We start from the raw sequence: 57,671 nt of genomic DNA on the forward strand, positions 1-57,671 counted from the left end.
ACTCTATCCAATTGAGCTACGAGTGCGTGTATTAGGTCTTATTGTCAACAAATGGCGCACTCGGGAGGACTCGAACCTCCAACCGCTCGGTTCGTAGCCGAGTACTCTATCCAATTGAGCTACGAGTGCGTTGTTGACAAATGGCGGTGAGGGAGGGATTCGAACCCTCGATAGAGCTACAAACCCTATACTCCCTTAGCAGGGGAGCGCCTTCAGCCTCTCGGCCACCTCACCGCTTACTTGTGGCGATGAATTCTAGCGACCTTGAAAAATATGTCAAACGATTTTTTGGAAATTGGTGTTTGTTTGTGGGAATTTTAAACATCTCGGACAAAATTCAGGCACAACCGTCCATTTTGAGATAAATAACCTGAATCCGTTATTTCACTGAACATACGTTTCGATCAAAAAAGCCGACCTCATTGGGTCAGCTTTTTTGCAAAATCATTCTTTGTCTTCTGGTTTCTCGCTGTCTTGGTGCTCAGCTTGAATACGCATATAAATTTCTTCACGGTGAACAGAGACATCTTTAGGTGCATTTACCCCGATACGCACCTGATTCCCTTTTACACCCAATACAGTGACTGTGACCTCATCGCCTATCATTAAGGTCTCACCCACTCTGCGGGTTAAGATCAACATTAGCCTACTCCTTCCCTACTTCTGTGTCCCATGCGGTTCAGTATAGATCATTCCCGCACCATCAGCCTGTTATTTTTCGCCTCAATGAATATATCACAATTGTTATAACAATCACTACCTTATTGCGTACTTATTCACCGAAACCCGAATAAGCACGGACATTCTAACAAGGAACAGCTGTCAGTACACCCGCACATCATCCAAACTAACCGTATCATCGCGCTATCTATCGCAATAATGCTTCCAACTTCGTTTTCGCTGCACGAAGTGCACTATCTAACTTGGTTGGATCTGCGCCGCCGGCTTGCGCTAAATCAGGTCGGCCACCACCTTTACCGCCAACTTCCGCCGCTGCCACATTGACGACATCGCCGGCTTTAACACGGCCGGTTAGATCGTTCGTTACACCGACAATCAAGCTGACTTTTTCTTCCGCAGCGAGCCCTAAAACAACAACGCCAGACTGCAGCTGGTTTTTTAAATCATCAACCATGCTGCGTAAGGCTTTAGCTTCAACACCAGCCACTTCAGCAATTACGACTTTTACGCCATTAATATCTAACGCATTACCAATTAAGTCGGAACCCGCTTGTGCAGCAATTTTCTGACTTAATTCATCTATAGTACGTTCAAGCTGACGACTACGATCAATCTGTTGTTGCACGCGTTCTGCCACGTGCATCGCGTCAGTTTTAAGCAGACTTGCTGCCTGGCGTAATTGTTGCTGCTGTTGCAAGGTAAACTGAACAGCTCCGGCGCCAGTAACTGCTTCAATTCGGCGCACACCTGAAGCAATACCCGCTTCAGAAATTATGCGAAACGCGCCAATATCACCCGTCTGTCGCACATGTGTACCGCCGCATAGTTCCATGGAGAAATCCCCCATGCGCAACACGCGAACCTCATCGTCATATTTCTCACCAAATAACGCCATTGCGCCAGCTTTTTTCGCGTCCTCAATTGGCATGACCGCCGCACTAACGTGAAGATTCTTGTAAATTTCTTCATTCACTTGGCGCTCTATTGCATCAAGTTGCTCGGCTGTTACAGATTCGAAATGTGAAAAGTCAAAACGCAAACGTTCGGCAGTTACCAGTGAGCCCTTCTGGGTAACATGCTCACCCAAAAGATTACGTAATGCAGCATGCAATAAGTGCGTTGCTGAATGGTTTCGCTTAACTGCTTCACGACGGTGAGAATCAACATGAGCGGCCACCTTGTCACCAACTTTAAGTGTCGCAGCTGCTTGCCCATGGTGGGCTATGGCCTTACCGATATATTGGGTGTCTTCAACTACAAATTCGCCACCATTCACAATCAGTTTGCCGGTATCACCAATTTGCCCGCCACTTTCAGCATAGAACGGCGTACGTGTCAGTACCACGATGCCTTTACTTTCGGCAGGCAACTCTGAAACAGCTTCACCATTGGCAAATAGCTCTACAATTTCACTTTCGCCTGTAACATCGGTGTATCCCAAAAACTCTGATTTCTGACTCGACTTTAAGCGCTCGTTGTAATCAACACCAAAATTGGATGCTTGTTGGGCACGCTGACGTTGTGCTTCCATTGCTGCATTAAAGCCAGCCTCATCAATGGTTAAGCCCTTCTCGCGCGCCATGTCAGCGGTAAGGTCCATCGGAAAACCGAAGGTGTCATACAACTTAAACACCAACTCACCTGGAAGCACTGTGTCGTCAAGCTCAGTGAGCGCTTCATTCAAAATATTTAGGCCACGCTCAAGCGTTTTACCAAACTGCTCTTCTTCGCGTTGCAACGCTTGTTCTATAACTTTCTGTTTATCTTTCAGCTCCGGGTAAGCATCGCCCATTTGTTCAACCAAACTCGCCACAAGCTTATAGAAGAAAGTCCCTTGTGCACCTAACATACTGCCATGTCGCACAGCACGGCGAATAATGCGACGTAATACATAACCGCGCCCCTCATTCGAAGGTTGCACGCCGTCAGCAATTAAGAAGCTGCATGAACGAATATGATCAGCAATTACGCGTAGCGACTTATTATCTAAATCATCGGTTCCAATAATGCTTGCTGCTGATTTGATCAGTGCTTGAAATAGGTCAATTTCATAGTTGCTATGTACATGTTGCAATACAGCAGCAATCCGCTCTAAACCCATGCCGGTATCAACCGAAGGCTTTGGTAATGGCAGCAAAGTACCATCGGCCTGGCGGTTGTATTGCATGAATACTAGATTCCAGATTTCAATGTAGCGATCGCCGTCTTCTTCTGGCGTTCCCGGTGGGCCACCCCAGATTTCTTCGCCGTGATCATAGAAAATTTCAGAGCATGGCCCACATGGCCCGGTGTCACCCATTGCCCAAAAGTTATCTTTTGCCCCAATACGTGAAATGCGATCGGTCGGCACGCCTATTTCTTTAGCCCAAATGTCGTATGCTTCGTCATCTTCAGTGAACACCGTTACCCACAATTTTTCTTTCGGTAACTTCAACACATCCGTCAGGTATTCCCACGCATATTGAATCGCTTCGCGCTTAAAGTAATCGCCAAAACTAAAATTACCCAACATTTCAAAAAACGTATGATGGCGCGCTGTGTAACCTACATTTTCAAGGTCGTTATGCTTTCCGCCGGCTCTCAAGCAGCGCTGAGATGATGTCGCACGGCTGTAATCACGTTGTTCATCACCTAAAAACACATCTTTAAACGGCACCATACCCGCATTGGTAAACAGCAAGGTTGGATCATTGCCAGGGATTAAAGATGCTGATGGAACCCGTTGATGGCCCTTTTCAGCGAAGAACGCGAGAAACGCTTCACGAATTTCCGCACTGGTCATTTGCATGGACTACTTCCTACGACGTTTGGGGTTAGTTTATGACTAAAGATAGGGCAAAATGCTACCATGAAAGATTCACGACGACTAGTCTGCAAAGGCTTTAGCTTGGCGTTCAAGCGCATGGTTAATTACTTCGAAACTAAACCCGCGTTGTAATAAATGACGCATAATTTTATCGCGTTGCTTCCTATCAACTGCGGGCATTTCGCCAAACTTTCTAATCAACCGCTGATAACAAGCCTCATGCCAGTCCGGTTGTTCATGCTTTAAAACCAGTTCAACGAGCTCCGCGGGAATACCTTTTTGGGGTGCTTGAGCGGATATTTTTCTCAGTCCGTCACCGCGTGCTATACACGTTCGAACCCATACATGAGCAAAGCGTTCATCCGACTGCCAACCATGTTCTTGCGCCTTTTTAAGAACCAAGTCTATGGTACGGTGGTCAAAGCCTCGTTGCTTTAGTTTTTGGTGCAATTCGCGAGCACTGTGTTCGCGACGCGCAAGGAGGCGTACCACAACCTCCTCCGCTTGCTGTATATTGTTTTCACGTTCCATTTGCACCTACTTACATTCACCCCATGGAGGTGTTATGACTGCTCGTAAAATGTCAATTCTGCTAATCGGTTGCTTAACTCTAGCTGCTTGCCAACCAATAACTCAAGAACCTCGCACGCTGACAGTTTCGAGTCATGCCGAAGTTCAGGTTGAACCCGACCAGGTAAACATCAATTTAAGTATCAATCGCGAGGGCGAGGATCTCACCTTACTCAAGCAACAAATTGATACCACCACGGCCGCGATCATAACATTTTTGCGCGAGCAGCAAATTGATGACCGTGATATCACGTCTTATCAAATTAATGCTTCGCCGCGTTACGACTACAAAGATGGTGAACGCCTTCAACGCGGCTATACCGCCACCCGTCAGGTCAGCGTGCTGCTTCGCCAAGTATCAAACTACGATACGATAATCAATCAGGCGCTAGAGGTTGGTGCAACGCATATTCTTAACTCTGAATTTTTGGTGAGCGAGACCGAAGCCCTATACCAACAAGTGCTCGAACAAGCCGTTGTCAATGCGTGGACGAAAGCCGATAAAATGGCACGTGCTGCCAACAGCGCAGTGGCCGATGTGCTACAAATTCAGGAAAGTAGTCAAACACCGGTACGTTATGAAGCAAGCATGCGTATGCAACAAGCAGCAGATGTGAGTTTGCCAGGTACCAATAAAATACGAGCTCAGGTGCAAGTGACCTATCAACTAGAGTAAGTTGTTGGCCGCAGCTGGTAGCGGCAGAGTCATACAGTGCAGCGCACCGCCTGCCTTGATAAATTCGTCGGCGGGTGCGGCAATGATTTTCAGTGTGGGCGCCGCCGCTTGCAGCATTCGAACCGCCTCTTTATCGCTATCCAAACCGAATTGAGGCACTACAACGCAGTCTCCAACACGCACAAAATTAACGTAGCTTGCCAGCATCGGCGCCTTTCCGCGCTCAAAAACACCGTGTACCCGCCGCACAGAAGTAAATTCATTCATGTCAGGCGCAATCGGCTCCGGCTGCGGTAAAACCACAACGTTATATGCGCGGCCTTGTATGTTGCGCCACTCACGCACGTGCTCAAGCTGTCGCTGATATGCGTCGAAAAGCTCGCCCGGAGTACGGGGGATGCTCACGACAAGCGTATCTTCATTAAGAAATTGAACCTGGTTGTCGGTATGCCCACCCGTTTCATCCGCAGGGTTCGCGAAATCGAGCCAATAAATTTGCTCAATACCCAACGGCTCACTTATCTGTTGCTCCTGTTGTGCGCGAGATAAGTGGCTATTATTTCGGGCGACACTCACCCCGTGGACAATTGCGGTGCCTTGCCCGTCTGTAGCTATAGCGCCACCTTCAAAAACGAAGTCATGGATTGCACATGGCACTTGCAATTGACCCGCTAATTTCGCCGCAAAAGCTTGGTCATCCTCACAATTTGGATAGAGCCCATGCCACGCCGAAAAAGCAAAACTATGCGCTGTAATTTGCGCATTTTCTGTTTCGCACCATAGCGGCCCGATATCACGAGGCCATGCATCGTTGTAGGGTAAAATAAGCGTTTTTACGGCGTGAGGGAGTTGCTTGCGCGCCAAAGTGAATTGCTCTGGATGAACGCCGATAAGCATAGGATAGTGCGGTGAAAGTATTTCCCACAATGCAATTAGCTGGCGTTGAGCAGGTTTCCCCTGCTCACGCCAAACATCATCTCTAAACGGCCATAAACTAAGCAGCGGCCCGGCTAAACGCCAGTCAGCGATTAAGCTCATGTGCGCGTGCGTTTACGACCAGTTGCTTTGCGTTCTTTCGGCTTACGTGTGGTTGGCTTACGTTCATTGGGTTTACGGCCATCCGGTTTACGTTGGTCCGTGGACCGTGAATCAGGCCGCTCGCGATCACCTGGCTTACGCGACTTTGGTCGCGATTGGTCATTTTTCTTACGTGAATCAGGTTTACCTGTTGCAGGCTGTGCTTGATCTGCTGTTGGCGCACTTTGCCCACGTTGCTGCAGTTTTTGTGCGTTCACGCGGCGCGCACGTGAATAACGTTTTTGCCGTGATTCACCTTGGCGCGGATCAACGAACGTTCGCGTTTCCGCCGGTAAGCCAACAAGCTCGCGTAGGTAATTGATTTCTTTAATCGGCAGTTCACCCCAACCACTTTGCGGCAAACCTTGCTCAAGCTTGATATTCCCGTAACGAACGCGAATCAAGCGACTAACTTGAACCCCTTGGGATTCCCACAAACGACGAACTTCTCGATTGCGTCCCTCGGTTAACATGACACGAAACCACTGGTTCATGCCTTCGCCGCCGCCACGTTTAATTTCTTTAAATGATGCTGGACCATCTTCGAGCTGCACACCCTGCTTCAGTTTGCGCATCATCTCGTCAGTCACTTCACCAAATATGCGGACCGAATATTCACGCTCAATTTCATGCCCTGGGTGCATTAAGCGGTTGGCAAGTTCACCATCGGTAGTGAACAACAGCAAACCTGATGTGTTCACATCAAGCCGACCAACAGCAACCCATCGTGAACCTTGCATGCGTGGCAAGCGATCATAAACGGTCGGCCGCCCTTCTGGGTCTTTGCGCGTGCAAAGTTCACCTTCAGGTTTGTGGTACATCAGTACTCTGCACACCACATCTTCGGGCTGTTTAATACTGGCTTCGCGGCCGTCAATTCGAACCACCGCATTGCTGTCAATTCGCTCGCCTAAACTGGCGACTTGACCATTCACGCTCACGCGACCAGCCGCAATCATTGTCTCAAGCTCTCGGCGAGAACCATGACCAGAACGGGCTAGTACTTTTTGTAACTTTTCACTCATGGGTATTACTCTGTATTTGTCGCTGTCTCAGCGGTTGTTTGAACGGCAGATCCTTTTGGTGAAACCTTTTCAGGCGCCTCAGGAATAGCCGGTAATTCAGATAAATCTTGTAAACTAAAATAGTCTAAAAACTCATTTGTTGTCGCGTAAAGCTGCGGACGCCCGGGTACTTCACGGTGCCCAACCACTTTTATCCAACCACGTTCTTGCAATGTCTTCATAATGTTGGAGCTTACGCTCACACCACGAATCTCTTCAATATCACCCCGGGTTATCGGCTGGCGATAGGCAATTAATGCAAGGGTTTCAAGTAACGCCTGCGAATAACGTGGCGGCTTTTCTTGCCACAAGCGGCTTATTATACCACCCAATTCCGCGCGCGTCTGAAATCGATAACCTGAGGCAACTAAGGTTAATTGCACACCACGTTCCTGATAGTCGTTGCGTAACTCGCTCAGCACCTCTTTGAGTTGCTTACGGCTAATGCTTTCCTCGCTAAAATGCTCAAATAACTGCGTTTCAGTTAATGGCTGCTCAGCAACAAAGAGGAGTGCTTCAATCGCTTGTTTAAGTTGTGGAGTCTGCATAAATTTGCTCACGGTTCGTGACATGAATCTCACTAAAAGCATCAACTTGAACCACTTCAATCAACGCTTCTTTCACCAGTTCTAAAATAGCCAAAAAGCTTACAACAACACCCGCTTTGCCCTCACTTGGTTCAAAAATATCTGCGAATCGCAACCGCTGGTTGCTTTGCAATAAATCCAAGATGCGGCTCATGCGCTCACGTGTGGATAATTTCTCCCGTTGCACTTGATGGTGGTTTTGTAATTTTGCGTGTGCTAAAGCTTGGCTAAATGCCAATGCTAACTCAGCTAGCGCCACTTCAGGTAAGTGTTGTTCAATGAGTTCTTGTGCGTCGGTCATGGCTTGCGCAACGAAGTTATCCCGCCCTGTTTGCGGCATCGCATCAAAATGTTGGGCACCCTGTCTGATTGATTCATATTCTTGCAACCGTCGCACTAACTCGGCGCGCGGATCGTGCTCTTCGTCATCTTCAGCAGGAGGGCGTGGTAATAACATACGACTTTTTATTTCAGCTAACATTGCCGCCATAACCAGATAATCGGCCGCCAACTCAAGTTTGAGATCTTTCATCATCTCAACGTATTCCATGTACTGGCGTGTAATCGGTAGAATCGGCAAATCAACAATGTCGAGTTTTTGCCGACGAATCAGATACAGCAATAGATCCATCGGCCCCGAAAAGCTTTCTAAGATAAGTTCAAGTGCGTCAGGCGGAATATAAAGATCTTCCGGTTTATCAATGACTGGTTCACCACGAACAAAGCCCAGTGGCAGTGATTGTTGTTGCGGGGTGCTTGCGTCAGCCGAGCTCATGTAGGTTACTGATCCACAAAAGGTGAAACGTCCCCAGCCCCTTGCCGCGCTACTTTTACAACATCATCCGCGAGGTCGATGACGGTGGTTTGCTCTTCAGCACGGTGCTCGCCATCAATGATTAAATCGACCTGGCGTTCTAATCTTTCGCGAATTTCGTTAGGGTCTGATTCTGCGAATTCATTGTCATCCAGAATCAAGCTGGTTGACATTAATGGCTCTCCCAAAGCTTCGAGCAAGGCCATTACAATTGGATCATCAGACACACGAATACCAATTGTTTTGCGCTTAGGATTCAACAAGCGACGCGGTACCTCTTTGGTACCTTTTAGAATAAATGTATATGCACCAGGCGTGTTGTTTTTTAATAAGCGAAAGGCTGGATTATCGACTCGCGCATAGATAGATAATTCAGAGAGATCGCGACACATCAGTGTAAAATTATGATCTTTATCGATATTTCGAATACGACAAATGCGTTCCATGGCATTTTTGTCACCAATACGACAGCCAATGGCATAACCAGAATCTGTCGGATACACGACAACGCCACCCTTTAAAATAATCTCGGCTGCTTGTTGAATTAAACGCTTTTGCGGATTTTCTGAATGTATACTGAAATATTGGCTCATAAAGCTATGTAATGTCCCGTTATACCTAGTCTTATTATGACCATTTCGTCCATATTGGCACACAGCGCTCAGGTAGACAAAGGTTTTTACCCAATTCACGCCAGCGGGCTGGGTAATGAAAATCCGAGCCTACAGAGGCCAGCAAGCCGATTTCTTCAGCAAAGGTCGCCAGTGCTTCCCGTTGGCCAGGTGCTTGTGTACCAATAGCAACTTCAACACCATCTACACCCGCTGCTTTTGCCTCATGCAGTAATCGTCGCAGCCACTTGTTGCTCAACTGATATGCATGCGGATGCGCAATAACACTGACACCTCCGGCAGCTTTTACACTGGCAGCAGCGTCAGCTAGCGAAACCCAATCGGTCGCAATGTAAGCCTGCTGCCCTTTGCCGAGATAACGCCGGAATGCCGTCTCGAATGAACTCACCCAGCCACCTTCTACTAACGCATCGGCTAAATGCTTTCGGGTTGGCATCGTCATCGCTTGCGCCAGCGGCGGCTGCACGTCAATGCCAGCGTTGTGTAGCTTCGCAACCATCGCTTGATAACGCTCTCGGCGACGCTGCTGTTGCACATTTAATAATTCAACAATACTCGGCGCCTGTTCATCAAAGTTGAGTGCCACCAAGTGCACCTCGAACTGCTCCCAGCGACACGTTATTTCCGTACCTGAAATAAGCTTTAACGGACTGTTTTGCGCGCTGATCGCCTCTCGTGCTTCGGCTAATCCGGCAATTGAATCATGATCGGTTAACGCCAAATGGCTGACACCGAATTCGTGCGCGCGGCTCACCAAGTCCGCTGGGCTTAGTGCGCCGTCGGAATAGTAGCTGTGGCAATGTAAATCGTATTGCTGTGTCATATCAAATGGCTGCCGCAAGTTCTGCACCCTGACGAATAGCGCGTTTAGCATCAAGCTCGGCTGCAACGTCAGCACCACCTATCAGGTGCACCGATACCCCCCGTTGCTCGAGTTCTTGGAATAATTCACGTTGTGGTACCTGCCCAGCGCAGACCACAATGGTATCCACCTCTAACAACTGCTCTTTACCATCAATTTCTATCCAAAGTCCGTTATCAGTAACGCGCTTGTAGCTTACGCCAGCTATCATTTCGACGCCTTTTTTCTTCAATGTTGCTCGATGTACCCACCCTGAGGTTTTACCGAGCCCAGCGCCTACCTTTGAAGTTTTGCGTTGTAACAACCAAACTTCCCGTGGGCTGTGTTCTTCTGCTTGTGGTTTTAAACCGCCGCGCGTTTCGTAACTTTCGTCAACACCCCAAATATCCAACCACTCGTGTACATTTAATGTCGGCGACTGTTCCGTGGTGATGTATTCAGCCACATCAAACCCGATACCTCCGGCACCGATAAGTGCAACTTTCTTGCCAACCGGCTTATGATCGCGCAACACATCGATATAGCCCAACACGTTGTCAGAATCTATACCCGGTATATCAAGCTGCCGCGGTACGACCCCCGTTGCGAGAACCACCTCATCAAACCCACCCGCAGCTAAACTTTCTGCACTCTGGCGGGTATTGAGGTGAACCTTCACACCGCAGTCTACAAGGCGGTTTTTAAAGTAACGAATGGTTTCATGAAATTCTTCTTTGCCTGGAATTTGCTTCGCATAGTTAAACTGACCGCCAATAGCTGCGGCGGCATCAAATAAATGTACCTGATGGCCTCGCTCCGCCGCACGGCACGCAAATTCGAGACCCGCAGGGCCTGCGCCTACTACAGCAACCTTTTTAGGTTGCTGCGCCGGAGTAAACACTAACTCGCTTTCATAGCATGCCTGAGGATTAACCAAGCAACTGGCACGTTTATTTTCAAACACATGGTCCAGGCACGCCTGATTACAAGCAATGCAGGTATTGATTCTGTCCGCTTGGTCGCGCTCAGCTTTATTAACGAAGTTGGCATCTGCCAGCAACGGCCGAGCCATCGAAACCATATCGGCTTCTTTATCGGCAAGTATTTTTTCGGCAACCTCTGGTGTGTTAATCCGGTTCACTGCTACCACCGGAATCGACAACTCTTTGCGCACTTTTGCCGTAATCCAGCTAAATGCAGCACGTGGCACTGAAGTGACAATGGTCGGTACACGCGCTTCGTGCCAACCAATACCGCTATTTATAATTGTCACACCAGCCTTTTCAACCGCTTTACCTAACGCGATCACTTCATCATACGTGTTGCCTTCTGGCACCAAATCGAGCATCGACAAGCGGTAAACAATAATAAACTTTTCACCAACGGCGGCACGAATTGCCTTAATGATTTCCAGTGCCAAACGGCTGCGATTCTCAAACGAACCACCCCACCTATCGGTGCGCTTGTTGGTTCTGCGGCAAATAAACTGATTGATTAAATAGCCCTCAGAGCCCATTACTTCAACGCCATCGTAGCCAGCTTTTTGAGCCAACTTTGCGGCACGCGCGAAATGGCGAATGGTCGTGAGAATTTGGCGTTCGCTCATTGCCTTCGGTTTAAAAGGGTTAATGGGCGCTTTGATTTTGCTTGGTGCAACAGAAAACGGGTGATAGGCATACCGACCCGTATGCAGAATTTGCATGCATATTTTGCCGCCGTTTGCGTGCACGGCCTCCGTCACTTTGCGATGCTTCGCAACATGCCAAGGTCTGCTGAGTTCACTGCCAAACGGGCTCACACGTCCGCGGAAATTGGGACTAATACCCCCCGTTACGATAAGCCCGACACCACCTTTTGCGCGCTCTGCGTAAAAAGCCGCCAACTTATCGAAACCGTTTTTTTCCTCTTCTAAACCTGTGTGCATTGAACCCATGAGCACACGGTTCTTGAGTTGGGTAAAACCTAAATCAAGTGGCTGAAATAAATGGGGGTATTTCATTGGCACAGTGACCTCAACTTAAACAACTGTTTGAATAAGGCCACTGTACTCATTTTTACTTAAAAATAATAGCCTATATTGATGTTGAATCGCGTGTTGGTGTCTTTCGCATCGCCACTCATAGAGCCACCTACAAACGGCTGATTACGTGCAGTTACCAAATCAAAATAAGTGTATAAGCCCCCTGCCGCCACAGCAAAACCAAGCACATTCATTAAAGTCTCTTCGGTATATAAGCGCTTATCGGTCATCAGACTAAAATCATTGTAAAACGTTAAGTTGGTCACCGGCCCCCATTTTACTGGCATGCTGTATGCAATATTTGCCGTATAAAGTGTTGCCTTGCTCGGTATCGTATCAAAATAGTTGTAGGCGCCAACGACAATACCGATATCTGGTGAGTCCATGTCGTAGTCATACTGGGACACTTGTCCCATAAAGGTCCAGCGATCATAATTATAAAGCCCATGCACTGCCCAAGCTGAACGTTCACCGACATTATCAATGCCATCGTTCATGTCGCCCCATTGCAATGACGCGCCGAACTCGGCCGAACTAAGTTCATCCATGGTCCACTTTCGAACGCCACGCACTGCCCAGCTATTCGTTTCTGCAGCCAGAGCGTCTGGGTTATCATACAAGCCTTCACCGGCGACTCTCAGCCCGACTGCATCGTACGCATAGCGATCAGATTTATTGGTAGCTAAACCATCCGCACCACCAAGTTCATCGGACTTGAAAAAAGCTATATCGAAATCCCAGTCGGCATCGCGATACCGCATTTTGGCGCCCATATCGTGGTCATCCTCAAGCCCAACATAGAAGTTAGAACTAAAGAAATAACTGTTCGAATTATACGGCGTATTGCCAAATGGCACTTTGGTGACACCAAGTTGGCCCTGCCAGTTTTCGGTGAAGTTGTAACCAACCCAAGCGTGCTGCACTACGTCCATATACTGGAACCAACGGTATTGAGCCGATAAAACAACATCACCAATTTCGCCGCTGTAATCGAGGCGAATTAAATCAAAATCAAAATCACCGCCACGATCTTTTATCGGATCGTTATAATCTTCCCAAACATATTGCGTACGAACCGCACCACCAATACGAATCGGATCATTTTCTGCGGTTTCCAGGTCTTCTTCTAAACGTTCCACACGTGCAGCCAATGCCGAGCTTTTTACTTCGCGGCGCGGCGCAAACTCTTCCGGCTGCTGTTCATTGACCGGTTCCGATGAACTATCTTCCTGCGCAACGCGCTGCTCGAGGTCAAGAACGCGTTGTTTAAGTTGTTCAATTTGGTTGAGCAGTTGCTGCAATTCTTCTGCACTACTGCGCTCACTGGTTTGAGCTAGCGCAGTAGGTAACATTAATGCAGACGTTAATGCGGCCGCAACCGAAACAGCTATGATTGTGCGCTTCATAGTCAACTCCTTAGCGTAATACATGCAAAAAGTGCATGTGCTTATGATAGTGATCGATAATGTCGCCAATCACAGCGTCGCGTGACCAACCGAGAATGTCATAGTCTTGACCACCTTCGCGTAAATGAACCTCTGCCCGGTAGTATTTTTGCTCTTCCGGCGCTTCCGTTGGGTCCGCGTCAGCATCCGCGTAAACAAATGCAGGCTGAATATGAGAAGACAACTGAACATGGTAGATAAAGTCGATTTCATCACCATGGATAACTCGAAATATTTTAATATTCTTATCGTCGCATTGCAGTTGAACGGTTAAACCGCTGGCTTCCATTTCTTTTGCTACTTCGGCAAATGCGGGCTCAACAACCTGCAGTAAAAAGCGCTGTCCAACCGACTTACTTGGAAAGTCGATGATGTTGTGTAACCGCTCGCGCCAATTCTTATTGCTCGATGCCGACGCAGTCAGGTAGTTGTTTTGTAAGGTATCTTTTTTATGAACATCAACGCGCAAGGCTCGAATCAAACCGTAAGTAGCAATAAGCAGAATCACAGTAAATGGCAGCGCACTGGCTATTGTCATGGTCTGCAGCGCACCTAATCCGCCTGCAAGCAGCAGCACAATAGCAACGATGCCCTCACCGCTTGCCCAAAAAATACGCTGCCACGCCGGCGTATCATCGCGACCGTTAGAGCACAGCATATCAACAACCATTGAGCCTGAATCTGAAGAGGTTACAAAGAAAACCACAACCATAAGCGTTGCTATCACACTAAGCACACCGCTCCAGGGAAATTGCTCTAGGAATGCAAATAGCGCGATTGAGACATCGTTCTGAACCATTTCGCCAAGTGACGTTACCCCCTGATTGAGGATCATATCAATCGCGGAATTACCAAAGAACGTCATCCACATGAGTGTGAAGCCTGTAGGCACCAGCAACACACCAAGCACAAATTCTCGAATGGTACGGCCGCGCGAAACACGTGCAATAAACAAGCCAACAAATGGTGCCCAGCTTAACCACCAGCCCCAATAGAATACGGTCCAACCACCAATCCAGTCGGTTTTCTCGTAGGCAAACAAGTTAAACGTATTATTGACTAGCTCGGAAACGTAAGAGCCGGTGTTCTGCACGAATGCCTGCAATAAAAACACCGTTGGCCCCAGCAGGAGTACAATAACCAGCAGCACAACTGCCAATATCATATTCAACTCAGACAAACGACGAATACCCTTATCCAGCCCGGTTGTTACCGAGATAACGGCCAGCAAAGTGACGCCAACAATAAGTAAAACTTGAACCGTGTCGGATACAGGTACATCGAATAGATAATTAATACCGGCATTTATTTGGGTAACCCCGTAACCTAGCGACGTGGCCACACCGAATACTGTTCCTATTACCGCAAAAACATCCACAACATGACCGATTGGCCCATAAATACGGTCGCCAATCATGGGGTACAGAGCTGAACGAAGCGTCAGTGGCAACCCATGACGGTATGCAAAAAAGGCTAAAATTAGCGCCACAATTGCATAAATAGCCCAGGCATGGAGGCCCCAGTGGAAGAAGGTTATCTTCATAGCTTCCCGAGCAGCCTCAACCGAGCCTGCGTCACCAACTGGAGGCGCTAAAAAGTGCATGACGGGTTCGGCAACACCGAAGAACATCAATCCGATGCCCATGCCTGCTGAAAACAACATCGAGAACCACGACAAGTTTGAGTAGTCCGGCTCAGAATGGTCAGGGCCTAGCTTGATTGTGCCCATACGGGAAAAGCCGAGGTATAAAACACTGAGCAAGATAATCGCAACAGCGAGTACATAGAACCAACTGCCATTTTCAATTATCGCTGACTGAATTGCCTGAAACCAAGAGTCCGCTGTTTCTGGAGCAATTGCGGCGAACAAAAGAATTGCAACAATAAGACCTGCTGCACTGAAAAATACTGGGGGATTTAAACGTGCCGGTTCATGGGTATCGGTCATCGTATCTCCTTGCTGGAATTGAAAAACTTTTACCCAGTATAACCATACTTTACAGTTTTTTCCTGCCAGCAAAAAAAAACGGCCTCCCGAAGGAAGCCGTTTATATTACACGTTTATTGGTAATCGATTAGATTACTAATGCGCGCTCTACAATTTCAACAAGTGCCCAAGTCTTAGTCTTGGATACTGGACGCGTTTCGCGAACAATCACGGTATCGCCAGTTTTACACTCATTGTTTTCGTCGTGTGCGTGCAATTTCGTGGTACGGGTAATGTACTTACCATATACCGGGTGTTTAACACGGCGAGTTACCGCAACAGTAATGGACTTGTCCATTTTATCGCTGGTTACACGACCTTGCAGAGTACGAACACGTTTTTCTTCAGCCATTACGCACCTGCCTTCTCAGTCAGAATAGTCTTCACACGTGCGATATCACGACGCACTTGCTTCAACATGTGAGTTTGATTCAGCTGACCAGTTGCTGCTTGCATGCGCAGATTGAACTGCTCACGACGCAAACCCAGCAATTCTTCTTGCAGCTGCTCAACGGTTTTTTCTTTCAGTTCGCTAGCTTTCATTACATCACCGTCCGAGTTACAAAGGTGGTTTTGAATGGCAGCTTACGTGCCGCAAGGTCAAACGCTTCACGCGCCAACTCTTCCGAAACACCGTCCATTTCATACAGGACACGACCTGGCTGAATTTGAGCTACCCAGTATTCCACGCTACCTTTACCTTTACCCATACGCACTTCAAGAGGCTTTTGAGTAATTGGCTTATCAGGGAACACGCGGATCCAGATCTTACCTTGACGTTTCACGTGACGCGTCATGGCACGACGAGCCGCTTCGATTTGGCGAGCTGTCATACGACCACGCTCAACCGATTTTAAACCGAAAGTACCGAAGCTGACTTTGTTACCTGCTTGCGCCAGGCCGCGGTTACGGCCCTTGTGTACCTTACGGAATTTAGTACGCTTTGGTTGTAACATATCGTATCTCCTTACTTACGGCCTTTAGGGCGTTTTGCTGGAGCTGCTGGTTTTTCCTCAGCAACAGGCATACCGCCAAGAACTTCGCCTTTGAAGATCCATACTTTGATACCAATGATACCGTAAGTGGTGTTAGCTTCAGCGGTTGAATAATCGATGTCTGCACGCAATGTGTGCAATGGCACTCGACCTTCGCGGTACCATTCGGTACGTGCGATTTCCGCGCCGCCTAAACGGCCGCTAACTTCTACTTTGATACCTTTGGCGCCAAGACGCATTGCGTTCTGAACCGCGCGCTTCATAGCACGACGGAACATTACACGGCGCACTAGCTGGCCAGCGATATTTTCAGCAACCAGTTGTGAGTCAAGCTCAGGCTTGCGCACTTCTGAGATGTTGATTTGCGCAGGAACACCAGTCAGTTTTGAAACTGCTTGACGCAATTTCTCAACGTCTTCGCCTTTCTTACCAATCACAACGCCTGGACGGGCTGTGTGGATAGTCACGCGGATGCTCTTGGCAGGACGCTCGATGACGATACGAGAAACTGACGCGCTGGCCAATTTTTCGTTCAACATCTTACGAACCAAATGATCACTGTGCAGGTTATCAGCAAAATCTTTCGTATTCGCGAACCAGGTTGAATTCCATGGTTTGGTGATACCTAGGCGAATACCATTAGGATGTACTTTCTGACCCATAATTTTATCTCCTAGCTATCTGATACAACCACAGTAATGTGGCTGGTACGCTTTAAGATACGATCAGCACGACCTTTCGCACGAGGCTTGATGCGTTTCATGGTTGGACCTTCGTCTACCATGATTTTAGCAACTTTTAACTCGTCGATGTCGGCACCTTCGTTGTGTTCAGCATTCGCAATCGCTGACTCCAACACCTTTTTCAGCAGCAATGCTGCATCTTTAGGGCTGTAGTTCAAAACGTCCAGCGCTTTCGCTACTGGCAAACCGCGAATCTGATCCGCTACCAAACGCCCTTTTTGCGCAGAAAGCTTGGCAAACTTGTGAATAGCAATAGCTTCCATCTCATGTCTCCCTTAGCGTTTCTTCGCTTTCTTATCAGCGGCGTGGCCACGATAAGTGCGTGTTGGTGCGAATTCACCAAGCTTGTGACCAATCATTTCGTCAGAAACGAAAACTGGTACGTGCTGGCGACCATTATGAACAGCAATTGTTAGGCCGATCATATCAGGGATAATCATTGAACGACGGGACCAAGTTTTAATTGGCTTTTTGTCCCCGGCTTCCAACGCTTTCTCCACCTTGTTAAGTAGGTGAAGGTCTATAAATGGACCTTTTTTAAGAGAACGTGGCATGTTAGATCCTCAACTCTTATTTGTTGCGACGACGTACGATGAACTTATCTGTACGCTTGTTCTTACGGGTCTTATAACCCTTAGTCGGAGTACCCCATGGGGTAACCGGATGACGACCACCTGAAGTACGACCTTCACCACCACCGTGTGGGTGATCAACTGGGTTCATCGCCACACCGCGAACGGTAGGACGAACACCACGCCAGCGCGTTGCACCAGCTTTACCCAATTGACGCAGCATGTGTTCTGCGTTGCCTACTTCGCCGATGGTTGCACGGCAGTCCGACTGAATTCGGCGCATTTCGCCAGAACGCAGACGTACAGTAACGTACGCGCCGTCACGAGCTAGAAGCTGTACTGACGCACCAGCTGAACGAGCCAACTGTGCACCTTTACCAGGCTTCATTTCGATAGCGTGTATTACTGAACCCACTGGAATGTTACGCAGTGGCAGTGTGTTACCGCTTTTAATCGGTGCATCTGAACCAGAAGCTACTTTATCACCAGCTTTCATGCCTTTTGGAGCAAGAATGTAGCGACGTTCGCCATCTGCGTACAGAATCAAAGCGATGTTCGCTGAACGGTTTGGATCATATTCCAAACGCTCAACTTTCGCTGGGATACCGTCTTTATCGCGTTTAAAGTCGACCATACGGTAGTGATGCTTGTGACCACCGCCAATATGACGAACTGTAATGCGACCATTGTTATTACGACCACCTTTCTTGTTGTTTTTATCCAACAATGGGGCGTAAGGCTTACCTTTGTACAGGTCTTCGTTAACCACTTTAACGACGTGGCGACGACCTGGAGACGTAGGCTTACACTTAACTAATGCCATGTGAATTCCTCCTGTTACTCAGCGCCGCCGACGAAGTCGATGTCCGCACCTTCTTTCAGTGTGACATACGCTTTTTTCCAGTCGCTGCGCTTACCGAAGCGAGCGCCGGTACGTTTGGTTTTGCCTTTTACGTTCACAGTGCGAACGCCTTCAACTTCAACTTCAAACAACTTTTCTACCGCTGCTTTGATTTGAGGTTTAGTTGCGTCTTTCGCTACTTTGAACACGACAGTGTTAGCTGTTTCTGCAGTCGTAGTAGACTTTTCAGAAACGTGAGGAGCAAGAATTACAGTCAGCAAACGTTCTTCGCGCATCATGATAATACCTCCTCGATTTGCTTCACTGCGTCAGCAGTCATCAAAACTTTTTCAAAAGCAATCAGGCTTACTGGGTCAAGACCTTGAACGTCGCGAACATCAACTTTATGCAAGTTGCGTGCGGCTAAGAACAAATTCTCTTCCACTTCTTTAGTCACGATAAGAACGTCGTTCAAATCCATTGACTTCAGCTGAGCTGCTAATGCTTTAGTTTTTGGTGAATCAACACCAAATTTCTCTACCACGATTAAACGGTCTTGACGAACAAGTTCAGACAAGATGCTTTTCATTGCACCGCGGTACATTTTCTTATTTACTTTTTGGTCGTGGCTGCGTGGTTTCGCTGCAAACGTAGTACCACCAGAGCGCCAAATTGGGCTGCGGATAGTACCTGCGCGAGCGCGGCCAGTACCCTTCTGACGCCATGGCTTTTTGCCACCGCCAGATACTTCAGAACGCGTCTTTTGTGCCTTGGTGCCCTGACGAGCGCCTGCAGCATAAGCAACGACTACCTGATGAATCAGAGCTTCGTTGAACTCACGTCCAAAGGTAGCTTCGGAAACTTCAAGAGCGCCTTTTGCGTCTTTTAATGTTAATTCCATCACCATTCTCCTCAGACGTTACGCCTTTGCCTTGACTGCTGGCTTAACGATTACATCGCCGCCAATAGCACCAGGGACAGCACCACGAATCAGCAACAAGCCACGCTCTGCGTCTACGCGTACTACGTCAAGCGTTTGTACGGTAATTTGCTTGTTACCCATCTGACCTGCCATCTTTTTGCCCTTGAATACCCGACCCGGAGACTGGTTCTGACCGATAGAACCCGGCGCACGATGCGACAACGAGTTACCATGGGTAGCGTCTTGAGTACGGAAATTCCAGCGCTTAACAGCACCTTGGAAACCTTTACCTTTAGAGGTACCGGTAACGTCTACTTTTTTGGTGTCCGCAAAAATTTCTACAGTGATTTCTGAACCCACTGCGTAATCATCACCTTCACCGTTCTCTAGGCGGAATTCCCAGAGACCGCGACCTGCTTCGACACCCGCTTTCGCGAAGTGACCAGCAAGTGGTTTAGTAACGCGGTTTGCTTTTTTTGTACCTGCAGTCACTTGAAGCGCGCGGTAACCGTCAGTTTCCTCAGTTTTCACCTGAGTCACACGGTTTGCTGTCACTTCGATCACAGTAACAGGTACAGAAGCGCCGTCTTCTTGGAAGACGCGAGTCATTCCTACTTTACGACCGACTAGACCAATAGCCATTGTTAAAACCTCTCGTGTGTAATCCTATTACTGTCCGCTTAACCCAGGCTGATCTGAACATCAACGCCCGCCGCAAGATCCAAACGCATAAGCGCGTCTACAGTCTTGTCAGTTGGGTCCATGATGTCGATCAAACGCTTGTGGGTACGGATTTCGTACTGGTCACGCGCATCTTTGTTCACGTGTGGTGAAATCAACACAGTGAAACGTTCTTTGCGCGTTGGCAGTGGGATTGGGCCACGTACCTGAGCACCAGTGCGTTTTGCAGTCTCAACGATTTCTGCAGTCGACTGGTCAATCAGACGATGATCGAACGCTTTCAAGCGAATCCGAATTCTTTGATTAGCCATAAAAATCAAAGCCTCAATTAATAAAGAGCATTTAAAAAAGAGCACAGAAAAAAACCGACACCCTGGCAGCATACCGGGCGTGGCATTTTCAACGAAAAATCCATTCAATCCCCTATCGGGACTGCTGTGGCAACCAACTACCAGTGCTGAAATCCTTAACGGGGATCAACACTGTGGCCGCGAATTATACGCTTTTGAAGGGGAAAAGCAACATTGATGTTCGTTATTCGTTATTCGTTAATCGTTATTGGTTACTGGTTAGTCGTGGAAAAGAAAAATCTCCGCGCACGAAGTGTGGCGGAGATTTCTTTGTTTACGCTTTTGGTGTTTCGCTTTTTCGAATAACCAATAACGAATAACCAATAACGCTCTTTTAGTTCTTAGTGTTTCGCTGCGTAGTCTTCGGCTTCGCGCCATACACGAACAAAGTTTTTATATAAAACTTTCTCGATGTCAGCCTCGCTGTAACCGCGATCAAGAAGACCTTGAACTAAGTTTGGATAGGTTGTTACATCTTTTAAGCCAACCGGTAATGAGTCACCTACGCCGTCGTAGTCAGAGCCAATACCGATATAATCGATACCCACTAGGTTTTTCACGTGGTCGATGTGGTCAAGAACTTCTTCAAGTGTGGCATACGGGAACGGGTTTTTAGCACGAACTTCTGCGATACGCTTTTCAGCCTCATCAGAACCTTCACCAAACTGTTCATTAATAGCCGCAATTTGTTTGCGTACAATGTCACCGTAACGATTCGCCTGTTGCGTCACAAACGATGAACCGAAGTTGATCATAATAACACCGCCATTTTTGGCGAGGCCTTTAATCATTTCGTCGCTCATATTGCGTTCAAACCCTGGAGTGTAGGTGCGCAACGATGAGTGCGATGCAATAACTGGCACTTCAGATATTTCGACGGCTTGCCAAAACGCTTCATCTGATACGTGTGAAATATCAACCATCACACCGACTTTATTCATCTCTTTGACCAGCTCTTTACCGAACGGGCTCAAGCCATTCCACTGACGTCGAATATCATAGGATGAGTCTGAGATATGGTTCGACTGGCTATGCGCCAATGTAATATAACGAATACCACGATTGTAGAATTCGTATAAATTATTCATGTCGCCTTCAATCGGTGAACCATTTTCCATGCCAAGTGCGATAGAAATTACACCGCGTTCTTGTTGCTGCATTGCTTGGTCAACGCTATAAGCCATCGCAAATTTGTGCGGCGCGCGCCAGGCGAGTGCTTCCATACTATCTATAAGCTGATGCGCCAATTGATAGCTGGCACCTTTGGTTTGTTCTAATTGAGCAGGAATATAAATCGACATGAATGGGACGTTCAATCCGCCCTGCTTCGCACGTGGATAATCAAAATCGCCGCGCTCTGTTGCACGCGTTACGTCTTCCCAGTCTTTATTCAGACGGTATGGCACATCGATATGGGTATCGATGATCAGATTTTTTTGTGCAATTTCATGCGCACGCTCACTCGCGGTGTACTGCTGAGCTGCGGCTGCAGTTGTCAGGCTTAGGGCGCCGACCAAACCCAAAACAAGCGGCTTATTCACGCTGCAACTTCCTCTTTATAATAGTTAAAAGTGAAGTTCAGCCTACCACATGTTTACTACGCATTCACTTGGATTTGTCGACGCTCACCGCAGTGGAAACGATAACGACCGCACCTGCAACCACTGTACCCAATACAGGGGCGGCCATCATCACAACCAACAAACTAGATTGCATCCACATCGATTATTCCTCGTTGCCAGCTAAGTAATCAGCTGCGGCTTCTGCCACGGTTGAGGCAACTCGGCTTGGATTTAATGCAAATTTAAACTCAGCAAAATACTGCACCAGTTCTAATTGGTTTTCTGCTTTAACTTGGCTGCGAGTTACTTCAACTTCCTGCTGAATGCTGCGCTGCAAAGAAGACTCAAGCACGTCACGTGGTTGTGATTCGTTAGCAAAAGCAGAACCTGCAAATACGCTAGATAATAAAATGACTGTTGCGATAGTGGTTTTCATGGGTTATCTCCTGTTAAAAAAGTGACTATTTATTTAGTCGACAGGAATAATGCAAAGGTTGTGCCAATTTCTAAATTTTATTGTGACTCTTTAATTAACTTCATGTTTTCAGTACGTTAGAAATGAAAAAGCCGTACATGTGTACGGCTCTTCGGTGTGGTATGGAACAAAGGGAATGTTAACTAACATCAGCCTCGTTAGCGAAATCGGCTACTTTTTCGGCAAAATGTAAACGTGCTTGAATAACTTCACCATATGCAGTCTCTATGACGCTACGCGCATCCACGGCCGTTGGCCCTTGCTGGCTTAATACCTGACGCCACTTTTTGGCACCCGGGCCACCTTGAAATAGCCCGATCATATGGCGCAGTACATGCCAAGGACGCCCACCTTTTGACACATGCACATCGGTATAGCTAATCATTTTTTCTAAGACATGTTCAATGTTCAACTGCTGGTGTTCACCGAACAAACCGTCAAATTGGGTTAGTAGCAATGGGTTTTGATAAGCTTCTCGCCCGATCATGACACCATCTACGTACTCCAAATGATGCTTAATTTCGTCAACGGTCTTAATCCCACCATTTATTGAAATATGTAGCTCCGGGTACCGTTGCTTCATGCGATACACGCGATCATAACGCAGCGGTGGAATATCACGATTTTGCTTCGGGCTTAATCCTTTCAACCAAGCGTTGCGCGCGTGCAAGGTAAAATGCTCACAACCGGCATCAATCACCGGCTCAAGGAAGGCTTGCAGATATTCGTCACTATCGTGCTCGTCTATGCCAAGTCGCGTTTTCACTGACACTACCGTGTTGGGCGATGCAGCCTTCATCGCTTTCACACAAGCAGCGACCGTTTCAGGTTGCGCCATAAGACAAGCACCAAAGCTGCCATTCTGAACGCGATCAGAAGGGCACCCTACATTAATATTAACTTCGCGGTAGCCACGCTCAGCAGCTCGAACTGTGCAGTCGGCCATGGCTGCCGGATCGCTACCACCAAGTTGCAACACCACGGGTTGCTCCGCAGCGTTGAATTGTAAGAAGTCCATTTTCCCGTGAATAATCGCGCCGGTAGTGACCATTTCAGTGTAAAGCACTGATTTATGCGTTAATAACCGATGAAAATACCGACAGTGACGGTCCGTCCAATCGAGCATAGGCGCAATCGATATCAATTTGTCAGCGTAGTTTATAGTCATCGGTTCTCAATTTAACGTTAGTTCATCAGTTCAAATAAAACGGCGCGAGATTCTACCACTCTTGCTCAGTAAGGGCTAGCCAACACTGGTGCACGACGTGCTTGCGTTCTCACCTCATAACCGTATGCGGCTTCAATCAAGGTTGCTTCACTATTTGCGGTACCAAAAAAGCTCAACCCTACTGGCATGTGATGCACAAAACCCATAGGAACGGTAATGTGTGGGTAGCCAGCAACCGCAGCTGCACTGCTGGCAGAACCTGTAAAATGGTCGCCATTAATAAAGTCAATTTTCCACGCTGGGGAAACTGTAGGGGCAATCAGTACATCAAGGTTGTTCGCTGACAGTAAGGCATCAATGCCCTCCTCCCGCGCTTTACGACGCGCATCCTTCAGTGCTTTTTCATAGCCTTCACGGTCGCTTTGGCGCGCCAGAGCCATTTCAAACAGTTCCTGACCGAACCACTTCATGGTGACGCTTGATTCCGCCTTATTCGCAGCAATCAAATCTTCAAGAGTACTGAACTCAGGATGCGGGCTTTGCTCAAAGTAAGTACGCAGCCCTTCGCCAAATTCATACAGTAACACCGAGTACTCATCGCCGCCCCAATTGCGCCCGTTCGGAAACTCCAAATCGTCAACAATGGTTGCACCGGCAGCTTTCAATACATCCAGTTGTGCATTAAATACCTGGTCCAGCTGACTGTTGTAGCCCGCTAAGTCGCGCATCACACCGATACGCTTACCTGCAAGTCCGTCACGGTGTAAGCTTTGCGTATAATCAATGTCTGAAGCGAAGCTCGCTGAATCGCTTTTATCTAAGCCACGCATTGCCATCAGCAGGTGCACAGCATCTGCAACACTACGTGCAATTGGCCCTGCTGTATCTTGGCTGTGCGAAATGGGAATAATGCCATCACGACTCAACAAACCGACTGTTGGCTTAATAGTTACCACACCGCTAATAGCTGACGGGCAAACTAAGCTGCCATCGGTCTCGGTACCTACTGCCACGGTTACAAAGTTAGCGCTTACTGCAACCGCAGATCCTGAGCTCGAACCACAGGCTGTGCGGGTCGTGTCGTAGGGGTTCTTTACTAAACCACCCAAGCTACTCCAGCCCGAAGAAGAATGGGTTGAACGAAAATTTGCCCATTCGCTTAGGTTTGCTTTACCAAGGATAATCGCGCCAGCATCGCGCAACTGCTGTACAATAAAAGCATCGTCCGGCGGCATATGATCGCGCAGAAGATAAGAACCGGCTGTATTTGCTAACCCATCCGCTGTATCAATGTTGTCTTTCAATAATACGGGTATTCCGTGCATCGGCCCGCGGTATTTCCCTGCTTGTCGTTCAGCATCAAGTTTCGCTGCAGTGTCCAGTAATTTCTCACGCTGTTGCAATGAGATAACTGCGCGAAGGTTTGCGCCGTCAGTATTATGTTTCTCAATCTGCGTTAAATAACGCTCAACCAGCACAACACTTGTTAATTCGCCGCGTTTAAATTGCTGCTGTAACGCGTCAATTGAAGCTCCGTCTGCGGCAATTGCCACAATACTGAACACATACAGACAAACCAACAATCCCAGTTTTTTTATCATTTTCATTGTTGTTTCCTTTAATAAGCCAATAGATGGAGCTTTGCGTCTTATGATTCCGATGGTAAACTGCGCTCTATGAACACACAAGAAACCCAACGCCTGATTAATAAGGCTGAAAAACTTTGCGAACAACGTGGCGCACGCTTAACGCCAGCGCGCCGCGAAGTGTTTGAAATATTAGCCGGTCAAGCCGGAGCTATCGGTGCTTATGATTTATTGGACAAGCTGAAAGCCGCTGTTCCTAACGCAAAGCCACCGACAATTTATCGTGCTCTGGACTTTTTGCAAGAGCAGGGTTTCGTCCACAAAATCACATCATCCAATAGTTACGTACTATGCACCCATTTTGACCACCAACACCCCGTACAAATGCTGATTTGTGAGCAATGCGGTTCGGTACAAGAAATTCAGTCAGACGGTGTTTACGACGCGTTGCGCAAGCAAGCGGAAGATCAAGGATTCAAAGTGATTTCGCAATCCATAGAAGCACATGGACTTTGTAAAGCTTGTGTGTAACTTTTCTAGCGAGAATAGCGGGCCCTAGTAACCAGGCCCGTCAGGCATATCCATTTTGGCAAGATTATCAAATCGCGAATAATGGCCTTGGAATTTAAGCTTCACGCTGCCAATAGGCCCGTTACGCTGCTTGCCGATAATGACTTCAGCAATACCACGCTCTTCACTTTCAGGATGATAAACTTCGTCACGATAGATAAACATAATCACGTCGGCATCCTGCTCGATTGAACCTGACTCCCGTAAATCTGAGTTAACAGGACGCTTGTTCGTGCGCTGCTCCAATGAACGGTTCAACTGAGATAGTGCCACCACAGGCACCTCGAGTTCCTTCGCCAAGGACTTCAATGACCGCGATATTTCAGCAATTTCTAAAGTTCGGTTTTCCGATATTCCGGGTACCGTCATCAACTGCAAGTAATCAACCATAATCATCGAAAGGCCGCCACTTTCACGATACACCCGGCGGGCGCGTGAACGAACTTCTGTTGGAGTAAGGCCAGATGAATCGTCGATAAAGATATTGCTTTTATCTTTCAAAATATTAATCGTTGACGCAATACGAGACCACTCGTCTTCTTCCAAGCGGCCGGTTCGAATCCGGGTCTGATCCACATGGCTTAACGACGCTAACATACGCATCATAATTTGTTCGGATGGCATCTCTAAGCTGAAAACCAGCACCGGTTTATCGGCGCGCATGGCGATGTTTTCACACAAGTTCATCGCAAAGGTCGTTTTACCCATTGACGGGCGTGCAGCGACAATAATCAAATCCGACGGCTGCAAACCAGCGGTCATCTGGTCGAGATCATAAAACCCTGTTGATGCGCCCGTTATGCCGTTATGATTTTTATTGCGACTTAAGAAGTCGATGCGGTCAATGGTTTTTTGCAGTATCGGCGAAATGGGCTGAGGCCCTTCGTTCTCATTGGTGCGTTTTTCAGCAATTTGAAACACTTTGCTTTCCGCCAAGTCCAGGAGTTCGCTGGAAGTACGGTTTTGCGTGTCGAAACCTGACTCAGCAATTTCATTGGCAACTGCGATCATTTCCCGCAATACGGCGCGTTCGCGGACAATTTGCGCATAGGCTCTAATATTAGCGGCACTGGGCGTGTTCTTGGCAATTTCACCAAGGTACGCAAAACCGCCAACATCTTGCAATTCAGCTGACGTTTCGAGAACTTCAGATACTGTGACTAAGTCAATCGGTTGGTTACGTTCTGACAGATGGTGCATGGCGCGGTAAATCAACCGATGCCCACGATGATAGAAATCATCGGAAATTAATTCGCCAGCAATGGTGTCCCAAGCTTGGTTATCAAGCATGAGTCCGCCAAGCACTGACTGTTCAGCTTCAATTGAGTGCGGGGGTGTTTTTATCGCATCAAGCTTCGCATCTTTCCGTGTTTGCTTATCGTTGCGCTTCTCTGCCATGGATATCTCAGTAACCTTAATTAGATTGTCATGCGAGACTATACAAAATGATGCAGAACGAAGGAAGCGAATCAGCTTTTATTTTTTGCTGACTCGCTTACCAATTACATGTATTTATTAACTATATCAGTTAGATAGTGTGACATTACCACTTACAGTGCCAAAGCGCATTGAGCCACTACGCTCACCCAGCTCAAGCTCCAGCTGTTCACCAATTCCAAATGGCGATTTCTGTGGCTTAGCATTGCTGAGTTTGTTGTGGATTGTGCCGCCAGCACTTGTCTCAATGGTAATATCGGCATTGATGCTACCGTTAAACTTCGCATCAACATCCCCACTCACACTTTCGACATTAATTCGTGCTTTCGGGCCAGCTGTTAGCTTCATGTTTACGTCGCCACTGACACTGTTCACCTGCAAGGATTCAACCGTTTGCAATGCCAACTCGACATCACCAGATACTGACTCTGCGCGCACCACAGCCGCATTCGTGCTAACGCGAACGTCACCGCTTACACTCGCATAAGTTGCCCGTCGGCTATCACTGTCACTATCACTCACATCGCCACTGACACTGCTTAACGCAATTTCACCAGCTAAGTTACGTGCACTGATGTCGCCACTCACCGACTCAAGCTTCACACCACCGGTTAATTCATTCGCTTTAATGTCGCCACTGACGGTTTTCAACATGCTTTGCGCTGTAAATTGTGACGCCTCAAAATCGACTGACACGCCTTTGGCTTCAACGCGAGCGGATGAAGGCAGCGAAATAGTGAGTTCATTGCCATCATTATCGTTGTATCGTCCACGCTTAGGCATTTCCACTTTAATGGTTAAGGTGTCGCCATTAAGTTCGAATATAAAGCGCTCGGCATGCTCATCCAGCTTACCTTTTACATGAGCGACGTTATTATCTGCACCCTTAATCATGACATCACCACGCATCGTTTCTATAACCACGCGCGCATTACTGGGAATCGTCATTTCCTCATCAACAGTTTTTCGTTCCGCTTGAACAGTTGCTGATAGTGTCAGTACAACGCCACTCATAACCCATAACATTAATTGTTTCATCTCTAACTCCTATTACGCACGTTGCATGGTGCGCGGTTGTTGATACATCGTTCGCAATAAATCCAGTTCCTGTTGATGAATCCACTGCAAAAACTGCCATAATTCTGCGTTGTCCGGCTCTAACCGTAACTGCGCCGTAATTTGGGTTGCAGCGTCACGCAATTGCTGCAATTCATTCTCTAATTCGTTAACAGATTGCTGATATCCGGCATCATTAAAACTTGTTAACAACACTTGGCGTTGCTGCTGATGCTGTTCCGTCAGCATGGTTAACAAGTCGATACCTTGATGGTTGGGAATCGGGGTATTGCTTTGGTGCATAGCACTCAACATGACGCCCGTCATAACCAGTACGGTTGCTGCGGTTGCAGATAGCCAACCCAACCAACGGTTACGCCCTATCGACACCTTAACTTGTGAACGGCTAATGCTCGCCTCAATACCGCGCCACAAATCTTTATTGGGCGTAATCTCTGCATGCTTGTCAGCAACGTCAGAAATTAGCTCATCGAGCTTAGATGATGAACTCTTAGATACTGTCATGGCTCAACCACTCCTCTAACAACGTACGGGCCCGATGTACTTGTGCTTTACTGGTACCAACCGCAATGCCCAACTCGCTTGCAACGTCTTCATGGCGCATGCCCTCAATACAATGCAAAACAAAGGCCCAGCGGGTCTGCGGTGGTAGCCGCTGGATTAATCGGTCTAACTCCGCCAAGTCTGCGCTGTCTTCGTGCGTAAGCCCTTGCTCAATGTCATGCTGATCGTCACCGACAAACTGTAAATGATCTGATCTCCGCGATTGCTGCCTCAGCTCGGATATCGCAACCCGAGTCGCGACGGTATGCAGCCAAGTACTAAATTTGCTGTCACCACGAAAATTCGCCAAATACTTCCAAACCTGAATAAAAACTTCCTGAGTTAAATCGTTTGCTGTATCAAAAGTCCCAGCTAAGCGCATCACCAACCCATAAACCCGCCGATGATGCCGATCATAGAGCTGTCTAAATGCAATCAAATCGCCCTCAGCAGCACGCTTCACCAGCGCCTTATCGGGATCATCGAAGTGTGTATGTGTTACCACCTGAGCTGTCACAATAGTTCCTTTTAGTCGGTCAGATGCATTCATTAATAACTTCAGTCATAAGGTTAGTCGCCCACCTTTACCCAAAGGTTTATATCGCTTCAAAAAAAAACAAAAAAAAAGCTGCCCAAGTGGACAGCTTTTTTATTATTTTTGCTTTGACTGATTGCTTAGTCAGCAGCAACAACTTGCAATTTAACAGTCGCAAATACGTCTGAGTGCAAGTGCAACTCGATGTCGTATTCGCCAACTTCACGCAAGGTGCCGTTTGGCATTAACACTTCGGACTTAGCAACTTCAGCGCCAGCAGCAGTTACTGCATCAGCGATGTCACGCGTACCGATTGAACCAAACAATTTACCTTCGTCACCAGCTTTAGAGCTGATTACAATAGGCTCAAGTGCATTAATTTTCTCTGCACGTGCTTGCGCAGCCGCTAACTCTTCAGCAAGTTTTGCTTCAAGTTCAGCACGACGGCCTTCAAATACTTTAATGTTCGCTTCGGTAGCAGGAACTGCTTTACCTTGTGGGAACAAAAAGTTACGTGCATAACCAGACTTAACTGAAACTTGGTCACCCAAGCTACCTAAGTTGGCAATTTTGTCTAATAGAATTATTTCCATTGTACGCTACCTCTGAGTTTCTGAGATCGTTCGCGATGCGGCTTACTGATGTGAATCAGTATAAGGCAGCAACGATAAGTAACGTGCACGTTTGATTGCACGCGCCAACTGACGCTGGTACTTCGCAGAAGTTCCAGTGATGCGGCTAGGAACGATTTTGCCACTCTCAGTAATATAGTTTTTCAGAGTAGCGATATCTTTATAATCAATTTCTTTTACGCCTTCAGCCTTAAAGCGGCAGAATTTACGGCGACGGAAAAAACGAGCCATGATGGTCTCCTCAAATCTTCACAAGTTGCTGGGCATGTAGTACCAATTTGCCAATCCCGTTTCTATCTTCAATACGATTCAGAAAACCGGTGACTTGTACTGCATTTCCAACGTTTAATTCGTTTGCCCATTGTGGCGCTAAATCGCCACTCATAACCACGGTAATGCGAACATAACTGCGGCGAGGGAGTCCGGCTTCGATTTGTTCCGACTGATGTTCCAGTACAAATCTCAAATGGCTAATGCCGGCCGGGCTGTGCGTTAACTGTGGCGGTTTAATGATTTCGCCGCTCAGTTGATATGTATTTTGCACAGGCTCCACAATGGTAGACTCAACGGTTTGGCTTACGCCGCTTCGTTGTCGTCTTGCTCTTCGTTACGGCTATCAGATTTACGCGGTTCTTCTTTCTTGCTCATATGAGAAGCTTCAGTTTCAGCTTCTTTTTTGCGCATGATCATGTTGCGTAATACTGCGTCGTTGTAGCGGAAAGCTGTTTCCAGCTCATCAACAACTTCTGACGTCGCTTCGATGTTCATCAACACATAGTGTGCTTTGTGCAACTTGTTGATTGGGTAAGCCAATTGACGACGGCCCCAGTCTTCTAAACGATGAATGGTACCGTTACCCTGTTTGATGGTCTCGCTGTAACGCTCGATCATACCAGGGACTTGCTCGCTCTGGTCTGGATGGACCATGAATACGATTTCATAATGACGCATTTCTGCTCCTTATGGTTCATAGCTACTAACTGGCTCAGTCGCACCCTCAGCAGCAAGGAACGCTTTTTTAAATTGAAATTTAATACTTCAGACTGATTTAAGCCGCGGGAGTGTAGCCGATATTGCGCGCAATCACAAGTTTGATTGCGCGTTGTGGCCATTTTCAACAAGTTGGATGAGTATTTTTACAAACTGCTCGGGCAAAGCAGCATAACTGTCAGCTGGCCCTTGCACTTTAAACCGTTGAACCGATTGACTTGGGCCGTCGGAAGCTGGTGCTTCCAGATGGCCCATTAGCACCAGTAATTGCTCCGAAGTGACCGTCACAGTAAGCTGCCAAGCGCGCGGTTCAAGTTGGTCTAAGAGCCGCCATTCATGTCGCTGCTCAATGCGCTGTCGCACATCAAAGGCAACATCTTCAAGGTGCTGTATATTCACATCACCTTGAATCTCATAACTAACATACAGAAAAGGTTTGTTCGAGCGTTGCTCTGGTGTTAAATCACCCAAAGGTAACCAAGCCAAAGCCAACATGATCATTACCAATGCCGTTATAAACAGCGGCAACCAACTGCGTTTAAACGCCATGGCGTTGTCTCACCACTTCGTACAAGCACACACCGGTTGCAACCGAAACATTCAAACTACTCACGGTACCCAGCAATGGAATCTTGATCAGCTCATCACACGTTTCTCGTGTGAGGCGTCGCATGCCATCGCCTTCAGCACCCATAACAATTGCAACAGGCCCGGTATAATCAACTTCGTACAAACTTTTAGTTGCTTCGCCTGCCGTGCCCACAACCCATACCTGTTTTTCTTGCAACTGGCGCAGGGTACGTGCTAGGTTAGTTACTTGCACAAATGGGATTGCCTCAACCGCGCCGCTTGCAACTTTACGGACGGTTGGATTTATCGACGCAGACTTGTCTTTGGGTACGATGACTGCAGTAACGCCAGCTGCATCAGCTGTACGCATACATGCGCCAAGGTTATGCGGGTCGGTTACGCCATCTAACACCAAAAATAAGGCTTTGTTGCCAAACTTATCGATTAACCCATCAAGGTCATTCTCGCTGAGTTGTGGCGCTTCCAATGCGGTAATTGCTATCCCTTGGTGATTGCCACCTTCGGCCTTTTTATCCAACGTTGTTTTGGGCACAAACTGCACCCGAATACCTAAGCGTTGGGTTAAACTCACTAACTCTTGTAGTGATTTGTCTTGCCGCTCACGGGTAGCGAAAACTTCAACCAACCGTTCTGGGTGCTGTTCTAACAATGAACGCACTGAATGCATTCCAAAAATTGTAACTTTTTTACTCATTTTTTAACGGCTCACGATACATAATTTATGAATTTTTTTTAGCTTTTGGCTTTCGACCTTTTCGCGCAGCCTCTTTGGCCTTACGCTTCGATTTAATCCGAGCTTTGGTCACATTTTTCTTGTGCTTCTTACTCGGTTCTTTCGCTGGCTTTTCTTTGTCTCGTTTGCTCGCTGGCATCCGGTCTTTTCCCGTAGGGCTTTCTGCCGACAGCAACTCTAAGTCAATTTTCCGCTCGTCAAGGTTAACCGACTTCACGCGAATACGTACTTTATCGCCCAAGCGATAAACACGTCGGCTATTCTCGCCGATAAGTAACTGACGCGCGCCGTCAAACTGATAGTAATCGTTATCCAAATTACTGATATGAACCAGACCATCAATTTGCATATTATCGATACGGACGAACAAACCGAAATTCGTTACCGCCGCAATTACGCCGGTGAATTCAGAGCCAACATGGTCGCGCATATACTCGCATTTAAGCCATTCATCGACTTGCCGCGTCGCGTCGTCGGCACGCCGCTCGGTCATCGAGCAATGGGCGCCAAGCTCATCCAGTTGTTCATCCGGATACATCCACGCACCTTCAAGTGCAGGTGAAGGCCCCTGTTGCTTTTTCAACAATGCTTTTATCGCACGATGCAACACTAAGTCAGGGTAACGTCGAATTGGCGACGTGAAATGCGCGTATTCATCAAGTGCTAAGCCGAAATGCCCGGCATTGTCCGGGCTGTATACCGCTTGTTGCATGGAACGCAGCAACATGGTTTGAATCAATTCAGCGTCAGGTCGTTCCGCCACTTGCTTCAAAACTTCTGAGTAGTCATGCGGGCTTGGGTCATCGCCACCTGTCATGGTAATACCAAGTTCACCCAAGAAGCTTCGGAATGCGCTAAGACGCTCTGCTGCCGGTGGCTCGTGGATACGAAATAAGGCGCCAGCCTGTTCGTGTGCTTCTATCAAACGTGCGGTAGAAACGTTCGCCATAATCATACATTCTTCAATGATCGTATGGGCTACGTTACGGCGTACGGGTTCAATGGATTCAATTTTTCGCTGAGCATTAAATATAAAACGCGTTTCGAGCGTTTCAAACTCTATTGCAGCACGTTGTTGACGCGCCTTTTTGAGTATTTTGAATAAACCGTGCAGATGCTCAATATTCCCCATGACATGATCGTAATCTTTGCGTAACTTCGGGTCGCCCTCCAAAATAGCGGCAACCTTGGTATACGTCAGCCTTGCATGAGACTTCATGACTGCAGGGTAAAACTTCGAGTGCGTAAGCTTGCCTTTAGCATTGATATCCATCTCAGCAACCATACACAATCTATCGACATCCGGATTCAACGAGCACAGGCCATTCGACAGCTTCTCTGGCAACATCGGTACCACGAAGTTTGGAAAATAAACGGAATTCCCGCGTTCCAGCGCATCTTTATCCAGTGCAGTATTCGGCCGCACATAATAACTGACGTCAGCAATCGCAACCCATAGGCGCCAACCATCACCTTGCGGCTGCGCACAAACTGCATCGTCAAAATCGCGGGAATCATCACCGTCGATGGTAATTAGCGGTAACTCGCGAAGATCGGTACGCCCTTCATAGGCTTCCGGTGGAACAGTTTCGCCAAAACGCTCAAGTTCTTTCTCTACTGCTGGCGACCATTGGTTCGGAATATCATGCTCACGAATAGCAATCTCGATTTCCATACCAGGAGCCATATGCTCACCGAGCACCTTGGTCACTTTACCGATAGGGCTGCTGCGTCGCGATGGTCGTTTGGTTACTTCGACAACCACAATTTGTCCATGGCGCGCGCCGGCAGACTGCTCTTGTGGAATAAGAATGTCCTGGCATATTCGGCTATCATCTGGCACCACTGTTGCAATGTTATGCTCAACAAAATAGCGCCCGACGATATCACCTTGGCGTGGTTCAATCACTCGCACGATTCGGCCTTCAATACGGCCCTTGCTGTCGGTGCCCTGTTGCTGAACCAGCACTTTATCGCCATGCAGTACGTTATACATTTGGTGATGCGGGATAAACAGGTCGCTACCGCCTTCATCAGGGCGGCAAAAACCAAAGCCATCACGATGGCCGATAATGCGGCCTTTAATGAGGCTCATCCGCTCAGGTAGCCCATAGGCGTTGGCTTTGGTATAGATAAGTTGGCCATCACGCTCCATTGCGCGCAATCGACGCTTCATACCGATGTGCTGACGCTCATCAGTAAGATTAAATTTTTCAATGAGTTCTTCGAAGCTAATCGGCTTTAAGCGCGCTTCAACGGCGTCAAGCAATTGCTCGCGCGACGGGATCTCGACTTCGTATTCAGGTGCGTCTGCAGCTGAGTTGTTGTCTTTTTGGGTCATAATTCCTCGATAATGGGTCAACGCCATGTTGCATTGACAAGAATACCCTAAGCATAACAGACAAAAACATTATTGGTTAAATCAAACACGGGGGATATTCAAAGAAGTGGTGCCTAGGGTCGGACTCGAACCGACACGTTGTTTCCAACGGCGGATTTTGAATCCGCTGCGTCTACCAATTTCGCCACCCAGGCACTGGGGACTTTGCGCTAGCTTGGCTAGCTGAAGTATGGTGCGCATTATACTGAACAGTTGAAGTCGATCAAGATATTTTCGTGAACAATTCACCGTTCGACTATTTCCTAACCAACCGACTGCAAAAATTTATGCTCCACACACATTTTTAGTTAAGATACCGCCAGTTAATTTTAATTTGAGATAATCATGACTGAACCAACTGCTCTCGACGATACGCCGCCACGCTCCACCGCGCAGATTCACGCAAGCTTCCCCAGCGCCAGCTTTCTTCGCCGCTTAGCTGCCATGGTTTACGATTTATTGGTTGCTGTTGCCATTTTAATGTTGGCCACAGGGCTTGCTCTTATCCTACCCGCGGTGCTGAACCACATGGATGTGATACAACTTTCGGAAGATTTCAGTGCAGCGGATTGGCTCAACCAAACGCCGTTGTTTGGTATTTATCTATTAAGTATTTTGGCGGCTTTTTTCTGTTGGTTTTGGTGGCGCAGTGGGCAAACTGTTGGCATGCGGGCGTGGCGCTTAAAGGTTCAGCAGCGCGACGGTTCACGACTTACCAAAAAACAAGCCATGATACGCGTGCTTACGTGCGCCTTTGGGCTGGGTAATTTGTGGGTGCTCGTTGATTTTAAAAACCGCCGCGCATGGCATGATTATGCAGCGAATACTGAGTTGGTTACCTTATCAAAAGAAGCCAACCAACTGTATTATTGGAAAGAGCTGTAACAACTACCTACGCATTTAACACGGCGCCGTTAACTCCCCCGGCGCCCCATCATCCACAATGCCCAGCCAGCAAACAGTAAGCTGGGCAGTAATGCGCCAAATACCGGTGGTAACTGATAAACCTGGGCCATCGGGCCAAAGATTTCATTACTGACATGGAACCCGAAGCCGGTAATCACGCCAAGCAATATACGAGCACCCATAGTTGTTGAGCGTAGCGGGCCAAAGATAAATGACAGCGCAACCAACAGCATCACGGCCACCGTGACTGGGGCGAGTAACTTGCGCCATAAAGCCAACTCATAGCGTTCTGCGGCTTGCTTATTCGTCTTCAGGTATTCCAAATAATCAACCAGCCCACGAATTGACAGTGATTCAGGTTTAACTGTCACAACACCCAATTTGTCAGGCGTTAATGATGATTCCCACATAAATGAATCTTGGGTGTTTTGGATAATGCGATCGATAGTGTACTCGGTCTGAGTCACCTTCGACAGACGCCACTTGTTCGCCGTGAACAATGCGGACTCTCCCTGCGTTATCGACTCAAGCTCATTTTGATCATCAAAGTTGTAAATCGTTACGTCACGTAAGCGACCGGTATTTTCAACTTCACCAATATTCACAAAACTCAGCCCATCGCGGGCCCAAATACCTTGTTGGGCAGATATTAAGCTGCCCCCCGAAATAGCGCGGGCTCGCAGTTCACGCCCATGCGATTCTAATTCTGGCGCAACCCACTCCCCCATAGCCATAACCGCTAACATCATGATAACCGCCGCTTTCATAACCGACGCAACGATATTTAAACGCGAACGTCCAGCAGCCAACATCACCACCAGCTCTGAATTGCTGGCCAGCATGCCCATGCCAATCAAGCCGCCGAGTAATGCCGCCATTGGGAAGAAAACTTCAATGTCACGAGGAAGGCTGTACAGCACGAAAAGCCCCGCATCCGCAACTGAATAAGTGCCCTTTCCGACCGACTTCAGTTGTTCAACAAAGCGGATCAAACTCGATAGCCCACTTAAAACCGCCAAGCTCAATAGCGAGGTGACCAATACAGAGCGCGCAATGTAGCGATCAAGAATGGAAAACATCAGTTTGACCTCTTCAGTTTAGCCATTATTCTCAAGCCCCACGGGCGCCCCTTTCCAATTAATAGAATGCCACATACCAATAGTAAAACGTGTATCCACCATAGGCCTATGGTGGGGTTAATCGCCCCGTCAGCAACGGCTGAACGCGCGGCCATTAAAATTAAGAAATACCCTAAATAAATAAGCAAAGCAGGCGCCATTCGCCCAAATTTACCCTGGCGCGGATTCACACGGCTTAACGGCACAGCAATAAGGGTGAGCAATGGCATCGCCAGCGGGATTGCAATACGCCACTGCAACTCAGCTTGCGCTTCAGGATTGGTTTCGTTCATCAACTCGAGCGTACTGTAGGCTTCCAGTTTACGAATGTACTCCGAACCTTCTTGTTCTTTAATCTGCAGTTGATAGTCGTCAAACTGCATGATTTGGAATTCGCCTTCCGCAAAGCTTTGGGCATAACGCATGCCGTTGGAAAGCACTAAGGTTTGCGCGCCGGTTTCGGCGGCAATAACGCTACCTCTGTCGGCCATGACCACGCTGCCCCCAATTACTTTGTTGTCTTCGTCACGTAACGACTGCGCCACGAATACTTCATCAAGATCGCCGTTATCGTTCAAACCTTGCACATAAATAACAGCTTTTTGGTTGCTCGCTTGCTGGAACCGTCCGGGCATGATCACACTCAACCCAGTTTCGCTGCGTGCTTTTTCTTCAACCACGCGTTCTTGTTCAAGCGACCATGGCACCAAATACAAGGTTAGCGCTGCAGTACCGAGGGCAAGAATCAGCGACAATGCCAAGGTAACGCGGGTGACGTACCACTCACTGACACCGCAAGCATGCAATACCGTCATTTCGTTATCAGCATATATACGACCATGAGCCAGCAAAATACCGAGAAATAGACTCAAAGGGAGAATAAGTGCAGCTAATGCGGGAAGATTTAGCCCAAGTAACTGAATTACAATGTTACTAGGTATTTCACCCGCAGAAGCGTCCGCTAGAACCCGAACGAACTTCTGGCTCACGAAAATGGTCATGAGCACCGTTAATACGGCGATCTGAGACTTAAATGTTTCACGTATTAAATAGCGAAATATACGCACTGAGACCCACTCTTAACATTGCTTTTTACTGGAAATGCTGCGAATTTTAAGTAAACTTGTCGTTTTCACAAGAATTATTCTATGACAGCTATCTACTGTCAACCGCAGCAAACGGGAGCACATATGGAGTTCAGCGTAAAAAGCGGCAGTCCTGAGAAACAACGATCTGCCTGTGTCGTGGTCGGTGTATACGAACCACGTCGCCTATCCGGTGTAGCAGAACAACTCGATAAAGTGAGCGGCGGGTACCTAAGTAACCTACTGCGCCGCGGTGACCTCGAAGGTAAATCCGGGCAAATGCTGCTGCTACACAACGTTCCTAATATTTTTAGCGAGCGTGTTCTTCTCGTTGGTTGCGGCAAAGAACGCGAACTCGATGAACGTCAGTATAAACAAATTATTGAAAAAACCATCCATACTTTAAACGAAACAGGTTCAATGGAAGCAGTTTGCTTTTTGAGTGAACTGCACGTTAAGGGTCGTGACACCTATTGGAAGGTACGCCAAGCCGTTGAAGCGGCTCAAAGCGGCCTTTACACCTTTAACCAGTTGAAGACCCGCAAAGAAGAACCACGCCGCCCATTAAGAAAGCTCGTGTTTAATGTGCCAACGCGTCGCGAGTTACCGCTTAGCGAAAAAGCTATCGCGCATGGTTTGGCGATAGCGAAAGGAATGTCGCTTTGCCGAGATGTCGCAAATATGCCACCGAATATTTGCACCCCACGCTATTTAGCTGAACGCTCAGAAGAGCTTGCAAGTAATTACGAGAAGCTGTCATTTACTGCGGTTACCGAGCAGGAAATGACAGAGTTAGGTATGAATGCCTATTTGGCTGTAGGCCGTGGGTCTGACAATGAGTCGGTATTAAGCTTGCTGCATTACCAAGGAGCCAGCAGCGAACAGGCCCCTATTGTGCTCGTTGGCAAAGGTTTAACCTTCGACGCTGGTGGCATCTCAATAAAGCCAGCCGCCAATATGGATGAAATGAAATATGATATGGGCGGTGCAGCAGCAGTGCTCGGAGCGATGCAATCCATTGCTGAACTGCAGCTTCCTATCAACGTTATTGGCGCTATCGCAGGCTGCGAAAATATGCCCGATGGCCGCGCCTATCGTCCGGGTGACGTGTTAACCACAATGAGCGGCCAAACCGTTGAAGTGCTGAATACAGACGCCGAAGGCCGTTTAGTGTTATGTGACACATTAAGCTATGTTGAGCGCTTCGAACCCGAGGCGGTCGTTGACATCGCCACCTTGACGGGCGCTTGTATTGTAGCGTTAGGCCATCACGCAAGCGGTCTGATGAGCACTCACAACCCGCTTGCCCATGAATTGCTGTCAGCATCTGAACAAAGTGGTGACAGAGCCTGGCGCCTGCCACTATGGGATGAGTATCAAGACGCATTGGATAGCCCATTTGCTGATATGGCGAACTTGGGTGGACGCGATGCAGGTACAATTACCGCAGCCTGCTTCTTATCGCGATTCACCAAAAAATATCACTGGGCACACCTTGATATAGCTGGAACTGCATGGCGTAGCGGCGCTAAAAAAGGCGCGACAGGGCGCCCGGTACAGCTGTTAACGCAGTTTATTATAAATCGCACCGCATCTGGTGATCAGGACTAATTCGGGCAGCTCATGGCACAAGGTATTTTCTACGTACTCGATGGCTTAGACGACCAGCAACAGCTCCAGTTTTTTTGCGAACGTATAGCGAGTGCTTGGCGCGAATACCGCAGTGTGCGAGTCTGGTGTGCTGACCAAGCTACCGCCGAGCAACTGGATGAAGCGCTCTGGCAGGCTCCTGGAGATGCGTTTGTGCCACACAACTTAGTTGGTGAAGGTCCAGCTCAAGGAGCGCCTGTAGAGCTATGCTGGCCCCAGGCCGAGGTGCCGAAGCGCCGCACTGCTGCAATAGTGAACTTAATGTCCGAAATACCCGATTGGCAAGGTGCCCGAATGATTATTGAACGCGTACCAAGCGACGAACATGCGCGCCAACAAGCGCGCGAACGCTACAAAACCTATCGTGGCCAGAATGTAGCACTGCAAACTATCAAAGCATCTGAACAGATGAATTCATCAACCAAATAGAACGAAGTGAAGGTTTCTATGGATAAAACGTATTCCCCGCAAGCGATCGAGCAAGCTCTCTATAAAACTTGGGAAGAGCGAGGCTACTTTAAGCCGTCAGGCCAAGGCGATGCCTATTGCATTATGATCCCGCCACCCAATGTCACTGGCAGCTTGCACATGGGCCATGCGTTCCAGCACACCATCATGGACACGCTCACGCGCTATAAACGGATGGACGGGTATAACACACTTTGGCAGGTTGGTAGCGATCATGCTGGCATTGCTACGCAGATGGTCGTTGAGAGACAACTTGCGGCACAAGGCCAAACGCGCCAAGAACTTGGTCGTGATGCGTTTATTGATAAGATTTGGGATTGGAAAGCACAATCAGGTGGAACCATCACTTCGCAAATGCGTCGCTTAGGTGATTCGGTCGACTGGGACCGTGAACGCTTTACTATGGACGAAGGTCTATCTGAAGCGGTGCAGGAAGTATTCGTGCGCTTGCACGAGGAAAACCTGATTTATCGCGGCAAGCGCTTGGTGAACTGGGACCCGAAACTGCAAACAGCAATTTCAGATCTTGAAGTTGAGAACAAAGAACAACAGGGTCATATTTGGCATTTACGTTACCCACTTGCCGACGGTGAACAAACCGCGGATGGTAAAAACTATTTAGTCGTAGCAACCACACGACCTGAAACCATGCTCGGTGATGTTTGCGTCGCGGTGCATCCCGATGACGAGCGTTATCAAAGCCTCGTTGGTAAGTTCGTTGAATTGCCACTTGTTGGTCGCAAAGTACCCATCATTGCTGACAGTTATGTCGATAAAGAATTCGGCACCGGCTGTGTGAAGATTACTCCAGCCCATGATTTCAACGACTATGAGATTGGCAAGCGCAACAACCTGCCCATGATTGCCGTGCTTGATGATCATGCCCACGTTCGTGCCGTGGCTGGTCTTTACACCCCGACTGGTGAAAGCCTTGATAATATCGACGCGTTTGATGGCACACTCCCAGAAGCGTATCAAGGGCTGGACCGGTTTGACGCGCGTAAAAAGATTGTCGCGGATTTCGATGCCTTAGGGTTACTGGACAAAACCGAACAACACACCAACAAAGTGCCCTACGGCGATCGCGGCGGCGTGCCTATTGAACCTCATTTGACCGACCAGTGGTACGTGCGCGTTGCCCCTATGGCTGAAGTTGCCACGAAAGCGGTTGAAGATGGCGAGATTCAATTTGTACCCAAACAGTATGAGAACATGTACTTCTCCTGGATGCGTGACATTCAAGACTGGTGTATTTCGCGTCAGCTGTGGTGGGGACATCGCATTCCAGCATGGTACGACGCTGATGGGAACGTATATGTGGGGCGCGATGAACAAGAAGTGCGTACCAAACATAACCTCGGCGACATCAAGCTAAGTCAAGATGAAGACGTGCTCGATACCTGGTTCTCGTCTGCGCTTTGGACATTTTCAACCCTTGGTTGGCCGAAACAAACCGACGACTTAAAAACCTTCCACCCAACTGATGTTTTGGTAACTGGATTCGACATTATCTTCTTCTGGGTTGCGCGCATGATTATGATGACCATGCACTTCTTAAAAGATGAAAATGGCAAGCCACAAGTACCGTTTAAAACCGTTTACGTAACGGGCCTTATTCGCGATGAAGAAGGCCAAAAGATGTCGAAGTCGAAAGGTAATGTGCTCGACCCACTCGACATGATTGACGGCATCGATCTTGATACGTTAGTGAACAAACGTACGGCAAATATGATGCAACCTCAGCTAGAGGCCAAAATCAAAAAGCGTACGCAAAAACAGTTCCCTGAAGGCATCGCTGCGCATGGTACTGATGCGCTGCGCTTCACTCTTGCAGCATTGGCTTCAACAGGGCGCGACATTAACTGGGACATGAAGCGACTCGAAGGCTACCGTAATTTCTGTAATAAATTATGGAACGCAAGCCGTTATGTGCTGATGAACACTGAAGAACAAGACTGTGGCCAAGCTGGCGGTGACATGGAGTTATCATTAGCTGATCAGTGGATCATTGAGCAGTTTAACGACACCGTGAAGCAGTTCCGTAGCGCCTTAGACAACTACCGTTTCGATCAGGCCGCAGGCATTGCCTATGAGTTCACTTGGAATCAGTTCTGTGACTGGTATTTAGAGTTGACCAAACCGGTTCTGTTCAATGGGTCTGAAGCTCAGCTGCGTGGTACCCGTCATACACTTATCACCGTGCTTGAACAACTATTGCGGCTACTGCACCCATTGTTGCCATTTATTACGGAAGAGATTTGGCAGCGTGTTGCACCACTGGCTGGCGTAACGGGTGAAACCATTATGCTGCAGCCGTATCCGCAAGTGCAGCCAGAACGCTTTGCAACCGCTCGTGATGATATGGAATGGTTAAAACAAGTTATTGTCGCGGTACGTAATATTCGTGGGGAAATGAATTTATCGCCGAGCAAGTCACTCCCTGTACTTTTCAAAAATGCAGATGCGATGGCACAGCAACGTCTTGAGAATAATGCAAATTTCTTGAGTGCGTTAGCAAAACTCGAGTCGGTAACCTTCTTAACGGCGAGCGAAGAAGCACCTGCCAGTGCAACGGCGTTGGTTGGACGTATGGAAATTCATATTCCGATGGCTGGCTTGATCGATACTGCTGCGGAATTGGCTCGATTGGATAAAGCTATCGAAAAGGCGCAAAAGGAAGTCGACTTATTTAGCCGTAAGCTAAGCAATGAGAATTTTGTTAGCAAAGCTCCGGCTGAAGTGATTGACAAAGAGCGCGCTAAACAGGCTGAAGCCAAAGAAACCTTGCAACAATTGCAGCAGCAACGCAGCAAAATTGCTGCGCTTTAACGGTGACAAGGCTGCCCGCTTAGGTACTTACCGCACGCATACTCTAAACGAGGATGAGTGCGGTAATAACCGCTAACAGAGCAGCAATCATCCGTTACATATCACTTATTAGGGGGCTCGGTGACTACTCTTCTTCGTCGTCACCGAAATACGTGCCCCAACCGTCGTAATCAACGCCGGCAAGATCTGCTATTTTTGCGACTTCTTTGGTTTGTAATTCTAAAATTTGAGGGTCAAGCTTTACTTCACTAACCGCCACAAAGGCGAACTGCCGCGACCCATCATCGAGTTCAAACTCATCTGCGTCGTCGACATGATAGCCAACTTTCACCAACTCAACGGCCGCTTTCTCTAGCTTGGTGAAGTCAGAACTAACCAAGTGGTGTTCAATGGTAAATAGTTCAGACGTGTCCGCACCATCATCGATTAAGGCTGCCACGGTTTCATTACTTTGCGCGATTAATTCACTTAAGTCATTCGCCATGCCTGAGTTATCCTTGTGCAAGTTCGTGATCAAGTTCACCAATTTTTGACTGCATCAACTGATGACAATGCGCCGTTAAAGCTCGAATAGAATCAGAACTATAATCCGATATTTTAACTGGCTTTAGCATCTCAATAATTACAGTGCCGTTATTCCAACGGTTTAACTTAATGCGACCGTGTAAATTAGATACGCAGATAGGCACAATATCAACACCGGCCTGCATTGCCGTGCGAAATGCACCGGTTTTGAATGGCAGCAAACCACGGCCATAACTACGCGTACCTTCTGGAAATAACAAGATAGAAAGTTTTCGTTCTCGAATTGCTGATGCAGCCTGCTCGATGGTACCGTGCGCTCGGCCCTTGTTCTTACGATCGATCAGAATATTGCCCGCGAGCCAATACATTTGGCCAAAGAAAGGTATCCATTTTAAGCTTTTTTTGCCAACGCTTACGGTGCTTTGCGGCATAGCGCGGCTTAATGTGAAAATATCATAGCTGTTCTGATGATTAGCTATGTAAACGAACGGCCCGCCCTGTTTAACTTCATCCGGAACCCGTATTTCCAGCTTCACCCCAAGCAGGCGATGCATGCTGCCGTAACAATGCGCCGCGAACGTTGTATTATTGCGGTGAAATGGCCGAAAAATACAGAATAAAAGTAACAGTGTGCTACCAACAACGATGAAAGCGCCTAATAGGACCATACGTAAAACAGCGAGCATGAATTCTCCTTAATCACTAGTGCCCGCTAGTATAACCTGTTAGGCGCTGAAAAACGTCCGATCAGTCTTGATTTTCGACAGTAATTGCATCAACGCGCTGCAATCCCCGCGGCAATTTATTCCCGCGACGCCCACGCTCACCGCGGTAATGCTCGAGATCAGATGGTTTTAACGTCAATTTGCGCTTGCCTGCCAATAGCGTAATCGGTGTTTCTGCCGGCACAACAGCTGCGGCGACAACATATTCCTCACGTGATTGCGCACGTAATGTCGGAATACTTATCATCTTATTTCCTTTACCTTTTGATAATTCAGGTAAATCTTTAACTGGGAACAGCAACATTCTGCCTTCGTTAGAAACCACTGCGAGCAAGTCTGATTCAACATTATTCACAATGCTAGGCGGCAATATTTTTGCGCCCGTTGGTAAATTCAATATCGCCTTGCCGTTTTTATTGCGACTGACCAAATCACCAAACTTACAAATAAAGCCGTAGCCAGCATCGGATGCTAATAGGTAACGTTGCTCGTCTTTAGCCATCAACACTTGATCGACGGTTTCACCCGCAACCATGCTAAAACGCCCCGTTAATGGCTCACCTTGAGTTCTGGCTGATGGTAATAAATGCGCTTCGCAAGAGAAACTTCGCCCAGAACTGTCAATGAAGACAACCTGTTGGTTGCTCTTGCCTTGCGCGTGCGCCAAAAAGCTATCGCCCGATTTATACGCTAAGTTGGTTCCGTCAACATCATGGCCCTTGGCCGCGCGTACCCAGCCTTTCTTGGATAATACGACGGTAACCGGCTCAGCAGGAGTAAGGTCACGCTCACTTAACGCTTTGGCTTCTTGACGTTCAACTAATGGCGACCGACGATCGTCACCGTACTTCTCTGCGTCCGCTAAAATTTCTTTGCGAATCAGTGTCTTCATACGGCGATCAGAACCCAGCAACAATTCAAGTTGCTGACGTTCCTTTTCAAGCTCATCTTGCTCGCCCTTTAACTTAAACTCTTCAAGTTTCGCTAAATGGCGTAATTTCAATTCAAGAATGGCTTCCGCTTGTGTATCCGTAAGCCCAAAGCGGGTCATCAGCTCTTGCTTGGGTTCATCTTCATGACGAATAATCGCGATGACTTCGTCAATATTAAGATAAGCGATCAGCAAACCTTCTAAGATATGCAGGCGCGCCAATATTTTGTCTAACCGGTGCTGAAGCCTGCGCGTTACCGTATGCTGACGGAACTGCAACCATTCTTTAAGTACCGTTAAAATCGATTTAACTTGCGGCCGGCCATCAAGGCCAAGCATATTCAGATTAACCCGATAACTTTTTTCTAAATCGGTGGTCGCGAACAAATGTTGCATCATCTGTTCAATATCCACGCGATTAGAACGCGGAATAATAACTAAGCGGGTCGGATTCTCGTGGTCTGACTCATCACGTAAATCGGTTACCATCGGTAACTTTTTCGCTTGCATCTGTCCAGCAATTTGCTCAAGCACTTTGGCGCCTGAAGCTTGATGAGGCAGCGCGGTTATCACCACTTCACCATCTTCCATATGATACTTCGCCCGCATGCGAATCGTACCGCGGCCGGATTCATAGATTTTTACGATTTCGTGGTGTGGCGTAATCACTTCAGCGTCAGTTGGATAATCCGGCCCGTGCATATGCTCCATAACATCAGCAAGATCAGCCGTCGGCTTTTCTAAGAGCATTGCACAAGCTTGCGCAACTTCGCGCGCGTTGTGAGGCGGAATATCGGTCGCCATACCCACCGCAATACCAGTTACACCATTCAATAAAATATGGGGCAAGCGCGCCGGTAACATGCGCGGCTCTTTCATGGTGCCGTCGAAGTTAGGTGTCCAGTCAACAGTTCCCTGGCCGAGTTCACTCAGTAATACTTCACTAAAGCGAGACAACCGCGCTTCGGTATATCGCATCGCCGCAAAGGATTTCGGGTCATCCGGCGAACCCCAGTTCCCTTGTCCGTCAACCAACGGATAGCGGTATGAAAACGGCTGGGCCATCAACACCATAGCTTCATAACAAGCGCTATCGCCATGCGGGTGGAATTTACCTAACACATCACCCACGGTACGCGCTGACTTTTTGTATTTCGCTAAAGCGGAAAGCCCAAGTTCTGACATTGCATAAATTATGCGACGTTGAACGGGCTTGAGGCCATCACCGATATGCGGAAGCGCGCGGTCCATGATCACGTACATGGAGTAATTTAAATAAGCGTCTTCGGTAAATCGGCGCAGTGGTATTTGTTCTAAAGCATCCATAGACATGCGTGTGCTTCTCCTTATAGCTCAGCCAAGTCGACTAAGTTACCTTTACTTTCCAGCCATTCTCGACGGTCGCCCGAACGCTTTTTAGCCAATAACATATCCATTAACTCTTCCGTTGCTTCAGGTTCATCAACGGTCAGTTGCACCAAGCGACGCGTGTTAGGATCCATCGTGGTTTCCCGTAGCTGCAGCGGGTTCATTTCACCCAAACCTTTGAAGCGCTGTACGTTAACTTTGCCTTTTTTCTTCTCAGCTTCGATACGGTCCAAAATGCCCTGTTTTTCACCTTCATCGAGCGCGTAAAAAACTTCTTTACCCACGTCGACGCGGTACAATGGCGGCATTGCCACATAGATATGGCCATGATCCACAAGCGGTCTGAAATGCTTAACGAATAACGCGCACAATAAGGTTGCGATGTGCAAACCATCGGAATCGGCGTCAGCAAGAATGCATATTTTGCCATAGCGCAGTTGTTCTAAATCATCCGAGTCGGGGTCAACACCTAAGGCGACGGATATATCGTGAATTTCCTGCGAGCCTAGAATTTGATCGGATTCAACTTCCCAAGTATTCAGAATCTTTCCGCGCAGCGGCATTACCGCCTGAAAATCGCGATCGCGGGCTTGCTTGGCTGACCCGCCAGCAGAGTCACCCTCAACCAAAAATAACTCACCTCGCGCTGGGTCCTGCGTTGCACAATCGGTCAACTTGCCCGGTAATGCCGGCCCTTGGGTAACTTTTTTCCGCACTACTTTTTTGCTCGCGCGCATTCGGCGCTGAGCGTTGTTGATACATAAATCAGCGAGCAATTCAGCTTGCTCGGTATGTTCATTCAACCATAAACTAAACGCGTCTTTCACCACACCAGAAACGAACGCAGCGCATTGTCGTGACGATAAACGTTCTTTGGTTTGTCCGGCAAATTGTGGGTCTTGCATCTTCACCGACAAAATATATGCACAGCGATCCCAGATATCTTCTGGGGTTAAGCGTACGCCGCGCGGTAATAAATTACGAAACTCACAAAAGTCACGCATCGCGTCTAGCAAACCTTGGCGTAAGCCGTTAGCGTGCGTACCACCTTGTGGCGTTGGAATGAGGTTCACATAGCTTTCAGTGACGCTTTCGCCCCCTTCGGGCAACCAAGTAACGGCCCAGTCAACCGCCTCTTCATTGCCGGCAAAAGCGCCAATGAACGGCTCTTCGGGCAATGTAGGCAACTCTTGAACAGACTCAACCAAATAGTCACGCAAACCGTCTTCGTACAGCCACGTTTGTTCTTCGTTATCAACCAAATTACGGAAGGTGATTTTCAAACCTGGGCACAATACCGCTTTGGCGCGTAATAGATGCGTCAATTTAAGTACTGAAAATTTCGATGAATCAAAATACTTCGGGTCTGGCCAAAAATGTAGGCTGGTTCCTGTATTGCGTTTACCAACGGTACCTGTGACCGTTAAATCTGAAACTTTGTCACCGTTTTCGAAAGCCATTTCATAAACTTGACCATCGCGCTTCACCGTCACATCAACACGCGTTGATAAAGCGTTAACCACTGAAATGCCTACCCCGTGCAAACCGCCAGAGAATTTATAGTTTTTATTTGAAAATTTCCCCCCGGCATGCAGCTTTGTCATGATCAACTCAACCCCGGGAACACCTTCCTCGGGGTGAATATCGACGGGCATACCACGACCATCATCCTGAACTTCTAAGGACTGATCGGGGTACAAGATCACAATCATCTCACGTGCATGCCCAGCAAGAGCTTCATCGACACTATTATCGATAACTTCTTGACCAAGATGGTTAGGGCGCGTGGTATCGGTGTACATTCCCGGCCTGCGACGGACCGGTTCGAGGCCATTGAGGACCTCTATCGCATCGGCTTTGTAATCTGACATGCGCTTATTTATCTCGTGTTGCACGGAATCGTTATTATAGGAATGCCCATATACTGTTACAGGACGTTTAGAAACTCAAGCACCGCGGGTAGGTAGCGAGGAAAATCAACAAAACTATGATCGCCCCCCTGCTCCACGATCATACGTTGATTCTGATAGTAATCACGGGCTTGACGATAATCGAGACGTTCGTCACCAGCTTGTAATAAAACCAATAAATCAGCCTTTTCATCAAATTGACGCTCGACATCCATCAACACCTCACGATCACTCATATCAAGGTGATAGATTTCCTGTGTATAAGGATGCTGCCGTTCGATGCTCTCTTCCGGCATCCAGCTGTAGGGCTTTACCGCAGGGTTGATAAGCACGCCGCGTACTCTGCGTTGCTGAACGCGCCAAATTTCGCTCACAACGTAATGCGTCCAGAATCCACCGAGGGAACTGCCCATAACTGCGGTTAACGGCTGATGAGCAACCACCTGATCAAGGTAGTCACGTATTGCCGCCATTTTCACCGGCTGTTGCGGCGCAATAAGTATTCGCTCATCCACGCCTCGTGCAGCTAAATACTGTTGTGTCTGAATGATTTTTAAACTTTGTGGTGAACTCTCAAATCCATGTAAGTAAAGCAGCAACGGTTAAATCTCCTGCAGGTGGCCACGCTCTCGAATCAGCTGTATCCACTCCTGTAAAAAGTAGTTCACTTGGTGTTTTTCATCGGCATGATGCATCTTCGGGTTAGGCACATCGTAACTGGCCTGGAGCCGCGCTACTCCCTGGCTGCGAATAACCTCCGCCAATTGCGCATCATGGTACAACCGGACATCCAATTGCGTTTCTTTTAATCCTGGCAATTGTTGCACTAACGCTTGCTGTTCAATGCGAACTTCCGTGGTGTACGGCGCTGCTTCTAACACGGTTAAAGCAAAGCGGAGCTGATGCCCCACTTTGATGATCAATGAACCCGACTGTCTGACACTTTCAACAAGAGGCCTCAAAGCAGCATAATTCATTGCCGCTAAGCGCTGCAGAGCGGCCAAATCAAACTTGTAGCGTCGGAGCTTAACGTCTGTAGTCATACATCCTCAAACTGACGTTTGTGTAATTGCAACCATTGTAGCCCAATCACACTGGCTGCATTGTTAATTTTTCCTTGCTCTAACAACTGGACTACGTCAGAAAATGGCAATACGTGAACTCTGATGTCCTCGTTTTCAGTCTCCAAGCCAGCGTGGCGCAATGCATTGCTACTATCGACCAACGCAATATAAACCGAAATTTGTTCGGTACATCCGCCCGGTGTTGACAGATAGGTCAGTGCATAATGCAAGCTATCGGTTGTTAATCCGGACTCTTCTGCTAACTCTCTATGAGCGACCTGTTCTGGTGACTCATCATCGCTGTCGAACATGCCTGCTACAAACTCAAGCAACCAAGGTGATTGGTCTGTATTGAGTGCACCCACGCGAAACTGCTCCAGCACCACCAAAGCATCGCGTTGCGGGTCGTAAGGCAATACCACCACAGCGTGCCCGCGGTCCATGACTTCGCGCTCAAACACCGCGGACCAATTCCCGTCAAACAGCCGATGCTGCAAGGTTAACTTGAACACATTAAGAAACCCTTCACGAAGTGGTTGCTTCTGAATAACTTTCACATCACTTTGATTATATTTTTGCACATTCAACCTTTTGCTGTTGTTTAACGTCTTATGTACTCGACTTAGCGCTAATTTGATTCATAACAATTGTAAAAAAAGCACGCTTTGGCACATAATTAGTTACACTTGAACCCATTCTGTTGCAACTGGCGCAATGCAATTTAGCGTGTTTAAAAGTACACTAGTAAACATTCACGTGTGTATGTAAAATAGCGGCCAGTTTTTGGCAAAGTTTTTGACAAGATAATGCTTTCAGATAATTAGGACACCCTAGCCCATGAAAAAGCACGTATTATCAGTATTAGTTGGCTTAACCATCAGCGCAACATCGAGTGTTGCCTACGCCGACGACCTTGCACAAGTTTTCCAACTTGCATTGCAAAACGATCCAACCTTACAACAAGTTGACGCGCAACGTCGCGCTGCGCAAAAAGGCATCAATATCAGTAATTCCGCCTTTTGGCCGCAAGTGAATTTTTCTGCTGGTTACGCGCGTTCTGAATCTGAACGTCCGCAGTTTGATCCAACCTCACAACAATTTGTTACCGTCGATTCAGAAAGTCGCGGCTGGAATGCGGGTGTGAACTTATCTCAAACAGTTTTTGACATGAATGTTTGGGACCGTGCAGCACTGAGTGAGAAACAAGCGTATCAGGCTGAAGTGAATTATTTAAGTGTACGCCAAGAGTTAATGATTCGTGTCGTGAACGCATACTTTACCGTATTGGAACGTTTAGATGACCTCGAGTTTGCAACCGCTGAGAAAAAAGCAATTGAGCGCCAGCTGGAACAAACCAAACAACGTTTTTCTGTTGGTTTAACGGCCATCACTGACGTGCATGAAGCGCAAGCTCAATATGACACCTCGGTTGCTTCCGAAATCCAAGCAAAAAATGCGGTCGAAATAGCGCAAGAATCACTGCGCGAAATTACTGGGCGTTATCATCAAGACCTCGCTGAATTGAATACCGAGTCTTTCTCGCCAGAATCTCCGATGCCACAAGATGCGCAGCAATGGGTAAAAATTGCAGAAGATAAAAACCTGCAGTTGTTGGTTCAGCGCGTCGCTGTTGAAATCAGTGAACAACGAATCGATCTCGCCCGAAACGGCCACCTACCGACAGTTTCATTGTCTGCCGATTATTCGACCAATGACAACACAACAACTGCTGGTGGCATGGAAACGGATATGCCACGCATGGATTCGAACTCGATCGGGTTGTCACTGAACGTGCCATTATTCAGCGGCTTCCGCACGTCATCAGAAGTGGATCAGGCGCGTGAAAACTTCGTTGCTTCAAGCCAAGAACTTGAAGGTGTGCGCCGTAACGTTGAACGTCGTGTTCGCAGCGCCTATTACGATGTTGTTGCATCCATGGCGACAATACGTGCGTTTGAACAAGCTGTGGTATCCGCTGAAAGCGCACTAAAAGCAACACAAACGGGGTTTGAAGTCGGCACACGTACCATTGTTGACGTACTGAATAGCACGCGCAACTTGTACAACGCACGTCGCAACCTATCAAGCGCACGTTATGGTTACATTCGCCAGTCTTTAACCCTGAAACAAGCTTCAGGCCAGATTAGCGAACAAGATTTAGTTGCCATCAACGCAAGCTTACTTAATGAAAATAATTGAGAAACCCAGCTTTGAGCCACGTTTTCTTTTACCAAAGTATTGGTTAACGTGGCTTGGTGTCGGCTTACTCTATACCATCTCGTGGTTACCCTATCGCTGGCAGCTCGGCATGGGCAGATGTTTGGGGCGGTTGCTGTATCGTTTTCTGCCGCGTCGCACCAAAATAGCGCGCCGCAATCTTGAATTGTGTTTCCCGAAAATGTCAGCAACCGACATTGAGCTCCTTGTACGCAAAAACATGCAGAATACCGGCATCGCTTTTTTCGAAACCGGTATGGCATGGTGGTGGCCTGATTGGCGCATTCGCCGCAAGTTGCATGTGCACGGTATTGAACATCTTCAGGCTGCACAAAAAGATGGTCAAGGCGTATTGCTGCTGCTTTTTCACTTTCTAAGTTTAGAAGTTCATGCCCGGCTGCATGGATTCGTGAAACCTGCGGTAGGCTTGTATCGCCCGCACAACAATGCCGTGATGGAATACTTACAAACATTAGGCCGTGGGCGCTCAAATAAGTACATGATTCCACGAACCGATGTAAAAAGTATGCTGCAAGCGCTCAATCAAGGCGAAATTGCGGGATACCTGCCTGATCAGGATTACGGCCGTAAACGCACTGTGTTTGCGCCGTTATTTGAGGTTAAAGAAGCTAGTACAACGACGGGTACGTTGCTATTTGCAGCGAATTCCAATTGTGCGGTGCTGCCTGTCACGTGCTTCCGTCGCGACGACGGAACGGGCTATGATATGACCTATTACCCTGAGTTTGAAAACTTTCCAACTGGCGACAACGTAGCTGATGTCACCCGTGTGAACCGCATGATTGAATTTGCGATTCAGCAACGTCCGGAACAGTACATGTGGATACATCGTCGTTTCAAAACGCGTCCGAACCCTGATGACCCGAGTCTTTACGACGGTTAGTCACCAAGCCACGCCTGCCACGCTGAGATAACTGCGTGGCGGTGCTCGGCGAGATTTTGACGGGTCACATTCCCCCTGTCATCAAGTGCCAACTGATGAATAACTTGTCGCTCAGCAATATATGCTGATATGAGCTGTTCGGTTTGTAAATCGGTGAGCAAACCTAAATGACCAGCCTGCTCAATAATGCGAATGTTGTCAGTATAAACCGCTAAATCCGGATAGTCTGGCGCAAATCTAAGCACTAAATATTGAACCAAGAACTCCAAATCCGCTATACCACCGGCTCCCTGCTTAACATCGAACTCTTGAGCCTCAACCCGGGCCTCCAGGTGACCGCGCATTTTTTCACGCATTTCAATCACCTGCTGTTTTAACGCATCGTTATCGCGCTGAGCACCCAACCGTTGGCGGCGAAGGTCGACCAGCTTTTGGCATAATTCTGGTGACCCAAAAACAGGGCGCGCCCGCACCAAAGCTTGCAGCTCCCAGGTCCATGCATCTTCAGCCAAGTAACTGGCAAACGTATCGAATCGCGTAACCAGCAAACCTGCTTTACCTGAAGGACGCAAACGCATATCAACCTCATACAAGGTACCAATCACTGTACGGGTGGTGAATAAATGCAAAATGCGTTGCGCTAAGCGCAGATAAAACTGTTGTACCTCAATCGGTTTGCGCCCGCTCGTTTCACCTTCATAGTCCGAATCAGCAATAAAGACTAAATCAAGATCTGAACCATAGCCAAGCTCCAGTCCACCAAGCTTTCCATATGCAAGTACCGCAAATCCCATATTGTCGGCATCCCGCTGTGGTGGGGCACCATGCTTTTCAACCATTTGGAACCATGCAAGACGGACTACTTTGGCGATGATGGCCTCAGCGAGATAACTTAAATGGTCACTGACTTTCATCAGCGGCAACGCGCCGCTGATATCAGCCGCAGCGACCTTAAGCTGAAGTACTTGTCGAGCTTGGCGCAGAGCATCCATCTGCGCTTCAAGATCAATCTCCTGCTCAGGTAGGCGCAACATAAACTCATCGAGTAACTGAGGGTATTCGGTAAGCTGAGGTAACTGATAAAGGTGTTGCGGATCAATCAATTCATCCAATAACAACGGATACAAGGCTATTTGTTGGGTTAGCCACGAGCTCGCTCGACACAGTTTTATCAATTGTTCACGGGCACCGCTGTTCTCAACCAAGAGTTCGACATAGGCCGTGCGGGTCATGATTTTGCGCAGAACATGCAATACCCGCTCCAGCACTGAGTCAGAATCGGCGAATTGAACAATGCGCTCCAGTAACAATGGTACCAGCCGCGCCATTGCTTTGCGCCCACGTGGCCCAGAGCCGCGTTTGCGGACATCTTTGCGCAGCTGATTTACTTGTTGCCAAACAAGCTGAGCAGTGGCCTTACCAAGCCCTACATCGATCAATACATCCACTGCTGTATCGTCATCAATCATGTCCTGCCACAATAATTGCAGTTCACCAGCTTCTTCATCTTCGGCGTCAGGATCACCAATAACTTGCTTGAAATGGCCATGCACACGGTTCATGGCGGTTCGAATCATGCTCTCGATATCTGGCCACGGTTGCTGATATGCAAGACTGATGCGCTGTTGGCGCTCTTCATCGTCAGGTAATGTTTGGGTTTGCTCATCATTGAGTTGCTGTAAGACGTGTTCCATGCGGCGCAGCTTCGCATAGCAATCGAGTAATTCATCAACAGTTTGCTGCGTGAGAATGCCGAGTTCTGCGATGGCTGCATACGCGCGGTAAATAGACTGTGTCTGCAGTTGGCGCTGTTGGCCACCACGAATAAGCTGAAATGCTTGCGCGATGAACTCGATTTCCCGAATACCGCCAGCGCCGAGCTTAATATTTCGTTCAACGCCCTTTCGGCGCGCCTCCTGAGTGATCAAGCTTTTCATTTTACGTAGCGCGTCGATAGCTGAAAAATCAATGTAACGACGGTAAACAAAAGGCCTTAATAAGGCTGATAATTGCTGCTGATAATCGTCACCTGCGCCAATAATGCGCGCTTTAACCATGGCATAGCGTTCCCAATCACGCCCTTGCTCTTGGTAGTAATATTCAAGTGCTGCCAAACTCGCAACGACAGGCCCAGATTGACCAAATGGGCGCAAACGAAGATCAACCCGAAACACCCGACCATCACTGGTTGTTTGGTCCAGCATGGTTACTAACGCCTGTGCTAACCGAGTAAAGAACACACTATTTTCGATAGGCTTGCGGGCGTGGTCCGTTTCACCTTGCTCCGGGTAGCAAAAAATAAGGTCGATGTCTGACGAAAAATTCAGCTCACCGCCCCCTAATTTGCCCATACCAATGACCAGCAAAGGCAATGCGTTATGTTCCGCGTCACGCGGCGTACCGAAGCGCTCACAAAATCGCGGATAGAGCCAAGCCAATGACTGTTCTATAAACGCATCGGCCGTCGCACTGATGTGCGCCAACATATCCTTTAATTCAATTTGTTCCAGTAAATCAGCAGCAGCCAAACTGGCATACCATTGCTGCCTTAACCGCCTTACCAAAGAATGCGCTTCTGCTTCATCGCGACACTCACGCAGCCCTTGAATAAGAGTTTCACGGTAGTCGGACAGTGTAAGTAGCTGGACCTGATCGCCCTGCCAGCTGATTGCATCTGGCTGCTGTTCGACGGTCCGCGCAATAAATTCGCTTATTGCTGTAACGCGCGCGGCAGCCTTCATGATTAAAGCATCCAATACGGTTCTTGTTTCAACGCTGAGCGCCGCGAACGCTCAAGCGCGTACAGCAGTGTCTCGAGTTGTATTTCTTGCCAATTCAATAGCTTCTCGGTATTGATATCATCGGTGTCTTTAATTGCTTCACGCAATAACTTTAATGCCATAATTTCTCGAATTCCGCGCATCATGTCTTGCCATGGCGCACGAAAACTTTCGCGATCATCCGCATCAAATAAGTACCCGACACAATAGCCAAGTTGTAACGAGCTTTGCAGTTGGGGTAACAATTTTAAATATTGATCAGCGCGTAACTCATCATTCTTAGTAAATGCCTCAACCACCTGCTGCCAATCATCACGAAGGCGCTGTGATGCCCATTGCCTGAGTGGTATCTGCATCAGTTGCTCATGGCGCGGTTGTTCAGCACACAATTCACCGAGCTCAAAGAGTGTCAGCTGATAATCATCGCGCTTGCTCAAATTAATTACTAACTCAAGCTGCACCGCGTGTTCTTGCTGCTCCACAATGAAATCAAATAACTTTTGATTCTGTTTTAAAGCGCGATGGTACGCACCGTCATCTGCGGTCAACTCATTTAAGCCGTCATACCGACTTAACCACCCCAAATGCCCGAGCATTTGTTCCAATCGAGCAATGTGATCGGTCACGTCTAATTCAAACAGCGCCAGCTGCTGCAGCACTACTTTGCAAAGACGAATACCGTCCGTAATTCCAGCTACTGCCCGCACGCTGGGCTGCTCAGCGAGGCAAGCGTCATTATGCTGCCAATATTGCAATGCGTAAGAGAGTGCCCGGTACAAACCGGTGCCGACATCGTCGGTTGGTTGTTGATGCACGAAATGCGCATGTGTAAAGGGTTCAAGCACTGATTTTTGCGCCAGCAAATAGCCGCGCGCGGCTTTGCTTAAACTACCTACCCGGGCATTTACTCGCGTAATAAAACGACGGGCTAATTTATAAGCGTCTGAGGTGTTGCCGCCCTGCACTTCAAGCTCAATTTCGCACAGTGGCCGTGACTGCCCATCGGCGACAATCTGGCCTTCATCAAATACCAATTCGATAACCCCATCGCCACTCGGTATATGCCAACGATGACGTGTAAAGTCTGTACGAAACAATTGAGTGAGTTCACGTTGAATATCAAACAACGGAAATTCATCTGGCCAGATGTCTTCTTCAAACAATGTTAAATCAGGCGAGTCTTGCGTAATTACCGCATTGTATTCAGGCCTTGAGTGCAGCCCACCGAGAACGTTACCCGCTAATTTAATCGTTTGCTCACGCTCATCGCCACGGCGCCGAATACGCAACCCCATGTCGTGTTGTCGCAACTGCAGATCAGGGGTATCAAAGTAGGTATTCGTTAACTCCAAAGTAGAACGTTTGGCGTCTTTTGCCAATTGTTGGCATAATGCCAACACTGCTTCTCGTTGCGCTGGTTCTACCAGTAGTTTTATTTCTGTTTCCTGGCTCACAAGTACTCTCTTACGCGTTGATTTTGCTTCATTCATACGGTACTCGCAGTATCTTTGCGGGTCAACTGAAATGGGCTTGACAGCACTGCTTAAAAATTGCACCTTGGGCGCGATTCTGTCGATTAAAAAAAATCTGATCAGACAAGCTTTACCTGCGCCAAAAAAGTCATATACTGGCGCCCAAAATATGTCACCGCCAGCCTTGGGCTGAGTCTAACAGGAGATGCTATGTTCAAAGCAAGTGAAGTACTTGCGGCTCAGTATACCGGCGCCGACCTTGGTCGACTCCAACAAGCTATCACCGACAACTATATCGTCGATGAAGATGCTTACTTGCGTGAGCTGTTGCCTCTTTTACCGCAGGACGAGAACAATCTTGACGCGGTTACCCAAGCGGCAGCCGATTTAGTGAATAAAGTACGCGACCGTGCCGACGGTGGTGGGGTCGATGCTTTTCTTCAAGAATATAGTTTAGATACCAAAGAAGGCATTATTCTCATGTGCCTTGCCGAGGCACTCTTACGCATTCCTGATGCGGCAACTGCTGATGCACTGATACAAGACCGCTTATCGGGTGGCGACTGGCACCAGCATATGGGGCAAAGCGCCTCATGGCTGGTGAATAGCGGCACTTGGGGCTTGGCGTTAACCAACAACATCATCAATCCAACTGGGCAGCCGATGGAAACACCGCGTGGTGTATTTCGCCGTATGCTTCGCCGCCTCAGTTCACCGGTCGTTCGTAAAGCCACTTATGGGGCAATGCGAATCATGGGTACCCAGTTTGTTTTAGGGCGCACCATTCAAGAAGCCTTGAAAAACAGCAGAAATAACCGCGATAAAGGCTACACGCATTCGTATGACATGTTGGGCGAAGCCGCGCTAACCACTGCCGACGCGCGCCGCTATCATGCTGACTACGTAAACTCGATTAAAGTTGTTGGTAAAGAAAATTTCAATAATCCAAATGCACCGCGCCCGACTATCTCGATTAAGCTATCAGCGTTGCACCCGCGCTATGAAGCAGCAAACCATGAACGGGTTCTGACAGAACTGGCGGCTAGCCTTACCGAGCTGGTTAAGCTGGCAAAAGAAGCGGATGTCGGCGTAACAATTGACGCCGAAGAGGCCGATCGACTGGAGTTGTCACTCGA

Annotated in this window: 57 protein-coding genes, 3 tRNA genes and 1 pseudogene (1 of these 61 running past the window's edge); 9 read left to right on the forward strand and 52 right to left on the reverse strand. The window is 48.0% G+C overall.

Translation table 11 applies throughout. The annotated features are described in order from the left end of the window. Positions 1-52: 52 nt before the first annotated feature. The 5 genes from ACN0UN_RS07815 to ACN0UN_RS07835 form a co-directional block, all read right to left on the reverse strand. A tRNA-Arg gene (locus ACN0UN_RS07815) sits at positions 53-129 on the reverse strand. A 12-nt stretch (positions 130-141) separates the two neighbouring features. Then, positions 142-234, reverse strand: a tRNA-Ser gene (locus tag ACN0UN_RS07820). A gap of 210 nt (positions 235-444) precedes the next feature. Further along, entirely contained in the window at positions 445-642 is a 198-nt protein-coding gene (gene csrA / locus ACN0UN_RS07825) for a carbon storage regulator CsrA (protein ID WP_128352003.1), read from the reverse strand. 226 nt (positions 643-868) lie between these two features. Continuing rightward, positions 869-3,469 carry an alanine--tRNA ligase gene (alaS, locus tag ACN0UN_RS07830; protein ID WP_417659489.1) on the reverse strand — a complete coding sequence of 867 codons (2,601 nt, stop codon included), beginning with the start codon at positions 3,467-3,469 and terminating at the stop codon, positions 869-871. 78 nt (positions 3,470-3,547) lie between these two features. After that, complete coding sequence (locus tag ACN0UN_RS07835) at positions 3,548-4,018, reverse strand: regulatory protein RecX (protein ID WP_417659490.1); 471 nt, start codon at positions 4,016-4,018, stop codon at positions 3,548-3,550. 34 nt (positions 4,019-4,052) lie between these two features. Here ACN0UN_RS07835 and ACN0UN_RS07840 point away from each other — a divergent pair, with 34 nt between their 5' ends. Next, a complete protein-coding gene (locus ACN0UN_RS07840) occupies positions 4,053-4,733 on the forward strand; it encodes an SIMPL domain-containing protein (protein WP_417659491.1) in 681 nt (226 codons plus the stop codon). On the opposite strand, the gene ACN0UN_RS07845 is transcribed toward ACN0UN_RS07840, so the two are convergent. The 24 genes from ACN0UN_RS07845 to ACN0UN_RS07960 all read right to left on the reverse strand — a co-directional run bounded on the left by ACN0UN_RS07845 (position 4,725) and on the right by ACN0UN_RS07960 (position 25,116). Next, complete coding sequence (locus ACN0UN_RS07845; RefSeq protein WP_417659492.1) at positions 4,725-5,771, reverse strand: agmatine deiminase family protein; 1,047 nt, start codon at positions 5,769-5,771, stop codon at positions 4,725-4,727. The genes ACN0UN_RS07840 and ACN0UN_RS07845 overlap by 9 nt on opposite strands. Continuing rightward, the gene (gene rluB, locus ACN0UN_RS07850; RefSeq protein ID WP_417659493.1) at positions 5,768-6,835 is read right to left on the reverse strand and encodes a 23S rRNA pseudouridine(2605) synthase RluB; all 1,068 of its coding nucleotides are present in this window, start codon (positions 6,833-6,835) and stop codon (positions 5,768-5,770) included. The genes ACN0UN_RS07845 and rluB overlap by 4 nt, the downstream gene beginning before the upstream one ends. Positions 6,836-6,840: 5 nt before the next feature. Beyond that, a complete protein-coding gene (gene scpB / locus ACN0UN_RS07855) occupies positions 6,841-7,422 on the reverse strand; it encodes an SMC-Scp complex subunit ScpB (RefSeq protein WP_417659494.1) in 582 nt (193 codons plus the stop codon). Then, a complete protein-coding gene (locus tag ACN0UN_RS07860) occupies positions 7,403-8,236 on the reverse strand; it encodes a segregation and condensation protein A (protein WP_417659495.1) in 834 nt (277 codons plus the stop codon). Before ACN0UN_RS07860 ends, scpB begins: the two co-directional genes overlap by 20 nt. 5 nt (positions 8,237-8,241) lie before the next feature. Then, positions 8,242-8,868: an L-threonylcarbamoyladenylate synthase gene (locus ACN0UN_RS07865; RefSeq protein ID WP_417659496.1), complete on the reverse strand. Its 627-nt coding sequence runs from the start codon at positions 8,866-8,868 to the stop codon at positions 8,242-8,244. A 34-nt stretch (positions 8,869-8,902) separates the two neighbouring features. Next, complete coding sequence (locus tag ACN0UN_RS07870) at positions 8,903-9,730, reverse strand: PHP domain-containing protein (protein WP_417659497.1); 828 nt, start codon at positions 9,728-9,730, stop codon at positions 8,903-8,905. Between the two features lies 1 nt (position 9,731). Then, positions 9,732-11,747, reverse strand: a complete 2,016-nt coding sequence (locus ACN0UN_RS07875) for an FAD-dependent oxidoreductase (protein WP_417659498.1) — start codon at positions 11,745-11,747, stop codon at positions 9,732-9,734. A 59-nt stretch (positions 11,748-11,806) separates the two neighbouring features. After that, the gene (locus ACN0UN_RS07880) at positions 11,807-13,174 is read right to left on the reverse strand and encodes a carbohydrate porin (RefSeq protein ID WP_417659499.1); all 1,368 of its coding nucleotides are present in this window, start codon (positions 13,172-13,174) and stop codon (positions 11,807-11,809) included. Between the two features lie 10 nt (positions 13,175-13,184). Next, a complete protein-coding gene (locus ACN0UN_RS07885; RefSeq protein WP_417659500.1) occupies positions 13,185-15,161 on the reverse strand; it encodes a BCCT family transporter in 1,977 nt (658 codons plus the stop codon). Between the two features lie 127 nt (positions 15,162-15,288). Continuing rightward, on the reverse strand, positions 15,289-15,552 hold the full coding sequence (rpsQ, locus tag ACN0UN_RS07890; RefSeq protein WP_128352015.1) for a 30S ribosomal protein S17: 264 nt from the start codon (positions 15,550-15,552) through the stop codon (positions 15,289-15,291). Further along, positions 15,552-15,743 carry a 50S ribosomal protein L29 gene (gene rpmC / locus ACN0UN_RS07895; protein WP_128352016.1) on the reverse strand — a complete coding sequence of 64 codons (192 nt, stop codon included), beginning with the start codon at positions 15,741-15,743 and terminating at the stop codon, positions 15,552-15,554. Before rpmC ends, rpsQ begins: the two co-directional genes overlap by 1 nt. Next, the gene (rplP, locus tag ACN0UN_RS07900; RefSeq protein ID WP_092854205.1) at positions 15,743-16,156 is read right to left on the reverse strand and encodes a 50S ribosomal protein L16; all 414 of its coding nucleotides are present in this window, start codon (positions 16,154-16,156) and stop codon (positions 15,743-15,745) included. The genes rpmC and rplP overlap by 1 nt, the downstream gene beginning before the upstream one ends. A gap of 11 nt (positions 16,157-16,167) precedes the next feature. Further along, positions 16,168-16,857, reverse strand: a complete 690-nt coding sequence (rpsC, locus tag ACN0UN_RS07905) for a 30S ribosomal protein S3 (RefSeq protein ID WP_128352017.1) — start codon at positions 16,855-16,857, stop codon at positions 16,168-16,170. Positions 16,858-16,868: 11 nt separating this feature from the next. After that, positions 16,869-17,201: a 50S ribosomal protein L22 gene (gene rplV / locus ACN0UN_RS07910; protein ID WP_128352018.1), complete on the reverse strand. Its 333-nt coding sequence runs from the start codon at positions 17,199-17,201 to the stop codon at positions 16,869-16,871. A 12-nt stretch (positions 17,202-17,213) separates the two neighbouring features. Continuing rightward, positions 17,214-17,492 carry a 30S ribosomal protein S19 gene (gene rpsS / locus ACN0UN_RS07915; protein ID WP_026860408.1) on the reverse strand — a complete coding sequence of 93 codons (279 nt, stop codon included), beginning with the start codon at positions 17,490-17,492 and terminating at the stop codon, positions 17,214-17,216. A gap of 16 nt (positions 17,493-17,508) precedes the next feature. Further along, positions 17,509-18,333: a 50S ribosomal protein L2 gene (gene rplB, locus ACN0UN_RS07920; protein WP_128352019.1), complete on the reverse strand. Its 825-nt coding sequence runs from the start codon at positions 18,331-18,333 to the stop codon at positions 17,509-17,511. A gap of 14 nt (positions 18,334-18,347) precedes the next feature. Next, on the reverse strand, positions 18,348-18,650 hold the full coding sequence (rplW, locus tag ACN0UN_RS07925) for a 50S ribosomal protein L23 (protein WP_055438604.1): 303 nt from the start codon (positions 18,648-18,650) through the stop codon (positions 18,348-18,350). Continuing rightward, the gene (rplD, locus tag ACN0UN_RS07930) at positions 18,647-19,252 is read right to left on the reverse strand and encodes a 50S ribosomal protein L4 (RefSeq protein ID WP_128352020.1); all 606 of its coding nucleotides are present in this window, start codon (positions 19,250-19,252) and stop codon (positions 18,647-18,649) included. The genes rplW and rplD overlap by 4 nt, the downstream gene beginning before the upstream one ends. 18 nt (positions 19,253-19,270) lie before the next feature. Beyond that, entirely contained in the window at positions 19,271-19,915 is a 645-nt protein-coding gene (gene rplC, locus ACN0UN_RS07935) for a 50S ribosomal protein L3 (protein WP_128352021.1), read from the reverse strand. A 38-nt stretch (positions 19,916-19,953) separates the two neighbouring features. Further along, positions 19,954-20,265: a 30S ribosomal protein S10 gene (rpsJ, locus tag ACN0UN_RS07940; RefSeq protein WP_008488677.1), complete on the reverse strand. Its 312-nt coding sequence runs from the start codon at positions 20,263-20,265 to the stop codon at positions 19,954-19,956. 380 nt (positions 20,266-20,645) lie between these two features. Continuing rightward, positions 20,646-21,845: a dipeptidase gene (locus ACN0UN_RS07945; RefSeq protein ID WP_417659501.1), complete on the reverse strand. Its 1,200-nt coding sequence runs from the start codon at positions 21,843-21,845 to the stop codon at positions 20,646-20,648. 184 nt (positions 21,846-22,029) lie between these two features. Continuing rightward, positions 22,030-22,302, reverse strand: a complete 273-nt coding sequence (locus ACN0UN_RS07950) for a hypothetical protein (RefSeq protein WP_128352023.1) — start codon at positions 22,300-22,302, stop codon at positions 22,030-22,032. A gap of 178 nt (positions 22,303-22,480) precedes the next feature. Next, on the reverse strand, positions 22,481-23,509 hold the full coding sequence (gene dusA / locus ACN0UN_RS07955) for a tRNA dihydrouridine(20/20a) synthase DusA (protein ID WP_417659502.1): 1,029 nt from the start codon (positions 23,507-23,509) through the stop codon (positions 22,481-22,483). 65 nt (positions 23,510-23,574) lie between these two features. Further along, positions 23,575-25,116, reverse strand: coding sequence for an amidase (locus tag ACN0UN_RS07960; RefSeq protein ID WP_417659503.1), 1,542 nt, complete (start codon positions 25,114-25,116; stop codon positions 23,575-23,577). 69 nt (positions 25,117-25,185) lie between these two features. On the opposite strand from ACN0UN_RS07960, the gene zur reads away from it, so the two are divergent. Then, entirely contained in the window at positions 25,186-25,626 is a 441-nt protein-coding gene (zur, locus tag ACN0UN_RS07965; RefSeq protein WP_417659504.1) for a zinc uptake transcriptional repressor Zur, read from the forward strand. A 24-nt stretch (positions 25,627-25,650) separates the two neighbouring features. Here the strand turns inward: zur and dnaB are convergent, their stop codons facing one another. The 12 genes from dnaB to ACN0UN_RS08025 form a co-directional block, all read right to left on the reverse strand. After that, complete coding sequence (gene dnaB / locus ACN0UN_RS07970) at positions 25,651-27,063, reverse strand: replicative DNA helicase (RefSeq protein ID WP_417659505.1); 1,413 nt, start codon at positions 27,061-27,063, stop codon at positions 25,651-25,653. Positions 27,064-27,189: 126 nt separating this feature from the next. Further along, complete coding sequence (locus ACN0UN_RS07975) at positions 27,190-28,140, reverse strand: DUF4097 family beta strand repeat-containing protein (protein WP_417659506.1); 951 nt, start codon at positions 28,138-28,140, stop codon at positions 27,190-27,192. Between the two features lie 12 nt (positions 28,141-28,152). Then, complete coding sequence (locus tag ACN0UN_RS07980; RefSeq protein WP_417659507.1) at positions 28,153-28,683, reverse strand: hypothetical protein; 531 nt, start codon at positions 28,681-28,683, stop codon at positions 28,153-28,155. Continuing rightward, positions 28,670-29,239 carry an RNA polymerase sigma factor gene (locus ACN0UN_RS07985; RefSeq protein WP_417659508.1) on the reverse strand — a complete coding sequence of 190 codons (570 nt, stop codon included), beginning with the start codon at positions 29,237-29,239 and terminating at the stop codon, positions 28,670-28,672. The genes ACN0UN_RS07980 and ACN0UN_RS07985 overlap by 14 nt, the downstream gene beginning before the upstream one ends. A 158-nt stretch (positions 29,240-29,397) precedes the next feature. Then, complete coding sequence (gene rplI, locus ACN0UN_RS07990) at positions 29,398-29,850, reverse strand: 50S ribosomal protein L9 (protein WP_417659509.1); 453 nt, start codon at positions 29,848-29,850, stop codon at positions 29,398-29,400. A gap of 42 nt (positions 29,851-29,892) precedes the next feature. Then, positions 29,893-30,120, reverse strand: coding sequence for a 30S ribosomal protein S18 (gene rpsR, locus ACN0UN_RS07995; RefSeq protein ID WP_006956988.1), 228 nt, complete (start codon positions 30,118-30,120; stop codon positions 29,893-29,895). Between the two features lie 10 nt (positions 30,121-30,130). Continuing rightward, complete coding sequence (gene priB, locus ACN0UN_RS08000) at positions 30,131-30,433, reverse strand: primosomal replication protein N (protein WP_339877816.1); 303 nt, start codon at positions 30,431-30,433, stop codon at positions 30,131-30,133. A gap of 32 nt (positions 30,434-30,465) precedes the next feature. Then, the gene (gene rpsF, locus ACN0UN_RS08005) at positions 30,466-30,840 is read right to left on the reverse strand and encodes a 30S ribosomal protein S6 (RefSeq protein WP_128352033.1); all 375 of its coding nucleotides are present in this window, start codon (positions 30,838-30,840) and stop codon (positions 30,466-30,468) included. A 132-nt stretch (positions 30,841-30,972) separates the two neighbouring features. Continuing rightward, entirely contained in the window at positions 30,973-31,428 is a 456-nt protein-coding gene (locus ACN0UN_RS08010) for a hypothetical protein (RefSeq protein WP_417659510.1), read from the reverse strand. Then, positions 31,418-32,164, reverse strand: a complete 747-nt coding sequence (rlmB, locus tag ACN0UN_RS08015) for a 23S rRNA (guanosine(2251)-2'-O)-methyltransferase RlmB (RefSeq protein ID WP_417659511.1) — start codon at positions 32,162-32,164, stop codon at positions 31,418-31,420. Before rlmB ends, ACN0UN_RS08010 begins: the two co-directional genes overlap by 11 nt. 25 nt (positions 32,165-32,189) lie before the next feature. Further along, positions 32,190-34,544, reverse strand: coding sequence for a ribonuclease R (rnr, locus tag ACN0UN_RS08020; RefSeq protein WP_417659512.1), 2,355 nt, complete (start codon positions 34,542-34,544; stop codon positions 32,190-32,192). A 107-nt stretch (positions 34,545-34,651) separates the two neighbouring features. After that, a tRNA-Leu gene (locus tag ACN0UN_RS08025) sits at positions 34,652-34,738 on the reverse strand. A gap of 190 nt (positions 34,739-34,928) precedes the next feature. On the opposite strand from ACN0UN_RS08025, the gene ACN0UN_RS08030 reads away from it, so the two are divergent. Next, entirely contained in the window at positions 34,929-35,468 is a 540-nt protein-coding gene (locus ACN0UN_RS08030; protein ID WP_417659513.1) for an RDD family protein, read from the forward strand. Positions 35,469-35,497: 29 nt separating this feature from the next. Here ACN0UN_RS08030 and lptG read toward each other — a convergent pair whose 3' ends face one another. Further along, complete coding sequence (lptG, locus tag ACN0UN_RS08035) at positions 35,498-36,568, reverse strand: LPS export ABC transporter permease LptG (protein ID WP_417659514.1); 1,071 nt, start codon at positions 36,566-36,568, stop codon at positions 35,498-35,500. Next, positions 36,568-37,674: an LPS export ABC transporter permease LptF gene (lptF, locus tag ACN0UN_RS08040; RefSeq protein WP_417659515.1), complete on the reverse strand. Its 1,107-nt coding sequence runs from the start codon at positions 37,672-37,674 to the stop codon at positions 36,568-36,570. The genes lptG and lptF overlap by 1 nt, the downstream gene beginning before the upstream one ends. Before the next feature lie 123 nt (positions 37,675-37,797). Here lptF and pepA point away from each other — a divergent pair, with 123 nt between their 5' ends. From pepA to ACN0UN_RS08055, 3 genes are read left to right on the forward strand one after another with little or no spacing between them, the layout of a single operon-like run. Continuing rightward, positions 37,798-39,303 (forward strand): leucyl aminopeptidase, encoded by a 1,506-nt coding sequence (gene pepA, locus ACN0UN_RS08045; protein ID WP_417659566.1) that lies wholly within the window; start codon positions 37,798-37,800, stop codon positions 39,301-39,303. 12 nt (positions 39,304-39,315) lie between these two features. Further along, positions 39,316-39,771: a DNA polymerase III subunit chi gene (locus ACN0UN_RS08050; RefSeq protein ID WP_417659516.1), complete on the forward strand. Its 456-nt coding sequence runs from the start codon at positions 39,316-39,318 to the stop codon at positions 39,769-39,771. Between the two features lie 18 nt (positions 39,772-39,789). Next, on the forward strand, positions 39,790-42,639 hold the full coding sequence (locus ACN0UN_RS08055; RefSeq protein WP_417659517.1) for a valine--tRNA ligase: 2,850 nt from the start codon (positions 39,790-39,792) through the stop codon (positions 42,637-42,639). Positions 42,640-42,763: 124 nt separating this feature from the next. Here the strand turns inward: ACN0UN_RS08055 and rraB are convergent, their stop codons facing one another. The 7 genes from rraB to ACN0UN_RS08090 form a co-directional block, all read right to left on the reverse strand. Beyond that, on the reverse strand, positions 42,764-43,123 hold the full coding sequence (rraB, locus tag ACN0UN_RS08060; protein ID WP_417659518.1) for a ribonuclease E inhibitor RraB: 360 nt from the start codon (positions 43,121-43,123) through the stop codon (positions 42,764-42,766). A 7-nt stretch (positions 43,124-43,130) separates the two neighbouring features. Beyond that, positions 43,131-43,850 carry a 1-acylglycerol-3-phosphate O-acyltransferase gene (locus ACN0UN_RS08065; RefSeq protein ID WP_417659519.1) on the reverse strand — a complete coding sequence of 240 codons (720 nt, stop codon included), beginning with the start codon at positions 43,848-43,850 and terminating at the stop codon, positions 43,131-43,133. Between the two features lie 61 nt (positions 43,851-43,911). After that, positions 43,912-46,152 carry a DNA topoisomerase IV subunit A gene (parC, locus tag ACN0UN_RS08070; protein ID WP_417659520.1) on the reverse strand — a complete coding sequence of 747 codons (2,241 nt, stop codon included), beginning with the start codon at positions 46,150-46,152 and terminating at the stop codon, positions 43,912-43,914. A 14-nt stretch (positions 46,153-46,166) separates the two neighbouring features. Continuing rightward, positions 46,167-48,059 carry a DNA topoisomerase IV subunit B gene (gene parE / locus ACN0UN_RS08075; protein WP_417659521.1) on the reverse strand — a complete coding sequence of 631 codons (1,893 nt, stop codon included), beginning with the start codon at positions 48,057-48,059 and terminating at the stop codon, positions 46,167-46,169. Between the two features lie 56 nt (positions 48,060-48,115). Then, positions 48,116-48,697: a YqiA/YcfP family alpha/beta fold hydrolase gene (locus tag ACN0UN_RS08080; protein WP_417659522.1), complete on the reverse strand. Its 582-nt coding sequence runs from the start codon at positions 48,695-48,697 to the stop codon at positions 48,116-48,118. A gap of 3 nt (positions 48,698-48,700) precedes the next feature. After that, a complete protein-coding gene (locus ACN0UN_RS08085) occupies positions 48,701-49,141 on the reverse strand; it encodes a DUF1249 domain-containing protein (RefSeq protein ID WP_417659523.1) in 441 nt (146 codons plus the stop codon). Beyond that, positions 49,138-49,743: an NUDIX domain-containing protein gene (locus ACN0UN_RS08090; protein ID WP_417659524.1), complete on the reverse strand. Its 606-nt coding sequence runs from the start codon at positions 49,741-49,743 to the stop codon at positions 49,138-49,140. The genes ACN0UN_RS08085 and ACN0UN_RS08090 overlap by 4 nt, the downstream gene beginning before the upstream one ends. 256 nt (positions 49,744-49,999) lie before the next feature. On the opposite strand from ACN0UN_RS08090, the gene tolC reads away from it, so the two are divergent. Then, positions 50,000-51,361, forward strand: coding sequence for an outer membrane channel protein TolC (gene tolC, locus ACN0UN_RS08095; protein WP_417659525.1), 1,362 nt, complete (start codon positions 50,000-50,002; stop codon positions 51,359-51,361). After that, positions 51,354-52,283 (forward strand): LpxL/LpxP family Kdo(2)-lipid IV(A) lauroyl/palmitoleoyl acyltransferase, encoded by a 930-nt coding sequence (gene lpxL, locus ACN0UN_RS08100; RefSeq protein ID WP_417659567.1) that lies wholly within the window; start codon positions 51,354-51,356, stop codon positions 52,281-52,283. The genes tolC and lpxL overlap by 8 nt, the downstream gene beginning before the upstream one ends. Here lpxL and glnE read toward each other — a convergent pair. Then, positions 52,280-55,006, reverse strand: a pseudogene (gene glnE, locus ACN0UN_RS08105) (bifunctional [glutamate--ammonia ligase]-adenylyl-L-tyrosine phosphorylase/[glutamate--ammonia-ligase] adenylyltransferase); the annotation flags it as partial. The gene lpxL and the pseudogene glnE overlap by 4 nt on opposite strands. Positions 55,007-55,026: 20 nt before the next feature. Next, on the reverse strand, positions 55,027-56,517 hold the full coding sequence (locus ACN0UN_RS08110) for an inorganic triphosphatase (protein WP_417659526.1): 1,491 nt from the start codon (positions 56,515-56,517) through the stop codon (positions 55,027-55,029). Positions 56,518-56,745: 228 nt separating this feature from the next. Between ACN0UN_RS08110 and putA the strand changes: the two genes are divergently transcribed. Beyond that, positions 56,746-57,671, forward strand: the beginning of a protein-coding gene (putA, locus tag ACN0UN_RS08115; RefSeq protein WP_417659527.1) for a bifunctional proline dehydrogenase/L-glutamate gamma-semialdehyde dehydrogenase PutA. 2,242 nt of this gene lie beyond the right edge of the window; 926 of the gene's 3,168 nt are visible here — the first part of the coding sequence; it begins with the start codon at positions 56,746-56,748; the stop codon falls past the right edge of the window.

The organism is Pseudidiomarina sp. (assembly GCF_048267825.1).
Classification (GTDB): Bacteria; Pseudomonadota; Gammaproteobacteria; order Enterobacterales; family Alteromonadaceae; genus Pseudidiomarina.

Coding starts and splice junctions, on each gene's coding strand:
- csrA (WP_128352003.1), bottom strand. CDS start 642: ATGTTGATCTTAACCCGCAGAGTGGGTGAGACCTTAATGATAGGCGAT.
- alaS (WP_417659489.1), bottom strand. CDS start 3,469: ATGCAAATGACCAGTGCGGAAATTCGTGAAGCGTTTCTCGCGTTCTTC.
- ACN0UN_RS07835 (WP_417659490.1), bottom strand. CDS start 4,018: ATGGAACGTGAAAACAATATACAGCAAGCGGAGGAGGTTGTGGTACGC.
- ACN0UN_RS07840 (WP_417659491.1), top strand. CDS start 4,053: ATGACTGCTCGTAAAATGTCAATTCTGCTAATCGGTTGCTTAACTCTA.
- ACN0UN_RS07845 (WP_417659492.1), bottom strand. CDS start 5,771: ATGAGCTTAATCGCTGACTGGCGTTTAGCCGGGCCGCTGCTTAGTTTA.
- rluB (WP_417659493.1), bottom strand. CDS start 6,835: ATGAGTGAAAAGTTACAAAAAGTACTAGCCCGTTCTGGTCATGGTTCT.
- scpB (WP_417659494.1), bottom strand. CDS start 7,422: ATGCAGACTCCACAACTTAAACAAGCGATTGAAGCACTCCTCTTTGTT.
- ACN0UN_RS07860 (WP_417659495.1), bottom strand. CDS start 8,236: ATGAGCTCGGCTGACGCAAGCACCCCGCAACAACAATCACTGCCACTG.
- ACN0UN_RS07865 (WP_417659496.1), bottom strand. CDS start 8,868: ATGAGCCAATATTTCAGTATACATTCAGAAAATCCGCAAAAGCGTTTA.
- ACN0UN_RS07870 (WP_417659497.1), bottom strand. CDS start 9,730: ATGACACAGCAATACGATTTACATTGCCACAGCTACTATTCCGACGGC.
- ACN0UN_RS07875 (WP_417659498.1), bottom strand. CDS start 11,747: ATGAAATACCCCCATTTATTTCAGCCACTTGATTTAGGTTTTACCCAA.
- ACN0UN_RS07880 (WP_417659499.1), bottom strand. CDS start 13,174: ATGAAGCGCACAATCATAGCTGTTTCGGTTGCGGCCGCATTAACGTCT.
- ACN0UN_RS07885 (WP_417659500.1), bottom strand. CDS start 15,161: ATGACCGATACCCATGAACCGGCACGTTTAAATCCCCCAGTATTTTTC.
- rpsQ (WP_128352015.1), bottom strand. CDS start 15,552: ATGGCTGAAGAAAAACGTGTTCGTACTCTGCAAGGTCGTGTAACCAGC.
- rpmC (WP_128352016.1), bottom strand. CDS start 15,743: ATGAAAGCTAGCGAACTGAAAGAAAAAACCGTTGAGCAGCTGCAAGAA.
- rplP (WP_092854205.1), bottom strand. CDS start 16,156: ATGTTACAACCAAAGCGTACTAAATTCCGTAAGGTACACAAGGGCCGT.
- rpsC (WP_128352017.1), bottom strand. CDS start 16,857: ATGGGTCAGAAAGTACATCCTAATGGTATTCGCCTAGGTATCACCAAA.
- rplV (WP_128352018.1), bottom strand. CDS start 17,201: ATGGAAGCTATTGCTATTCACAAGTTTGCCAAGCTTTCTGCGCAAAAA.
- rpsS (WP_026860408.1), bottom strand. CDS start 17,492: ATGCCACGTTCTCTTAAAAAAGGTCCATTTATAGACCTTCACCTACTT.
- rplB (WP_128352019.1), bottom strand. CDS start 18,333: ATGGCATTAGTTAAGTGTAAGCCTACGTCTCCAGGTCGTCGCCACGTC.
- rplW (WP_055438604.1), bottom strand. CDS start 18,650: ATGATGCGCGAAGAACGTTTGCTGACTGTAATTCTTGCTCCTCACGTT.
- rplD (WP_128352020.1), bottom strand. CDS start 19,252: ATGGAATTAACATTAAAAGACGCAAAAGGCGCTCTTGAAGTTTCCGAA.
- rplC (WP_128352021.1), bottom strand. CDS start 19,915: ATGGCTATTGGTCTAGTCGGTCGTAAAGTAGGAATGACTCGCGTCTTC.
- rpsJ (WP_008488677.1), bottom strand. CDS start 20,265: ATGGCTAATCAAAGAATTCGGATTCGCTTGAAAGCGTTCGATCATCGT.
- ACN0UN_RS07950 (WP_128352023.1), bottom strand. CDS start 22,302: ATGAAAACCACTATCGCAACAGTCATTTTATTATCTAGCGTATTTGCA.
- dusA (WP_417659502.1), bottom strand. CDS start 23,509: ATGACTATAAACTACGCTGACAAATTGATATCGATTGCGCCTATGCTC.
- ACN0UN_RS07960 (WP_417659503.1), bottom strand. CDS start 25,116: ATGAAAATGATAAAAAAACTGGGATTGTTGGTTTGTCTGTATGTGTTC.
- zur (WP_417659504.1), top strand. CDS start 25,186: ATGAACACACAAGAAACCCAACGCCTGATTAATAAGGCTGAAAAACTT.
- dnaB (WP_417659505.1), bottom strand. CDS start 27,063: ATGGCAGAGAAGCGCAACGATAAGCAAACACGGAAAGATGCGAAGCTT.
- ACN0UN_RS07975 (WP_417659506.1), bottom strand. CDS start 28,140: ATGAAACAATTAATGTTATGGGTTATGAGTGGCGTTGTACTGACACTA.
- ACN0UN_RS07980 (WP_417659507.1), bottom strand. CDS start 28,683: ATGACAGTATCTAAGAGTTCATCATCTAAGCTCGATGAGCTAATTTCT.
- rplI (WP_417659509.1), bottom strand. CDS start 29,850: ATGGAAATAATTCTATTAGACAAAATTGCCAACTTAGGTAGCTTGGGT.
- rpsR (WP_006956988.1), bottom strand. CDS start 30,120: ATGGCTCGTTTTTTCCGTCGCCGTAAATTCTGCCGCTTTAAGGCTGAA.
- rpsF (WP_128352033.1), bottom strand. CDS start 30,840: ATGCGTCATTATGAAATCGTATTCATGGTCCATCCAGACCAGAGCGAG.
- ACN0UN_RS08010 (WP_417659510.1), bottom strand. CDS start 31,428: ATGGCGTTTAAACGCAGTTGGTTGCCGCTGTTTATAACGGCATTGGTA.
- rlmB (WP_417659511.1), bottom strand. CDS start 32,164: ATGAGTAAAAAAGTTACAATTTTTGGAATGCATTCAGTGCGTTCATTG.
- rnr (WP_417659512.1), bottom strand. CDS start 34,544: ATGACCCAAAAAGACAACAACTCAGCTGCAGACGCACCTGAATACGAA.
- ACN0UN_RS08030 (WP_417659513.1), top strand. CDS start 34,929: ATGACTGAACCAACTGCTCTCGACGATACGCCGCCACGCTCCACCGCG.
- lptG (WP_417659514.1), bottom strand. CDS start 36,568: ATGTTTTCCATTCTTGATCGCTACATTGCGCGCTCTGTATTGGTCACC.
- pepA (WP_417659566.1), top strand. CDS start 37,798: ATGGAGTTCAGCGTAAAAAGCGGCAGTCCTGAGAAACAACGATCTGCC.
- ACN0UN_RS08050 (WP_417659516.1), top strand. CDS start 39,316: ATGGCACAAGGTATTTTCTACGTACTCGATGGCTTAGACGACCAGCAA.
- ACN0UN_RS08055 (WP_417659517.1), top strand. CDS start 39,790: ATGGATAAAACGTATTCCCCGCAAGCGATCGAGCAAGCTCTCTATAAA.
- rraB (WP_417659518.1), bottom strand. CDS start 43,123: ATGGCGAATGACTTAAGTGAATTAATCGCGCAAAGTAATGAAACCGTG.
- ACN0UN_RS08065 (WP_417659519.1), bottom strand. CDS start 43,850: ATGCTCGCTGTTTTACGTATGGTCCTATTAGGCGCTTTCATCGTTGTT.
- parC (WP_417659520.1), bottom strand. CDS start 46,152: ATGTCTATGGATGCTTTAGAACAAATACCACTGCGCCGATTTACCGAA.
- parE (WP_417659521.1), bottom strand. CDS start 48,059: ATGTCAGATTACAAAGCCGATGCGATAGAGGTCCTCAATGGCCTCGAA.
- ACN0UN_RS08085 (WP_417659523.1), bottom strand. CDS start 49,141: ATGACTACAGACGTTAAGCTCCGACGCTACAAGTTTGATTTGGCCGCT.
- tolC (WP_417659525.1), top strand. CDS start 50,000: ATGAAAAAGCACGTATTATCAGTATTAGTTGGCTTAACCATCAGCGCA.